The organism is Flagellimonas pelagia (assembly GCF_003584135.1).
Classification (GTDB): domain Bacteria; phylum Bacteroidota; class Bacteroidia; order Flavobacteriales; family Flavobacteriaceae; genus Flagellimonas; species Flagellimonas pelagia.
In genome coordinates this window covers 57,672-114,260 of the sequence record NZ_QXFI01000008.1, presented here as the reverse complement: position 1 = coordinate 114,260, position 56,589 = coordinate 57,672, and the positions used below count along the sequence as shown (strand labels likewise).

Sequence of the window (56,589 nt, the reverse complement as noted above, 5' to 3'; positions counted from 1 at the left end):
ATCCAGAGATTTCAACACTTCCTCGGCTTGTTGCTTCATCTTCAAGCTGTCCACTTTTATGTCCCCAGACTTAATATTGTACGAAACAGGGCCTCCCGCTGTAATATTGCCATCAAAGGATTTTGCGGCCTTATCCAGATCTGAAAATTGGTTGTTGAAGGTGAACATCAAAAAATAGATAAAGGCCAAACTCAACAAAAACCGGAACGGATTAGTGTACGAAACTCTTTTGCCGTTGATATAGTCCATGGTAATGCCCCCGGGACGCATTATCAGTGCCGACAAGGTCTTTAAAAGTTTGGAGTCATAGTTCATGACACTGGAAAGGAATTCATCCAGAAAATCCTTGAGGGTCAATTTTTTGGTGCTGTTGGCCTGTGAGCAGTTGGGACAGTATTTATCACTGATGTCCAACGGGTGGCCGCAGTTCAAACATGTAACGCCCCTAAATTGAAGTTGATAACGGCCTTTACTGACCAAGCCATCTTTTTTCCCCATAACCTTCCCAGGATTTGGGCCTAAATATAATCAATTGCTGATAGTTCTGGAATTCACGGAACCTATACCTATAATACTATCATACAGGTCGCCAAAATCCCGATAGTATACCAAGATCAGGTAATTGTTTTCGGTAAAGTGGAAATTCCCGCTCACAAAGTTGGGTTCTATGGCGCCATTGTCCCTTTCCACCACATATTTGTAGTTGTAGAATCCTTGTTTCATCAATAAGGTAACTTCGAACATTCCACTGTCAGGGTTAAAGGTCATCCTATTTTCATCCGTGAGGGCGTAGTTGTTGAACTTGCCGACCACATACACTTGATCCAGTCCAATGAGGTTGGAATAGGGCAGTTTAAAATGAACTTTGGAATATTCGGCCTCACGGGACACATCGTCCCCTTGGAGGGTACGCACCACAAAATCCCCATTGATGTCAGGGAAATACGTATAAGGCTTATCAAACCGATATTCACTGGGAAACAGATAATGGTTATAGACCTGTCCCATTTCAATCCGGGAAATGGCAAAAGTGGGTGAACGCAGGTCTTTGGTGTCAAAATTCAAAAACTCGTTGCCTCCAAAAAAACTGGTTTCCTTGTCATATTTGTATACCAGTTCGGTGCCAATGGTAAATTGTGGTTTGATGTTATACAATGCCGTGGGCCAAAAATAGTTTTGAAGAATGGCCACCTTTACTTCATTTTTTGGGTTCACCACAGGAAAACCGTTGGTGTTGATGGAAAATTGGACCACCTGCTTTTCGTTGAGGTAGTTAAAGTCACGGGAGCGCTTTACCACACCGCCCACGGTAACGGCATCACGGTACACCACAAACCTTCTGGAGAATTGAATCTCTCCGTAACTATTATAAATTTCCAGGACATAGTTGCCACTCACCTTGAGCCGAACATTATCGTTGGGGATCGTCAACCGATAGTTGGAATAGGGCTGTAGGGTGGTATAGCTATTCTCATAATCGATGATGCGCTGGTTGTCCGCCCCTGACAGGTACTGTGATTTCAATAATTGCGATGGGGTCCAGTCGTAATTGCAATGCACTATCTTATAATAATAGTCCTGTTCCTTGGCGGTAATATCATCAAACTCCAAGGTCATGCTTTCACCCAGGAGTACCACTGGAAATTGGTCTTCCGTTGGTCCCTTAAAAATGATGGTCTTGATATTTTCGGGAGGGTTCACCTCTTCCTGAACCTGAGCAAAGGTTTGGGTAGCCATTGCAAAGAGGAACAAATGTTTGATCAAATCACGCATTTATTGCATTTGTTTTGGGTAAAGGTAAACAAAAAGTGTGCCTTGTGAATTTAGCTCGATATAATCCCAATTTTATGGATAATAATTATGAAAAGAATCCTTTAAGTACTAAATTTGCCAGCGATTTTGATAACAAAAGGTCTACAACAATATGTCTAAAGACATCCGGATTAGAAAGGGGTTGAACATCAACCTCGTCGGGGCAGCAGAACAGACTACTTCCAAAGCCGTTACCAGTAACGTGTATGCCCTGAACCTAGATGATTTCCATGGAATCACCCCAAAAATGTTGATGAAACAAGGGGAAGAGGTAAAAGCGGGAGAACCCCTCTTTTACAACAAGAACAAAGAGCAAATGCACTTTGTGTCCCCTGTGAGCGGTGAGCTTGTGGAAATTGTAAGAGGGGCAAGGAGAAAAATTCTGAGCCTAAAGATCCTTGCCGATAAAACGCAGGATTACATGATCAATAAAGTGCCGGATCTGGACACAGCGGACGGTGCTGCCATAAAGAACTATCTTCTGCACAGCGGAGGGTGGCCTTTTATCAAACAGCGGCCTTATGATGTGATCGCCAATCCCGATGCCACACCGAAGGCCATTTTTATTTCGGCATATGCCACTGCGCCTTTGGCCGCGGATGTGGATTATGTGTTAAAAGGCAAGGAGCAGGAATTGCAGGCGGCCATTACTGCTTTGGGTAAAATGACTCCTGGTAAGATCCATGTTTCCATTGGAAGTTCAGGCCGATCTCCTTTCGCCGATTTGAAGGGAATTGAACTGCACAAGGTTTCAGGACCACACCCGGCAGGTTTGGTAGGAACACAGATCAATAAGATTGACCCCGTGAACAAGGGCGAAGTCGTTTGGACCATTTCTCCACAGGATATGGTCATTTTGGGCGAATTGTTGCTCACTGGCAAGTTCAATGCCGAAAGGACCATTGCTTTGGCAGGTTCCGTGATCAAAGCGCCGAAATATTATACCACCAAGATCGGTGCTGAAATATCTACCTTCTTGTACGCTAGTGGAGTAAGCGAGGACAGGTTCCGATTGATCAATGGCGACGTGCTTACAGGTTCCAAGACCAGTACCGAGGGCTATCTTGGTTTTTACAATAATACGGTTACGGCAATTCCAGAAGGGGACGATTATGAGTTTTTTGGATGGAACAAACCCGTTTTCAATAAAATTTCAACCACTAGGGCGTTGACCTTTTCTTGGCTTCAGCCCAATAAGAAGTATGATTTGGACACCAATACCAATGGTGAACACAGGGCTTTTGTGGTAACAGGTCAGTATGAAGAGGTATTCCCCATGGATATTTACCCGCTTCAATTGCTCAAGGCTTGTATGGTGAAAGATTTGGACGAGATGGAACAGTTGGGTCTCTATGAAGTGGCCCCTGAAGATTTCTCGTTGACGGAATTCATATGCATTTCAAAACAACCACACCAACAGATCATCAGGGATGGATTGGATCTGTTGCAAAAAGAACTTGGATAATATGGGCATGAAAGAAAAATTACATCAGTTAAAACAAAAGTATGAGGGCAAAAAAATGGCTCCCGCCTTTAATGCGCTCCATACCTTTCTTTATACGCCGAACGAAACTACACATTCAGGGGCACACGTTCGCGGTGCGGATGACCTGAAGCGAACGATGAACACTGTGATTCTGGCGTTGGTGCCGTGTTTGATCTTCGGTATGTTCAACGCTGGATATCAACAATATTCCGCCATCAACGGATTTCCTGAAAACTTTTCCCTTTTTGATGATTTCTTGACTTGGAGCAATTTCTTGGTGGGACTTACCACCATTTTGCCCTTGGTGATCGTATCCTACGGTATAGGTCTTGGTATCGAGTTCTTGTTTGCCGTGATCAAAGGTCACGAAGTGGAAGAAGGATATTTGGTTACCGGTATGTTGGTGCCATTGATCATTCCTGTGGACACACCACTTTGGATGTTGGCCATTGCCGTAGCATTCGGTGTAATCATTGGTAAGGAAGTGTTCGGGGGTACGGGGATGAATATCCTTAACCCTGCATTGACCATTCGTGCCTTTTTGTTCTTCGCCTATCCAACTTGGATGAGTGGTGACAAAGTTTGGGTACACGGAGCCAAAGCTGGACTGACCCAAGCGGGTTCTACCGATGCTATTTCCGGGGAAACCGTTTTAGGGGCCTTGGCACAAGGGAGTTCACATCTTTCCTTTTCTGTTTCGGATATGTTCTATGGATTTATTCCTGGATCGGTGGGTGAGACTTCAAAAATTTTGATTTTATTGGGAGCTTTGTTCTTGATCTTCTCCAAGATTGCCTCGTGGAGGATCATCGTGAGCGGGGTATTGGGTTCCTTGGCAATGGGATTGATTTTTAACGGCATTGTGGATGCAGGCTGGTTGCCCACCTATAGTAAATTCTACACGTTGATGAGCTTCCCTTACTGGCAACACTTGTTGGTAGGTGGATTGGCCTTCGGTATCGTCTTTATGGCTACAGACCCTGTTACGGGGTCACAGACCAATAGAGGGAAATGGATTTATGGATTCTTGATCGGTTTCATGTCGGTCATGATCCGTGTGTTCAACCCAGGGTATCCGGAAGGAGTGTTCTTGGCCATCTTGTTGATGAACGTGTTCGCACCCACCATCGACCATTATGTGGTTAGGGGCAACATCAAAAAGCGATTGAGACGATTGAAGACAGCGACCATCTATCCCCAAGCTTCGGATGAGGTGGATTCATTAAAAACGGAAACAGCATAAGCATTATGGCATTGAATACTGAAAAAAATAGCTACACAGTAATCTTCGCAGCCCTTATGGTGGTTGTGGTAGGTTCTTTGTTGGCATTTGTGGCATCGGGGCTTAAACCAAAAATCCATGAGAATGAACGCTTCGAAAAGCAGCAGAACATTCTCTATGCGATGGGAGTCAACGATAATGAAGGGGAAGGTGATGTGACTTTTGTTCCTACATCGTCTGTGGAAGCGGATTTCTCCAAATACATTGTAAAACAAATGGTTCTTGATGGTTCAACTGCCGTTGAGAAAGAGAACGCCTATTTGATCGATGTTTCCAAAGAAATTGCCAAAGCAAAGAATGGTGAAAAAGCCGAACTTCCCCTACTGATAGGTGAAAAGGACGGCAAGACATTCTACATCATTCCTTTGTACGGAAGAGGACTCTGGGATGCCATTTGGGGATACATTTCGTTGGATGACCACATGGTGGTTCAAGGAGTATACTTCGATCACAGGGGAGAAACACCAGGGCTAGGGGCCAACATCAAACAACGATTCTTCATGGATGATTTTACTGGAGAATCCATCATGTCTGGAAACAGTTTTGAAGGCATTACCGTAGCTAAAGGAAACGGAGACCCCTTGAACACCGATAAGGAGGACAACCAAGTGGATGCGCTTGCAGGAGCTACCATTACCGGTAACGGGGTGACTGCGATGATCAAGGATTGCATCAAACTGTACAAACCTTATTTACAAACCATAAGAACAAAATAATATGGCACTACTATCAAAAAAAGATTCAAAACTGGTGCTGGATCCCTTGGCGGACAACAACCCGATCACCATTCAGGTGTTGGGTATCTGTTCTGCCCTTGCGATTACCGCTGAGCTTAAGGCTGCCGTGGTAATGGCCCTTTCAGTATTGTTTGTACTAAGTATGGGTAACGTGGCGATTTCCTTGTTGAGGAACATCATCCCGTCCAAGATCAGGATCATTGTGCAATTGGTGGTCGTGGCCGCCCTGGTAATCATTGTGGATCAGGTGCTAAAGGCCTTTGCCTACGAGTTGAGCAAGACTTTATCAGTTTTTGTGGGATTGATTATCACCAACTGTATCATCATGGGACGTTTTGAGGCTTTTGCTTTAGGCAATGGTCCTAAGAAGGCCTTTTTGGATGGTATCGGTAATGCACTCGGATACGGTATTATTTTGGTAATCGTAGGATTCTTTAGGGAACTTTTGGGTTCTGGAACCTTGTTCGGATTTAAGGTTTTGGGTGATCCTGTTACCAAGACAGGCTTGTATTCCATTGGATATGAAAACAATGGATTTATGATCATACCACCAGCAGCATTGATCGTGTTGGGTATCATTATTTGGGTACAACGCTCCAAAAACAGGGCATTAATAGAAGAAGCTTAAGGATATGTTAGAGCATTTAGAACTTTTTTTCAAGTCGATTTTTATAGACAACATGGTGTTTGCCACCTTTTTGGGGATGTGTTCCTATTTGGCCGTATCCAAAAAAGTGTCTACCGCCGTGGGTCTTGGTGCAGCCGTAATCTTCGTATTGGCGGTTACTGTGCCTATGAACTGGTTATTGGACAAATATTTGTTGAAGGATGGGGCCTTGGCCTGGATGGGTCCGGAGTATGCTGACTATGACCTTAGCTTCCTATCGTTCATCCTGTTTATTGCTACCATTGCCACCATGGTACAATTGGTGGAAATTGTGGTGGAGAAATTCTCCCCATCACTATATAACTCTTTGGGTATCTTTTTGCCGTTGATTGCGGTAAACTGTGCCATTTTGGGTGGATCACTGTTCATGCAAACACGTGACATCCCTAATATTGGATTGGCCTTCAACTATGGAATTTCATCCGGCATTGGATGGTTCTTGGCGATTTTGGCCATTGCCGCCATTCGCGAGAAAATCAGATATTCTAATGTTCCCGCTCCCTTGCGTGGATTGGGCATTACCTTCATCATCACAGGATTGATGGGTATCGGTTTCCAAAGTTTTGGTGGAATGCTTACTGGTGACAATGAGCCGCCAGAAGAGGCCCAAACCACTACTGTGAAAGCTGAAAAAGAAAAAGAAAAAGAAATCAAGAAAGAGATTGAGGATAAGGAAAAAGCAGTCTCTTATAACGAAGCCATAAACAAATAAAGATGATAATAGCCGCAAGTACCGGAGGTACTATTCTGATTACCGTTGTAGCATTTCTTATTTTGTTGCTGTTGTTGGTGGCCGTTTTGTTGTTCACCAAAGAAAAGCTATCCCCATCTGGTCCGGTGACCATCACCATCAATGGTGAAAAGAAAGTAGAAGTGGCATCGGGAGGTTCCTTGTTGTCCACTTTGGGTAACCAAAAAATATTCTTGCCATCTGCTTGTGGTGGTGGTGGAACCTGTATCCAATGTGAGTGCCACGTGCTTTCAGGAGGTGGTGAGGCATTGCCGACAGAAACCCCACACTTTTCCAAAAAGGAATTGCAACACGGGGCACGTTTGGCCTGTCAGGTGAAAGTAAAACAGGATATGGAAATTACCATTCCTGAAGAAGTTTTCGGTATCAAAAAATGGAATGCCAAAGTGGTGCGTAACTATAACGTGGCCTCTTTCATCAAAGAATTTGTTGTGGAGATTCCGGAAGATATGAACTACAAGGCAGGTGGGTATATCCAGATTGAGATTCCACCTTGTGAGGTGAAATATTCCGATATCGATATTACCGCACACCCTGAAGAGCACGAAACTCCGGATAAGTTCCAAGCAGAATGGGACAAGTTTAATCTTTGGCCGTTGGTCATGAAAAACCCAGAAACTGTGGAGCGTGCCTATTCCATGGCCTCTTACCCAGCTGAAGGACGCGAGATCATGCTGAACGTTCGTATTGCCACGCCACCATGGGATCGTGCCAAAAATGGTTGGATGAATGTGAACCCAGGTATTGCCTCATCTTATATCTTTAGCTTGAAAGAGGGTGACCCTGTGGTGATTTCTGGTCCGTTTGGTGAATTCTTCATCAACGAGTCCGAGGCAGAAATGCTATATGTAGGTGGTGGAGCCGGTATGGCACCGATGCGTTCGCATTTGTACCACTTGTTCAAAACTTTGAAGACCAATCGTAAAGTGAGCTACTGGTATGGTGGACGTTCCAAAAGGGAGTTGTTCTATCTTGATCATTTTAAGCAATTGGAGAAGGAATTCCCTAACTTCAAGTTCTATTTGGCCCTTTCTGAACCACTTCCAGAAGATAACTGGAAAGTGAAAAAGGACATCAATGATGAATCAGGTGACGGTTTCGTTGGATTCATCCACAACTGTGTGATCGATAACTATTTGAGCCTTCACGATTCCCCGGAGGATATTGAATTGTACTTCTGCGGACCACCGTTGATGAACAAGGCCGTGGAAAAAATGGGTCAGGACTTCGGTATTCCAGATGAGAATATCAGGTTTGACGACTTTGGAGGATAGTTTTAAAGTTGATTCATCACCTCAAGTTGAAATCCTGAGAATATCGAAGGAACCATCGAGAGGTATTTATAAAACCAACCGGTGCCCAGGCATCGGTTTTTTTGTATCAAATGGGAAGACCGTTAACAGAACAGGAATTGCATAATTTGGCCATGAACATTGTGGGCCGTGAGCTCGAGGCCGATGGTTTTGAGTTTATGGCCATCAACAGCAAGCTGAAAAAGAATCCCCAATACGTTTGCTTGAAGGAGAAAGTGCTTCATTTCATTGTGGTGCGGAACATCGAGTTCCCCAACGATCCGAGGGATTATGATGAAGAGCTGATGCAAAAGGTGAAAGAGCATGCAGAAAAGTTTGAGGCCAGAACCTTTTTTGCAGGAGTTGGACTTTCCAATGCAGTCAATCGGGACTTGCCTGTCCATTTAGATGAAGAGTATATTGTGGAATACCAAGGTTTAATTGAGATTTAGATGTTGAAAAGAGCACTTTTATTCGTTGTTGGAATCATGCTTTTGGGTTGTGGACCCAAAACTTGGGTGAAGAACCAAAACTGGGGCAATGCCTTGGGTACTACCTATTCCATTATTTATTTGGCCGATGGGGAGTTGGATTATCAACAGGAAATCGATTCGGTTTTTCAGGTGTTGAACCAATCCATGTCCACTTATATTCCCACTTCGGATATCTCCAAGATCAACGAAGGCGATTCCACCATTGTGGTAGATGATATGTTCAAGGAAGTTTTTGACATCTCTACCCAAGTCCATGAGGCTTCTAACGGCTATTTTGACCCCACTGTGGGCGTTTTGGCCAATGCATGGGGATTTGGACCCGGCAAGCAGATAACACTCGACAGTCTTAAGGTAGATAGCCTTTTGGGTTATGTGGGATGGGAAAAGGTCAGAATCAATAAAGATCATACTATTACCAAGGCGCATCCGGCCATTCGGTTCGATTTTAATGCGGTGGCCAAGGGATATGCCATTGATCGACTTGGAGCCCTATTGGATGCCAAGGGCATCGACAATTATTTGGTGGAAGTGGGGGGAGAAGTATTGGCCAAGGGCACCAACTTGGTATCCGGTAAGGAGTGGACCGTGGGTATTGATGATCCCCAAGTGGAAACCGGTCGACAATTAAAGCGTATCGTAACGCTGAAGGATGAAGCTATGGCCTCATCGGGGAATTATAGAAAGTTTAGGGTAGATCCGGAAACAGGGGAAAAATATGTGCATACCATAGATCCCAAAACGGGGTATACCAAAAATTCAAATGTGCTGGCAAGCAGTGTGGTGGCGAAAACCTGCGCGGTGGCCGATGCTTTTGCCACTTCCTTTATGGCAATGGACCTTGAAAAATCCAAGGCAATTTTGAAAGACCATGATGAATTGGAGGCTTATATCATTTACTTGGACAAAGATGGGAAGACCCAGGAGTTCTTCACGCCAGGTTTTGAGGCTTTGGTAAAACAGTGATTATTTCCTGACCAATGGAATAATTTCACTCTTCGCCAATCGGTACCGTTCCACTTTTTCCTTTGGAAGGACAGTAGTGTAATCCACTTCTTCAACCGTGAAACCAATAGAACGTAGCTTGTCAAAATAATCCCTTCCATAAATACGGACATGATCGTACTGCCCAAAGATTTTTGCCCGTTCCTTTTTATCGGTGATAGAATCGTCCTCGAAGGTTTTTTCACGTTTGAGGTCTTGCGGAATCTGAAAGATGCCCCAGCCACCTGGTTTCATCACACGGTATAGTTCCTGCATGGCCTTGGTATCGTTGGGAATGTGTTCCAGGACATGGTTGCAAAGGATCACATCAAAAGAATTATCATCAAAGGGAAGGTTGCAGATATCTGCTTTCACATCAGCCAAGGGAGAGTTTAGATCCGTGGTGGTGTACTCCAAGTTTTTCAACTTTTTGAACCTTTTGTAAAATGCTTGTTCGGGTGCAAAATGGAGTAGTTTGTGGGGGGCAGCGAATAAGTCTGTTTCATTTTTGAGATAGAGCCAAAGCAAACGGTGGCGCTCTAAGGAAAGGGTAGAGGGTGAGAGCACATTTTCCCGTGGATTTTCATAACCGTACGGTAGAAAACTCCTAAAACTTTTACCATCAATGGGATCGGTGAAGTTTTTTCCCTTTAGGGAAAGGGCAATCAAAGGTCGTACCCAATAACTCAGTCTAATAAGTAGCGGTCTTGGGATGAGATTTAGGATGTATTTAAAAACTTTTGACACGAATTACACTAATTTACACGAATGGCTTAAAGTAAAACTCTCTTATAATTAAGTTGGTCCTCGCCAAAATTCACGATCAACCCCAACTTCATTTTGGACGCCGCCAGATAATTTAAGGTTTGCTTGATATGGCCACTGGATATTTTTTCGACTGCCTTTAATTCCAGAATGATTTTGTCATCCACTATAAAATCTGCATAGTATTGATGCTTCAGCGTGTTACCTTTATAATCAATATTGAATTTTACTTCTCTTTGAAATGGGACCCCATTGGACTTTAGTTCAATTTCAAGGGCATCGCCATAAACAGCTTCACTGAATCCTTTACCAAGTTCATTGTGGACATCCATGCATAAACCGATGACAAAGTAGGACTCATGTTTATAAATGATTTGGGACATTTATTTGAGTAATTGGTGAAATTCGTTTCAATATACAAATTGAAGAATTCTATAGCACCAATTTCTTTGCCCTAAACTCGTCTTCCTCGTCACTAGTGATTCCCAGGGCTTCATAAATGTACTGGAAGGTGGAAAGCAGTTCCGGTTTACCATCTACTAGGGCCACATCATGCTCAAAGTGTGCACTTGGTTGGCCATCTGCGGTCAAAATGGTCCAACCATCCTTTAATTGTTTGATGCGCTTGGTTCCCATATTGATCATGGGCTCTATGGCCACCACCATGCCATTTACAAATTTTTTGCCTCGACCGCGTTTGCCATAATTGGGCATTTGGGGATCTTCATGCAATTCCCTTCCCAATCCATGTCCTACCAGTTCACGTACCACTCCGTATCCATGGTCCTCACAGTATTTTTGGATGGCATAGCCTACATCGCCCACACGATTTCCTTCCTTAAATTCCCGTATGCCTATATAAAGGGATTCCTTAGTGACTTTTAGCAGCTTTTTGGTTTCCTCAGCTACTTCGCCCACTTGAAAGGTATAGGCATGATCTCCGTGGAAGCCATTTTTAACGGCGCCGCAGTCCACGGAAACAATATCACCTTCTTTTAGGGGCTCGTTATTGGGAATGCCATGTACCACTTGGGCGTTAGGGCTCCAGTTTAGGGTGTTCGGAAAGTCGTACATCCCCAAAAAACCGGGTATGGCGCCTTGCGAGCGGATAAATTCCTCCGCCATTTTATCCAATTTCAAGGGATTGGCCCCTGGTTTTATCTCTTTGGCCAACATGCCCAAGGTTCTGGATACCACTAGGGCACTTTCGCGCATCAATTCAATTTCCTCTGCTGTCTTTACTTGAATCATAGCCGCAAAGATAAATTGAATCTATGGATTATGAGGCATGTTTGCCTAAACCAAAGGTTTCTGGGTCATTAAGGCGGGTTGTGGAACTCCCATCATTTTTAGAATGGTAGGGGCAATATCTCCCAAAACGCCACTTTTCACTTCTTTGATGTCGTTGTCCACAATAATCAGTGGCACCGGATTCGTGGTATGGGCAGTGTTGGGACTTCCATCAGGGTTGATCATAGTGTCGCAGTTACCATGATCGGCAATCACGATGGTGGAATACCCATTCTCCAAACCGGCAGTGATAACCTCCTTGGCACATTGGTCCACCGTTTCACAGGCCTTGATAGCGGCTTCCATAACACCGGTATGACCTACCATATCAGGATTGGCGAAATTGAGACATACAAAATCGGTCTCTCCTTTTTTAAGTTCAGGGATGATGGCATCGCGTATATCGTATGCACTCATTTCCGGTTGTAGGTCATAAGTGGCCACCTTTGGTGAGGGACACAGGATGCGTTGTTCTCCTTCAAAAGGCTCTTCGCGACCTCCATTGAAGAAGAAGGTAACGTGTGGGTATTTTTCCGTTTCGGCAATCCGAATCTGTTTTTTTCCATTTTTGGCAAGGGTCTCGCCCAATGTATCCTTGATGTTGTCCTTGTCATAGATGACCTTGATGCCCTTGAAAGATTCATCATAATTGGTCATGGTAACATAGTACAGGTTCATTTTGTGCATGTTCTGCTCATGGAAATCCTGCTGGCTCAAGGCTTGGGTAAGTTCTCGGCCACGATCCGTCCTAAAATTGAAAAAGATGACCACGTCGCCTTCTTTGATCTGTGCCAAGGGCTCACCTGCAGCATCCGTCAGGACCAAAGGTTTTACGAACTCGTCGGTAACCCCATCGTCGTAACTTTTTTGCATGGCAGCGCCGATATCCTGTATTTTTTCACCTTCGGCATTTACCATCACATCGTAGGCAAGTTTTACACGTTCCCAACGTTTGTCACGATCCATGGCATAATACCTTCCAATGACCGTTGCCAATTTGGTATTCTTGTCCGAACAGAAGTTGGAAAGGTCCACCAAAAAGCCTTTGCCGCTTTTGGGATCCACATCACGACCATCGGTAAAGGCATGTACAAAAGATTTTTGTACTCCGGCCTCATCGGCGACCTTGATCAATGCTTTTAAATGATCTATGTGGCTATGGACGCCTCCATCACTCACCAATCCTAAAAAATGTACCGGTTTGTGGTTGGCCTTGGCATATTCGAGCGCGTCTTTAAGAACAGGCTCATTTTTAAGGGTGTCCTCTTTCACTGCCTTGTTGATCTTGGCGAGATCTTGATAAACGATCCTACCGGCTCCCAAGTTCATGTGTCCTACTTCACTGTTTCCCATCTGTCCTTCCGGCAGCCCCACGTTCATGCCATCCGTATGTAGGTCGGCATTGGCGTATTGGGTATAGAGCGAATCGATAAATGGGGTATTGGCCTGTGCAATGGCAGAAACCTTGGGATCTGGGGATTTTCCCCATCCGTCCAAAATCATTAGGATTACCTTCTTTTTCATGATATTAAATTCTACCCCAAAAATAAAATGATCTCGTGGGATCCCCTAGGATTTGTTTAGATTTCTTATTGCGATTTTGTTAATTATTTTATGTTAAACATGAGATATTGTTAAACTTTAGTTATATAACTGTTAATCATGTAACATCTGTCTTTTTGAGGAGTCTACTTTTATATCAAACATATTCATTAATCAAAATCAATTCATCATGAAAAAAACAATCTTGGCAGTAGCTACAGTATGTATGCTAGCGGTATCCGGCGTTTCCGCCAAAGAACTTCCTACCAGCACCAAACTGGACATGACCACGGTAACCGAAGACCTTAGTGCATTTTGCAAAGCAGTAATGCAGGGCGATGTGGAAACCGTAAAAAAATTGATTGAACTAGGGGAGGATGTCAACCAAAAGTCTTTGGGCAGGGCACCTATCCATTATGCGGCACGTTACAACCGCGCCGAAGTACTCAAAGTCCTCATCGAAAATGGGGCCGATCTTAAAAAACGATGCGACAAGGGGATGACCGCAATCAAATATGCGAAAATGTCCCATGCTGATGAGGCACTGGCCGTATTGGAAGAAGCTATGAAAAAATAAAGGGGTTTATTCATCCAGAAACAAAAGGCCCGCCTATTAGGCGGGCCTTTTTGTCTCATTTACGTATCTAGTGTTCTTGCAAAAGAGTGTTTCTCAAATTAGAATTCAAAACCGGTGAAAGCCCTGTATAACAATGCGTAAAATGCCATGAACAGCATAATTGCGCAAAAAATGGAGTACCCTTTTAAAAAAAGTACCACAAAGCTCGGTTTACAATCGTCGAATGCCTCAAAGTAGAGGTGCTTAAAGTGTAATAGTGTTCCCATAATGTTCTCTCTTTTTGGATAGCACAGATGGGATTAAGAAAAGGTAATGTAGACTTGGGATACGTTCAAAGGTAACGAAATTCAGCCAAAACCACTCTTTTCTCGATGAAAGTGTCGATTCTATCGACCTGAATATTTATGGATGGCCTCCTTGATTTTTTCTATCCGGTTTTCAGGGTCTGGGTGCGTGCTCTGGAACTCTGGCACTCGGTTGGGACCGGCCGCAGCTTTTAATATTTCCATCACCTTGATCATCTCATTGGGGTCATAGCCGGACTGGATCATGAAAAGCACTCCTAGTTCATCGCTTTCCAGTTCGTCCCCACGTCCATTCTTCAACAAAGTGTTCTGGCCAATGCCTGCCACTACATTCCCCATGTCGCCACCGACGGAGGCTCCCGTGGCCAACGTTTGCCAAAAGCTGCTTTCCGCAATACGTTCGGCGGAATGTCTGCCGATCACATGCCCTATTTCGTGCCCTAATACCCCTGCCAATTGCGGCTCGTTAAGTTGGGAGAACAAAGCGTAGGTGATGAAAACCTGTCCCCCGGGGAGAGCAAAGGCATTAATGGTCTGGTCGTCCGCCAACAAATGGAATTCATACTGGTATGGGGTCTCTCGAGCCACGCTATGTTGAACCAATCGGTTCCCCACGGCATCCACCAAGGCCTGCATGCGCTGGTCCGGATACAACCCTCCGTGTTGTTGTGCCATTTCGGGTGCACTTTGCAGTCCAATGGCAATCTCCTGTTCGGCGGTCATGTTAATGTTCTGTACCCTACCGGTATAGGGATTTTCTTCTTGGTTGCTGCATCGGCGGATAAAGGCAAAGGCCACAATGGCCAAACCGATCAGGATACGGATTCTCCAACTTCCTCTTCTCATGGTGTTAGTGTTCTAGCTAGTTGAAGATACAAAAAAGGGCTATAAAAGTTTCGGGTTTATATCCAAAATATTGTCCTCAACATAGGTTTTAATGAACCCAGTAGTAAAATATTCCGTACCCAAAAATTCTTCCTTTTCCAGAAGTCTCAAAACATTGAGCCTACGGTAGGCGGCCAACATGGGAATGGAAATAGGAGCATAGCTATAATGCCAAGGTTCGTATTTAAAGCCTCTTCGACGGGGATCGTTATTGTACACCAGATAGAACCCAAATTTTTCGGAATTTTCGTCCAGCCACAGTTTAAGGCCTTCATACGGTCCTCCAGCCTCAAATTTTTCGGCCACCAGTACATCTCCCGATGACTTGGGATACCCATCGATGATGTCGATGTCGGTTCCCCAATGGTGTCTGCTGGTTCCGGGAATGGTAGAGTACTCGATAATCTTGTCAATGGCGTCCAAAGGGGCCATGCCGTCATCCTCGGTGTATTGGATATACTTGCGCTCCCAAATGGCCTCTTGCCTATAAAAATCCCGGAAACTGGACACGATCTTGATGTCATACCCATCCGCATAGGCTGCCTTTTTCATCTCCAAAAAGGACTCATAAGCCTCTTTTCTCAAGTTGATGCCTTCGCCAAAAAGGTCCACATCGGCCTTGCCCATCAACTCATCCGTGGTGTAATCCGTGGTGAATGGCAACATTATAAAAGGAGGCAGGGCGCAGGCCATACCTGAAATGGAAGTTGTTTTGATGAATGTCCTTCTCTTCATGGATCGGGTTTTGGCTTCCAAGTTAAGAAGTATTTTTTAGTAAAACGGGTAGAAATTGATGGAGAACGTTTCCCGGTTTAGCGATCCAAGAAAAGAAACCCGGTGTATTGCAGTCCAAGATCTTCTAGGGTCACCACATAAAAATATACCCCTTCGGCAAGGCCTTGGTCTTGGCTCAAAATAAAGCTGCCCGTATTGGAAACACCTCCGAACTCGTTCGTATAATTGATTTTTTCGAACACTTTTTGCCCGTAGCGGTTATAGATGCTCAAATGGTTGTTGGGAGATTCCTCCAGACCATCAATAACCAGCACATCGTTGACCCCATCGCCATTGGGACTCAAAAAATAATTGCCCAAAGTGGGGTTTTCCACGGCAAAGGTATCCGTGGGCAGGGGAATGGTACCAAAGGTAATGGCCGCATACTCACTGGGAACAAAGGTATCGGAGGTTACAAATCCTTGGCTTATATCGCCACTTACGGCAGTATTCCCGATTACCACCCATTGGTTGGAGGCCTTGTGCCACCCTACCACAATAACGGACTCGAGAGTGGCATTGGGGATAAGGGCAAGACCACTTCCTACATTCCAACTTATGGTCACCTTGGCGGGTACATCACTTTGCACGATCCAAAACTCGCGATCGGAAACCGTGCCGATGTCCCTTACCTTTTGTTGCGTATTGAAACTTTGCAGTATGGAGGAAGGGGCGGAAGGGTCTTCATTAAAATAAGCGCATATGGCCAATGGGGTCGGTCCTTCGGAATCGAGTGTCAAAGGTCGCAGCAATGCCCGGTCGCCCACAGGGAACGAGAAAAAGTCGCGATCGTTTATGGCGGCAAAGCCCGTTACCTTGGAAACATCACTTTCCCCGGTAAAGAATCCCTGATCCATAAAATTAAGATAGACCATTTGGTCGTTCTGTGGACTAAGGAAATCCCCATCGATAAAATTTACATTGTTCTTTACGTTAAGGACGGTTTGCAAATGAACACGTTCCAGGATCATGATTTCTGTGTCCCAAAGGGTAGGTGGCACATTGCCCGATACCTCTATCACGGTATTGCCGTAGAAACCTACAAGGCCGTTGTTGTAGGCAAAGTCGGTATCACTGATCAAATTGGTGTGCAGCCCAAGGCCCATGTTGGTACCTGCGTGTATCCCTAGGTTGCCGGCATTGTATAGCCCTTGGGCCATGACCAAACTGGCAAACAATAGGAATGGTATGTGGAGGAGGGATTTCATTAGTTGATTTGTTGCCAATTTGATCCATCACTCTGAAGTTGGATGACTCCAGACGGAATAACACTAATGTTTCCTCCCGTATTATCAATGTATGTTGATATGGTAGGATTAAATACTGTAATATTCTTGATGATATAAACTCTCCCTTGGCAAGTATTGGCAGCTGGCAATGTTAAATTATGGTTTCCACCTAGAATAACTGTATAATTCGTAGCATCTAATACCAAATCCAATGCGGTTGTGGTAATCGGGGCTTCAAATGATCCCCCAATCGTCGCTGTCGAGGTGGTTGAGAGTGTTCCTGTGATGGTCGCGTTCCCTGATGCTAGCGTGCCGGTTGTCGCCACGTTCAGAGTTCCGAAGTCAGGGCTGATCTTGGTACCTTGGATGGCGGCGGCGGCATTGACGTCCGCGTCAACGATGGCACCATTTAAGATTTTAGCGGAGGTCACCGCGTCGTCGGCGAGGTCCAGTGGTGCGGCTGCAAGTCCGTCGCCATCGATGGCGGAAGTTGTCTGGACGGCAACTGGTCCCGTGTTCTGCCAGGAGGCGTTTCCTGCCCCGTCGGTTGTGAGTACCTGACCATTTGTCCCGTCTGTTGCGGTGATGGTGTTCGCGCCAATCGTCGCTGTCGAGGTGGTTGAGAGTGTTCCTGTGATGGTCGCGTTCCCTGATGCTAGCGTGCCGGTTGTCGCCACGTTCAGAGTTCCGAAGTCAGGGCTGATCTTGGTACCTTGGATGGCGGCGGCGGCATTGACGTCCGCGTCAATAATGGTTCCATTGATGATTCTTCCAGAGTTAATGGCATTATTGGCAATTTTAATAGTAGTGATGGCACCATCCGCTATATCAGCAGAGGCAATGGAAAGATCGGCTATTTTGGCAGAGGTGATGGCATCATCGGCCACATCTAACTGTACATCTTCAAACAAGGCATTGGTGGGAGTTCCCGTAATCAAAATGGTGCCATCGGTCGACGAAAGCGTTCCATCCCCTGCAAACTGGGTCACATCCACTTCCAATGAGCCATCACTTGCTTGTGTAAGTCCTGTGCCCGCAACATTGGCGTTGATCTTATCGGCATCTACACTATCATCAACCAGTTCCGTTGTTCCTACAGAATTATCGGCCATCTTAACTAGGGTCACCGCATCATCGGCCACGTCTAACTGTACATCCTCGAACAAAGCATTTGCAGGTGTTCCTGTAATCAAAATGGTACCATCGGTAGACGAAAGCGTTCCATCTCCTGCAAACTGTGTCACATCCACTTCCAATGAGCCATCCACTGCTTGTGTAAGTCCTATGCCCGCAACGTTGGCGTTGATCTTATCGGCATCTACACTGTCATCAACCAGTTCTGTCGTTCCTACAGAATTGTCGGCCATCTTAACAAGGGTCACCGCATCATTGGCTAACTCAAAACTCGTAATGCCATTTTCAGAGACGTCCAACGTATACGGATCACCTTCAATGCCATTTCCTTCAAGTTTTAAGGTGGTATCGAAAGGCCCTACGACCTCGTTGCCTATCACACTGTCCTTTTCTGTAATGGCCAAGGTTTTTTCATTGGAGAGCGTCCATGCGGTTCCATTATATCTAAAAATTTGACCGGCCTGGGTACCATTTTCAAATTTTCCCAACGATACGGATTCCGGTGCCAACAACCTTTTGGTCACGGATGCGGTCTGTATCTTGGAATCTCCATTGATGGTAGAGTTTACAATGTTGACCCCTGTGATCTGGTTGACCTCAAAATTGTAATTGGTGCTGCCATCGGGGTTCAAGGATTGCAGTATGGCAATGGTATTGTCGATCGCATTCGGGTTTACCTGGATCAAGGAATCGGCCCTGGTGCTTAGGGTGAAGGAATTATCGAGCGCCTCACAGATATTGATCCATTCCACACCGTTGTAGTAGTTGATGCATTCCTGGTCGGTGTTGTAGACCATGGCCCCGGGCAAGGGGCTTATGGTATTCATTTGGGTGGTGGTGACCCTGGTGATCACCAGTACGCGGTTATTGCTTTCCAGTTCCAAAACGGACGAAGGGTCCAAATTTTGCGGGTTGTCTCCAATCTTTACCTGTCCGCTCAGGGTGTTGATCATGAGTAGGGCAATGACCAAGGTTGCAATGTAAGTTCTCACAGTGTTTGTTATTTGAGGATTTCCAAATGGAAACAACAAATCTAAGGTTATGGTTCCATATTTATATGAATTTCCGTCAAAACACGAAATTCAGGGGTGAACGGGAAAAACCCTTTGGGTATATTTGTAGACACAGAATTAACAAAAGTTTAGAACCCCTTCACTTTTATATATGGGCACCAAGGGTTTTCTTTAACGTGTGCTAAACGCTTTCTTATGAAAAATATAGTTTTGATTTTGTTCTCGTTGTTGGTTTCGGGTTGGTCCTTGGCACAGGATAGCCGGCAACTGCTTAGGGGTAAGGTGTTGTACCGAAGCTCCAACGTGCCCAATGAGAACGTGATCAATTCCACCTCCGGGGAGGCCACCATAACCAATGATGATGGTGAATTTGCCATTGAGGTGAAGGCGGGCGACAAGATCGTGTTCACGGCGGTGAACTACCAATTGGAAGTAGTGACCATTACCCCAGAGATCCTACAGAACAACCGTTTGGTGGTAGAGGTGAACGAGAAGATAAGGGAACTGGACGAAGTAGTGGTGACCCCCGAGAACCAGGCCAAGTTCCTCGAAGTAAAGAACGAGGATTTCAAGGAATTCAACTACGAGATCGACCGGAACACCGAGGTAGTGAACGTGGCCGAATCCAGAACTGTGAGAGGTATGCAGGATGGACTCAATTTTGTGAACATTTTTAAGGCGCTCTTCAAATCCCGACAAGCGGAAGGGGGCGAAGAAAGGGAACCCCTTAAAGTCAGCGAAGTGCTACGCCATGTGTATGATGATGAGTTTTTTGTGACCGATCTTAAATTGCCGCAAGACAAGATAGATGCCTTTCTGTTGTATTGCGATGACAAGATACCTTCGCAGACCCTGCTCAAAAAGGAAAACGAATTTCAATTGATCGATTTTCTGGTGACCCAAAGCAAAGCGTATTTGGCAACCTTGGAGGAATGAGAAGTTTTTTAGCATGGCCAGCTTTCTTTTTGGTACTATATGCCAGTGCCCAGGATGGGGAAAGCAAAGTGCTTACCGGGAGGGTTACCAGTGACGATGAGGACGTTGTGGGCGTAGTGGTCCAGAACATCACCTCCGATGAGGCCGTAATCACCGATTTTGAAGGAAAGTTTGCCATCGATGTACAGGTGAACGACACTTTGGTGTTCTCTGCGGTCCAATTTGTAAAAAAAATGTTGCCGGTGACCGAGGTCCTCTACCATGCCAACTATATTGAAGTGCCCATGGTGGAGTTCGTGAACCAACTTAAGGAAGTGGTGGTAAGGCCCTACAACCTTTCCGGGGATCTGAACCAAGACCTTGGCAAGCTGAGCCTACAAAAAGATGTAAGTGCCGAGGCCTTGAATTTGCCCAATGCCCACCAAAGGATTCCTACCCAAAGTGAGCGCATGCTGGATCAGGCTACCATGGGGAAATTTAATATGGGCATGATCTTGAGCCCGCCGTTGGATCCCCTTATCAATGCCATCACCGGCCGGACCAAAATGTTGAAAAACCGGGTCAAGGTAGACAAGGCTTATGCCAGGACACAAAGGGTCCAGGATTTTTATGTGGATTCCCTTTTTGTGGCCACTTTAAAGATACCGATGGAAAAAATTGACGATTTCATGTACTTCTGCGAAGTGGACGAAGCCTTTCAGACTACGGTGGATACCCATGACAAGTTGAAGATTTGGGATTTTATGCTGGAGAAGAGCCGGGCATATCGAAAAAACAACCATTTGGATTGATGTTTTTGGCAAGCAAATTGCAGAAAAACAGGTAAAACTGTAACATTGTCCCTTCCAAAGGAGTCAAAAAGCAATATGATGAGAATGAAAAAAGCTAAACATATGCTGTTGCCGTTGGCAATGGTTCTTTTTCTGTCCTTCACCTCCGTTCACAAATTTTATGTCAGCGTTACCAATATGGTCTATTCTGAAGAAGATAAGGCCTTCCAGATCACGAGTAGGATCTTTATCGATGACCTGGACGATTTGATGGAGGAACGCTATGGTATCAAATCCCAGTTGGCAACCCCCGATGAGTCCAAACTGGCGGATGAATATCTGGAAAAATATTTCAGGGCCAAGTTTATGGTCGAAATCAACGGAAAGCCCGTAAAATATAACTTTTTGGGCAAGCGGTACGATACCGATGTGGCCATTTGTTACCTGGAAATCCCCAATATAAACCTGTCCGATGTAAAATCCGTTTCGGTGCAGAACGAGATCTTGACCGACCTGTTCGATGAACAACAGAACGTGGTGCACGTAAAATGGGCCGGACATAAGAAGAGTTTTGTGCTCATCAAAGGGAATAATAAAGGAATGTTAAACTTATGACACATTGTTAACAATTGGTTAAAATGCGTTATTTTTCACCGTTATAAAATCAAATAGAAAATGAACAAAGTCAAGTATTGCATTGCTTCTGTGTTGTTCCTGATAGGAGCAGTCGTAATGGCACAGGAAGAAGGCGACGTAAAAACCGAAAGGGAACCTGGACACTATAACCAAAGCAGGTTCAAACAATTGTACGAGGAGTTTGCAACTCCCAACACCTATCGCTCCGCTTCCGGGGCCCCGGGACCTGATTACTACCAACAACAGGCCGATTATGTGATCAATGTACAGTTGGATGACAAAAATGCCAAGATCAACGGTGAGGAAACCATCACCTATCACAATAATTCACCGGACGACCTAGAGTTTCTTTGGGTACAGTTGGATCAGAACGTCCGTGCCAAGGATTCCAAATCACCTTTGCGTGACGGAAATGGGGTGAACATCGCCTACACCGCAGGAACCTTTACTGAAACGTTCATTAGCGAGCCTTTTGATGGTGGTTTTAATATTGAATCGGTAAAGGATGCCAGTGGAAAGCCATTGTCCTACACGATCAACCAGACCATGATGCGAGTAAACATACCACAACCGCTGAAAAGTGGTGAGAAATTGTCTTTCTCCGTTAAATGGTGGTATAATATTCCCGACCATACCATCAACAGGGCAAGATCAGGATACGAATATTTTGAAAAAGATGGCAACCGTGCCTATGTGATTGCACAATTCTTCCCAAGAATGGCCGTTTACAGCGATGTGGAAGGATGGCAGAACCACCAATTCTGGGGAAGCGGCGAGTTTGCCCTTCCTTTCGGAAACTATGATGTGAGCATTACCGTTCCTGCCGACCATATTTTGGACGGTACAGGGGTATTGCAGAACAGGGAGGAAGTGTTCTCCAAAGAAATGATGAAGCGTTACAAGCAGGCCGTGAAATCTTACGACAAGCCCGTGATCATTGTGAACCAACAAGAAGCTGAAGCTGCCGAGAAAGGATTTGCCACGGATACCAAGACTTGGAAATTCAAGGCCACCAACGTAAGGGATTATGCTTTTGCCACTTCCCGTAAGTTTATCTGGGAAATGCAGGCGGTTAAGATCGGTAGCAAAGATGTTATGGCCGTATCGTTGTACCCCAAGGAAGGAAACCCACTTTGGGAAGAGTTGTCCACAAGGGCAGTGGTACAGACCTTGAAAACCTATTCGGAACATACTTTTGATTACCCATACCACAAGGCCATCTCGGTACATGCCAAGAACCAAGGTATGGAGTACCCTATGATCTGCTGGAACTACGGCCGTCCAAACGAAGATGGAACCTATTCCGACAGGACCAAATTTGGAATGATCAGTGTGATTATCCATGAGGTGGGACACAACTTCTTCCCGATGATCGTAAACTCGGATGAGCGTCAATGGGGATGGATGGATGAAGGTCTTGATACCTTTATGCAGTATTTAGCGGAGCAGGACTTTGGAAAAAACAACCCAAGTGTGATCGCACCAAACGAGAAATACCCATCACGTAGGGGTAACCCAGCGGACATTGTTCCTTACATGGGTGGGGATCAAAAATACATTTCTCCCATTATGTCCAACCCGGAAAACGTATACCAGTTGGGTCCAAATGCCTATGGTAAGCCAGCAACCGCCCTTAACATTTTAAGGGAAACCGTTATGGGCAAGGAACTTTTTGACCATGCATTTAAGACCTACGCCCAGCGTTGGATGTTCAAACACCCCACACCTGAGGATTTCTTCCGTACCATGGAAGATGCCTCTGCCGTGGATTTGGACTGGTTCTGGAGATCTTGGTTCTACACCACCGATTATGTGGATATAGGAGTGAAGGGTGTAAAAAAATACTACGTGTCCAGCAAGCCTACCAAGGAAATGGAAAAATATATGGCCGATAGGAACCTTACCGAGGCCGATCTTCCCCCATTGGTATATTTGGCCGAAGAGGACAGCGAGGATTTTATGCCCGAGTTGAAAGGAAAATCCCCAACGGAGACTTCCCAAAACCTTAAGGAGTTTATGATGGACAACATGACCGAGGCCGAAAGGTCTCAGGTGAAAGAGCCAAAATATTTCTATGAGATCACTTTTGACAAACCAGGAGGCATCCCCATGCCATTGATCGTAGAGTATACCTATGCCGATGGGACCAAGGAAAATGTGACCTATCCACCTGAGATTTGGAGAAAGAACGATGAAGAGGTGAAAAGGGTGATTTCCTCCCAAAAAGAATTGGTAGGGATTGTGGTAGATCCAAAATTGGAGACTGCTGATGTGGATACTACCAACAACTCTTGGCCTAAAAAAGAGGAAAAATCAGACTTTGATAAGTTCAAGGAGAACATCAAAGGAAAATAATCAAAAAAAGACTGTTAAAGAGCCTCGTGATTTCACGGGGCTTTTTTTATTTTGCTGATAAGTTCTGATTATATTTGTTGTATGCATTTTCTATTCATTAGCGGAGCGGAGATATTTTTCATCCTATTTATTGTGGTGATGGTGTTTGGGGCGGACAAGATACCTGGAATAGCCAAAGGCCTTGGCAAGGGTATGCGCCAGTTGAAGGACGCCACGGATGATATTAAGCGCGAGATCCAAAAAAGCGCGGATATCGACACGGACTTTACCAAAGAGATCCGCAAGGAACTCAATGAGGTAAAGAAAAATGTGGACGAGGTTACCGGCTCCATCAAAAGGGACATTAAGTAATACATGTGGGAGGATCTGCTCCAATGGGACAGGGATACATTTGTGTATCTCAACAGTTTGGGCATAGAACGGTATGATGGATTTTGGTCCATCGTGACCGATATTACCACTTGGATTCCCCTCTTTTTACTGTTTCTCTTCCTGCTGTTCCAAAAGTTTGACAGAAACGAAGCCCTCTATAAGTTTTTTACGATTATGGGATTGGTGATTTTTATTACTGCCATTACCCATTGGACCAAGATTTCCGTGGCACGCCTACGTCCCAACAACACGGAAGAAATCAATACGATCATCCGAATCTTAAAAAGCCCCACCGATTACAGTTTCTTTTCTGGCCATGCTTCCAGTTCGTTTTCCATAACCACCCTGGTGTTCCTATTTTTAAGGAAGCAGGTGAAATGGGCATTTCTGTTTTTTCTTTGGCCACTTTTGTTCTGCATGAGCCGCATTTACGTGGGGGTACATTTCCCCATCGATATTATAGTAGGGGCCATAGTCGGGATTTTATCCGGAATGTTATTCTACTGGTTGTATAACCGTTTTATAACACCCGGCTTAAGGTCAGCCCGTCCCTAATGGGCAAAAGAACGGTTTCGACCCTGGGGTCGTTTTTCAATTTTTCGTTGTAGGCGAGTAAAGCTTCGGTGGCCTTATCACCTTTTTGCAGCGGTTCCACCACTTTTCCGGACCATAGCACATTGTCGGACAAAATGATACTTCCGGGTTTCGTCTTGGTGATCACAGCTTCAAAATAGGCATCGTAGTTCACTTTCTGTGCATCGATAAAAACCAGGTCGAAAATCTTCTCCAAAGTGGGGATGATATACAACGCATCACCCATATGTTGGAAGATTTGGGAGCCAAAACCGCTCTTGTCAAAATAGGTGCGTTGCAATTGGTGCAGTTCCTCGTTCACTTCAATGGTGTGTAGTTCGCCATTTTTCTGAAGACCTTCCGCCAAACAAAGGGCGGAATAACCTGTGTACGTTCCTATTTCCAAAATGTATGCTGGGTTGATAATCTTGGAGAGCATGCTTAACACCCTTCCTTGAAAATGACCCGTGATCATACGGGGTTGTACCACCTTCAAATGGGTTTCCCGGGTCAGTTCCGTCAGCAACTGTGGTTCGGGTTCCGAGTGGTTGGCAATATAATTTTCCAATAGTGGTGATAGGAAATGCATGTACAAGTTTTCGCAAAAATATAGAAAAGAACTACATTGGAATATCAAATCAAGCAAGCTAAAGATGTCATCGACCGAAATATGCATACGCCGCGCCACCTTGGAAGACCTTCCCGTTCTATTAGACTTTGAGCAGGGCATCGTAAAGGCCGAACGACCCTTCGATGTGACCATTAGAGAGGGCAAAGTGAATTATTATGACCTAGAAAAAATGGTGCAGGACCCCAAATCCTGTGTGATTGTAGCGGTGGCGGATGGTAAGATCGTATCCTCTGGCTATGCCATTCCCAAACAGGCAAGGCATTACTTGGAACACGAGTTTTATGCCTATTTAGGGTTTATGTACACGGATGAAGATTATCGGGGACGTGGAATCAACGCACTGATTGTGGAAACCCTTAAAAAATGGTCACAAGAGCAAGGTTTCAAGGAAATACGGTTGACGGTATACAATGACAATGTGGGCGCCATCAAAGCGTATGAAAAAGTGGGTTTTAAAAAGCACATCATCGAAATGCGGTTGGAACAATAAATACCATCACAAATTGTATTTTTGGGGCAAACCTTAGCATATGACCTTTCAAAATACGCTTGAATTTGCACAACAACTGGATGCTGCCGATGCCCTTGCCCAATACCGGGATGAGTTTCATTATCCACAGATAAACGGAAAGGATGTTATCTATTTTACGGGTAATTCCCTCGGATTGCAGCCCAAGCGTACCCAACGGTTTGTGGATGAGGTGATGAAAGATTGGAGGGATTTGGCCGTAGAAGGTCATTTTTATGCCGATAAACCTTGGTGGGACTATCATGAGCGTTTGGCTGCCGGACTTGGCAAGGTGGTAGGCGCAAAGCCTAAGGAAATCTCTGTGATGAATACCTTGACGGTAAACCTTCATTTGTTGATGGTTTCCTTTTACCGGCCCACAGCAAAAAGATACAAGATTATTTGCGAGGAAAAGGCATTTCCCTCCGACCAGTATATGTTGCAGAGTCAGGTTCGGTTTCATGGTTTTGACCCGAAGGACGCCATTGTTGAAGTAAAAAAGAGGAACAGGGAACATGCTTGGCGCACAGAGGACATCATCCAAAAAATAAACGAGGTAGGTGATGAGCTCGCCTTGGTGTTGATGGGCGGTGTTAATTATTACAATGGACAGGTTTTGGATATGGAAACCATTACAAAAGCCGGCAAAGGGGTTGGAGCTTTTGTGGGATGGGATTTGGCCCATGCCGTGGGCAATGTGGAATTGTCCCTTCATGATTGGGACGTCGATTTTGCGGCTTGGTGCAGCTACAAATACATGAACAGCGGTCCAGGGAATGCATCCGGGATTTTTGTGCACGAAAAGCATTTGGGCAAGTCGGACATCCCTCGTTTTGAAGGTTGGTGGGGCACCAAAAAGGAGACCCGTTTTTTGATGAAACCTGAATTCGACCCCACGGAAACGGCAGATGCCTGGCAATTGAGCAATCCGCCCATACTTTCGTTGGCACCTTACTTGGCCTCGTTGGAACTGTTCGATGAGGTGGGAATGGATGCCCTGATCAAAAAACAGAAAACAATTGTGGCCTATCTGGAATTTATCCTTCATGATATCGATGCCCAAGTGGAGAGCACTTTTGAGATCATCACCCCAGGGGATAGGGGTTGCCAATTGTCTGTATTGTTACACGGCGAGGGGAGGTCATTGTTCGATTATTTGATGAAACAGGGAGTGATTACCGATTGGCGCGAACCCAATGTGATCCGTTTGGCCCCAGCACCTTTTTATTGTTCCTATGAGGATATGTACATGTTTGGCCAAATCTTGAGGGCAGGAATCCTTCAAAAATAACTGGTCAACAAAGTTGTGTTAATGCTCCTTTTTCACAGTCGCCTATGAGATCACTACGACTTATTCTTTCCAACCCACGTTATTTTGCCCCTGCATGGGTGTTCACCAGCTTGAATATTTGGTTTGGAACTTGGGCTATCTATATCCCTTCGGTAAAGGATAAATTGGATATCAACAAGGCAGATCTGGGAATTGCCCTGTTCTGTTTGTCATTAGGGGTGTTCACCATTTTTCCTATCGCGTCCAAGATTATTAATAAATTGGGGGTTGGAAAGGCCACTTGGACAGGGGTCTGCTGCAATTCGGTGGCGGCCCTGCTTCCTTTGATGGCTCCAAATTATTACACGTTGATGGCTAGCCTCTTTTTGATGGGAGCCTGCAATGGGCTTACCGACATCGCCATGAACACTCTCGTTACGGAGATTGAAAAGGAAGACAAACAGAATTTTATGTCGGCTGCCCACGGATTTTTCAGTCTGGGGGGTATTTTGGTCGGCTTTAGTAGTTTTTTGATTCCTATAATCGGCAACCCACCATTGCATATGGCCATTGTAGTAGTGTTGGTCTTGATCATCAATTTGATGTTAAGGAAGCATTATTATCACATTGTGGCTGCCCCAGTGGAAAAGGAACCTTTCAGTTTTAAACTGTTCAAGCCCTTGTTGTTATTGGGCATCATTGGATTTGTGTCTATGGGGAGCGAGGGTGCCATCATCGATTGGAGTGGATTGTATTTAAAGGAAGTTGCTTTGGCGCCCGAAGTACTTATCGGCTCTGGATTTTTGGCATTTTCGACCACCATGACCTTGGGTCGTTTTTTAGGTGACGGCATCAGTGCAAAGATTGGTTCCATTAAAATTGTTGCCCTCGGTGCCTTGATTGCTATTTTGGGATATGCCATGGTGCTCTCGCAACATACCGTCTTGGCCATTGCCGGTTTTGCTTTGTGTGGTCTGGGTTTTTCGGTCATGGTTCCCGAACTGTTCCGTATTGGTGGCAATGTGAAAGGCGTGGATTCTTCCCAAGGGGTTTCCTTTATTGCGGGAACGGGGTATTCTGGGTTTTTATTGGGCCCTGTGATCTTGGGATTTTTGGCTGAACGGGCCTCGTTGGTTTATAGTTTTGTTCTATTGATGAGCTGTGCCATCCTGGTTTTTGTGATTACCTTTTTCTTGGGGAGGAGGGGTAAATAATCAATCGTTCATTTAAATTTTGGCAACATTTTGATTTTGGACTGTTTTGATCATATACAATGTTTTCTGCCGACTATTTTATTGGTTAAGGCTTCGGTATGGATTCAATAATTAATTTTTACCCTTTTTTATCCAAATATGTAACAGTCATTTCCATCATGTGAGTAATCCATTTTTCAACGCCGGCATCCGCTGCTTGTTTACAAAATGTAGGATAATCCGTTTGGCCTTGTTGATGAATTGAAAGGGCGTGTTTGAGGCTATCCAATGAACTGATTTCATTTACTTTCATCTCAGGATATTTTGAATTTCCGTCAAGTGTAAAATCATCTGACCCATAATATTTTGTTCGTCCATCCGAAACAAAATTGTCATAGTGGGTTACTCCAATTTCTTTTAGGTCTTGTACGAACTGAGGAAAGTCAGCACCACTTTTAACTTTGGAAAATGCATTATGAATCTGATCTGTTGTAAACATGGATTTATTGCTATTTCAATCTTTAATGATTCTGTTTGTTCTGCTTGTGGGTGACCATTTTTGAAGGTAGTCTTACGGTTCTTTTAATTGCTCGATCAATTCCAATCTTTTTACAATAGAACCCTTTTCTAATATTGTTCCTGGGGATAAGACCCCATTGGCCCCAATTTTTGAACCGTCCCCTACCAAGGCCCCAAATTTTTCCGTTCCAGTGTCTATGACCTGATCTTTGAAAATTACCCGTATCTTTTTTTCAACACGTTCATTATAATGGTTGGCTGCGATGGAACCTCCTTCAAAATTCACATTTCTGCCAATCAGACTATTTCCAATATAGTTTAAGTGAGCTATGGCGGAACCCGAAAATATCATACTGCTCTTTATTTCCGAACTAGGGCCAATTTTTACCGAACTATCCAAAAAAACACCTTCCCTGAGATAGGCGTTTGTGCATATGTGGCATTTATCCATAATGATGGCAGGCCCTTTTATGGTTATTCCGTGTTCCAGAGTTGCCGACTTATGAATGGCTATTCCGTTTTCAATTTTGAAGTCCTCTCCAAGGTTTGGTATCATTTCTTCAATGATACTCTTGATGTTTGCCGTTATTTCCCATGGCAAACTAGAACCTTCCTTTTCAAGAAAAGAAGGGATGTTTGATATGAAATGTCCAATATTGATCACCGACCTTATGCTTTGGATGTTCTAAATGATTGCAAAATGTAAGCTACATCTTTATATCCCTAAAAAGGTATTTGATGATTACGCCTAAGTCTTACTCGGTCTTCACACTCAAACCCGTAAAGTAGAGATTGGTGCCACTATCCGGCCTGCTGCGCTGTTTGGCCAACTGTAGACCGCCCATGGTAGTATAGTCTTCCCATGTGGAGGACAGTGAAGGTTCAGGTTGGTTGGACTTTCTATAGGTCCATTCCCTGATGAGATGGTCATCCTTAAAATAAAAATCGTAGGCATCCCCTGGGGTATAGCCACCTTCATTTTTATACACAATGGTGAGCTTTTGCATCGTCTCGTTGCTTATCGGTGCCTTTGCTTCCGCAGTGTGCTCAAAGGTGTAGTTGTTGGCATCCCACATCAGGTTAAAGGGGGCCAATAGCCAATACCTATCATTGATGAACCCCGAATTGGTCTTATAGGCCACACTGTCCATGTCTGCCTTGTTGTAGGTCAATGTATCCGCTCCCGAACTAAAAGTAATCTCGTTCAATTTGGGTTTCCAGTCCCAATGCCTTTCAAAATGCATGGAATCCCGGTCCACGTTGAAAGTAAAGGTGATTTCCTCAACGTTTTTCCAATTTTGGTAACCATGGGCATCTGCAATCAGTTCGGGTACTGTTTTTTCAGGTTCGCGCTGTTCCTCCTCTGCTTTTTTGGGTTCCGTTTTGCAACTGGCCAAAATGAAAAGGGAGCATATTCCAACGAGGTAAAAGGTCTTCATATCTGGTTTTTAACCAAATATACCATGAAAATCTATGCGTTGGTATACCAGCTTTGGAAAATATTGTCTAAAAAAGAATAAGCTTTGTTCCTTGTTGGTCGACAGGAACTCAATAAATTGTTGTTCCCGATCAAAGAGGTATGGGGTGTGGCCAGAGGGACCATACTGCATACTAAGTAATGTATTGAAGGAATACCTAAACTTCCTTGGATTTTGATTATTTTTGATACTCACAACAAGTAAAAAATGAGTTCAAAAAAAGGAAAGGTTCAGGATTTGATCCAAGAAAAATTGCTCGAAGAGCGTAAAGTGTTTTTGTGGGGCATGGTAGATGACGATTCTGCCAAGCATGTCATAGACCGCTTGTTCTATCTGGATTCCCTGAACCATAAAGAGATTCAATTGATCATCAATAGTCCGGGAGGCTATGTTACCTCTGGCTTTGCGATTTACGATACCATTAAACAGATCAAGAGTCCGGTTTCCACGGTCTGTTCAGGTTTGGCAGCTTCCATGGGTTCCATCCTGTTGTCTGTAGGGGAGAAGGGGAGAAGGTTCATCCAACCCCACGCTAGGGTTATGATTCACCAGCCCAGTGGCGGTGCCAGGGGGCAGGCTTCCAATATTGAGATCCAAGCCAAGGAAATTATCAAGACCAAGGAACTAGGTGCCCAAATTTTGGCGGATAACTGTGGTCAATCCTTTGAAAAGGTTATGAAAGATTTTGATCGTGACTATTGGATGGGTGCTGAAGAATCTGTGGAGTACGGTATTGTAGACGGTATTATACAATAAATAGGATTATCCTAAAAAGGGAAAAAGTCCTTCGCAAGTTTTTGTGAAGGACTTTTTACATATATATGGACGCCGAAGCGGAATATTTATACTATATACGGCAAGATTCGGGCCCAAGGTTTACCATAGCCTGTTAAAAAATCTTAAAATCCCCGGTTTTTTTTAAAAACCATTGTAACATGAATATAATTTGGTCATACCAACGGTACTTCGACAAAAGTTAAATTTCCGTACTTTTGACGCTTAACTGGAATTGGTTGCAAAAGACATTTATGGCGCAGACTCCCAAAAATATAGCCATCATCGGTTCAGGATTGGTGGGCTCCCTATTGGCAATTTATCTTAGAAAATTAGGACATTCCGTTACGGTTTTTGACCGTCGACCGGATATCAGGACGATTAAATTTTCAGGCCGATCCATCAATTTGGCCATGAGCAACAGGGGATGGCGCTCCTTACAAAAAGTTGGATTGGAGGGTAAGATAAAGGAGATTGGCATTCCATTGGACAAACGGGCCATGCACGTGAACGACAAACCCGTCTATTTTCAAAAGTACGGTAAGGAAGGAGAAGCGATTTGGTCCATTTCCCGTGGGATCTTGAACAAACGGATGATCGATCTGGCAGAAGCAGAGGGCACCGAATTTCGATTCAATGAAAAGGTTTGGGATGTTGATCTTCCAGAAGCAAAGATTTATACTGGGGAAACAGAGAAAAGCGAGTGGAAGGAATACCAATACGATATCATTTTTGGTTGTGACGGGGCTTTTTCCAGGGTGAGGCACAAAATGCAACGTCGCAGTAGGTTCGATTACTCCCAAGATTTCATCGATGTGGGCTATAAGGAATTGACCATTCCTGCCAATGAGGACGGCACCCATAAATTGGACAAAAATTCCTTTCATATATGGCCTAGGGGGGCATTTATGCTCATCGCGATGCCCAATATTGATGGAAGTTTTACCTGTACCCTTTTCTTGCCTTTTGAAGGCAATGTATCGTTTGAGAGTATCAAGACCGAAGAAGATGCCCGAGCCTTTTTCAAGGAATACTTCCCCAATGTTCGCAAGGAGATTGAAAATTTGACCAAGGATTTTTTCCAGAACCCAACGAGTGCCATGGTGACCATGAAATGCTACCCATGGACATATTGGAACAAGGTGGCTTTGGTGGGCGATTCTGCCCATGCCATTGTCCCGTTTTATGGACAGGGAATGAATGCGGGTTTTGAGGATATTTATGTATTGCAGGAACTAATGGAGAAGTACGGTGATGATTGGGAGTCCATATTCTCGGAGTACCAAAAACAGCGTAAACCCAATGCGGATGCCATTGCGGAGTTGAGTTATCGAAACTTTGTGGAAATGAGCAGTAAAACGGCAGACCCCAAATTCTTACTGCAAAAGAAAATTGAAAAACATTTTGCTGCCAAACATCCCGAAAAATGGATTCCTGTATACAGCAGGGTCACGTTTTCGGATAGGCCTTATGCCGAAGCATTGGCCATTGGTGATCAACAGGAGAAGATCATGAAGGAAGTCATGAAACTTCCCAATATCGATGATAAATGGGATTCCAAAGAAGTGGAGGATAAGATTTTAAGATTGTTGAAGGATAGTAAGTAACTTGTCAATTCGAGTGATTTTTAGATTGTAATGATAAAAATTGTATCGAGAATTGGGCTAGTACCACTTTCTATTTAGTTCTCGATACTTTTCCGTTGGAAAAACTCGAACTGACATTCTGATTATAAATTTCTTCTGGTACATAAACATAAAAGCCACCTAAAGGGTGGCTTTTTTAATTTCATTTGGAGCAAATTAGATTTTGGAAAAAAGCTCTTGCATTTTGTCATTTTCTTCCTCGGCCAACAATGGGTCTACCAAAATACGGCCACTGTGCTCATCGGTAATGATTTTTTTGCGGGAAGCGATCTCTACCTGAACCTGTGGTGGAATGGTAAAGAATGAACCACCGGAAGCGCCACGCTCCACAGGAACAACGGCCAAACCGTTCTTCACATTGGTGCGGATCCTTTTGTAGGCTTGGATCAATCGATCTTCGATTTTTTCCTCAAATTCCTCGGATTTTTTCAAAAGGGCTTTTTCCTCTTTTTCAGTTTCCGCAAGAATAGCATCCAATTCCCCTTTTTTGTGCTTTAGGTGACCTTCGCGCTCGGTCAATTTTTCCTTTGTCTGGGTGATGACCTCTTTTTTCTGCTCGATTTGGGCCTTGAACTCTTTGATGTTCTTTTCGGCCAATTGAATTTCAAGCTCTTGGAACTCAACTTCCTTGGTCAAGGAGTTGAACTCACGGCTGTTCCTTACATTTTTTTGCTGCTCAGCATATTTTTTGATGAGTGCCTTGGACTCGTCGATAAGGTTTTTCTTGGCAGCGATTTCAAAATTGACGGTCTCAACGTCCGTTTTCAATTTGTCCAACCTGGTTTTTAGACCAAGTACCTCGTCTTCCAAGTCCTGTACCTCCAAAGGTAGCTCACCTCTAACGTTGCGGATTTCATCCACCCTGGAATCGATAAGCTGTAAATCGTACAAAGCTCTCAGTTTTTCTTCCACGGTGCTTTCTTTCTTGTTCGCCATATATGTTTATAAATACTTGATGGGATTCGTTATACTCTCCGATAAAGAGACTGCAAAATTAGGAATTTTTTTTGTAAGATGATCAACCAATAAATCTTTTGTAAACTGCTCAGTTTCAAAGTGCCCGATATCGGCGATTACCAATTCGTTTTCGGCTTCGTAAAACTGGTGGTATTTAATGTCCGATGTGATGAAAACATCCGCTTTTGCCCTTTTGGCCGCGGCAATGGCAAAAGCCCCGCTTCCACCTAAGACAGCTACTTTTTTCACCTTTTTTTCCAACAGTTGGGAATGCCGTACCACACAGGCGTTCATTTTGGACTTGACCTGTAAAAGAAAATCCTCTTCATCCATTTCGGTTTCCAAAGTGCCGATCATGCCCATTCCGATATCTTGATTGGTGTTTTCCAGGGTCACCACTTCATAGGCCACTTCTTCATAGGGATGGACCTTGAAAAGTGCTTCCAATACTTTTTTTTCCTTTTCAAACGAATAGATGACATTGATCTGAGTCTCCTTTTCAAAATGGATTTCCCCAATTTTTCCAACAGATGGATTGGCCAAGTCGCCCGCCATAAAACTTCCGACTCCATCCAGGCTATAGCTACAATTACTGTATTTGCCAATTTCCCCGGCACCTGCAGCAAAAAGGGCCGATTTTACTTTTTCTGTTTCTGCTACTGGGGCATAGGTGACCAACTTTTTAATAACTCCTTTTTTTGGGATAAGGATTTCGGGATTTTTTAGGCCCAAAACTTCACAGATCTTGGCATTGACTCCCATTTTGCTATTGTCCAAGGCCGTGTGCATGCTATAGATGGCAATGTTGTGGGCTATGGCTTTTAGGACAACACGTTCCACATAAGTGCTCCCAGTAATCCTTTTTAACCCTTTAAAAATGATGGGGTGAAAGCTGATGATCAGATTACACTTTTTTTCGATGGCCTCGTCCATCACGTTCTCCAAAGTATCCAGTGTGACCAGGGCACCTGTTACGGCCATATTTGGGTTGCCGACCAATAATCCTACGTTGTCAAATTCTTCGGCATGTGCCAAAGGGGCCAATTCTTCCAATATTTTTGTAATGTCCTTTACCGTCATTCTTAAATTGTTAAGTGGGCTAAAGATAAAATATTATATTTTCGTCCCATGTTGCAAATCCTTCGCAAAATAGCGTTTCCCTTTTCTTTGATCTATGGAATGGTTGTTTACCTGCGTAATTTGATGTACGACAAGGGTTTATTGACTTCTGTTTCATATGAAACTCCGACGATATGCGTGGGAAACCTTAGTGTTGGAGGAACAGGTAAGACCCCTATGACGGAATATTTGTTGCGTATGCTGGAGCATCATAGGGTAGCGGTTTTGAGTCGCGGTTATAAGAGAAAGTCGAAGGGGTTTGTTTTGGCCATGTCCCAAAGTAATGTCTTGGACCTAGGGGATGAACCGTACCAATTGCACCGTAAATTTCCAAGTGTTTCGGTTGCGGTAGATGCCGATAGACGGAATGGTATGGAGCAGTTGGAGCAATACGTGAAGCCTGAAGTAATTGTTCTGGACGATGCTTTTCAGCATAGACGGGTAAAACCAACATTTTCACTGTTACTGACAGCCTATGATCACTTATATGCGGGGGATTGGTATCTGCCCACTGGCAATCTGCGAGATGCCAAAAAGGAGGCCCATCGGGCTGATGTGATTATCGTGACCAAATGTCCGGTTGGACTGACACTATCAGATCGAAAAGCTGTGATGGCCAAGCTAAAACCAAAATCCCATCAAAAGGTATTGTTTGCCAGTTTAAGGTATGCCGATGAGGTCACAGACGGAAAAGGCAACCATATGCTGCTTCAAGCCTTGCAAGATAAAGATGTGGCATTGGTGACCGGAATTGCCTCGCCGGAACCTTTGTTGCGCCATTTGACCACCATGGGCATTAAAGTGCTACATTATGAATTTGGGGACCATCATGATTTTACCGAAAAAGATATCCAAAAATTCTCCGGACATGATTTGGTACTGACGACCGAAAAGGATTTTGTTCGTTTGGAAGGAAAAGTGCAACACCTGTTTTATTTGGAAGTATCCCATTATTTTACTCCTGAAGACCATACCGAATTGGAAAAATCAATCAAGGGACTACTGCACTAAACGGAGCCTTGTATTTTGCTCTTGAAAATATTTTCCCCTATTTTTTGGTAAAAGACCTCTGGTTTAAAAGGTTTGGTAACCACGTCATTACAACCAGCGGCATAGAAACTGTCCAAACTATCGTCCAATGAAATTGCGGTAAGTGCAATGATCGGGATGTCTTCATCGAACTTGCGAATTTGTCTGGTGGCCTCTTCACCACTGATTCCTGGCATGTGGATATCCATTAAAATGGCATCGTAGGTATTGGATTTGGCCAAATCGATGGCCTCATTGCCATTGTTGGCGATATCGCAGGTAATTTCTTTTTTGGTGAGCATTTTCTTGGTGATCACCTGATTGATTTTGTTATCTTCCACGACCAAAAGATGCAATCCCTTAAACTGGAACGTTTCGGGGTCCAATTGGCATGCTACTTCATCCAAAGCCTTGGTGTCGCATTTGAGGTCCATTTCAAAATAGAAGGAACTGCCATGACCAAGATCACTTTCCAATTGAATAGTGCTTCCAAACAGTCCCAAAAGGCTTTTCACAATGGTCAGACCAAGACCAGTACCGCCATATTCCCGATTGATTTGGATAGACCCTTGCTCGAAACTGTCAAAAATATGCTTTTGCTGGTCCTCGGAGATGCCGATACCGTTGTCCCTAACCTCAAAATACAGTTTTACCTCATCTTCCTCCTTTTTCAGCAATTTGGCGATGACCTCAACCTTTCCATTTTTGGTGAACTTCAGGGCATTGCCTACAAGGTTCATAAAAATTTGGGAAAGCTTTATAGGATCTCCAAGCAGCTGTTGCGGAATATTCGGGTCGTAATCGAGGATAAGTTTGGTCTTGTTTTCGTTGGCGTTCTGTTGTAGGGAATCCACAACATCGTTCAGAACCTTATGCAATTTGAACTCAATACTCAAGGGCTCCAGCTTCTCAGCATCGATTTTATTGATCTGTAATATGTCGTTGATAAAGTTCAGAAGATATTCCCCGGAAAATTTCAGCGATTTCAGATGTTCTTTTTGGTGTTCAGATGGATTTTCCTCCAAAAGCAAGTGGGTGAGCCCCGTTACGGCATACAGTGGCGTTCTAAGCTCATGGGTTACTGTGGACAAGAAGTTGGTCTTGGCTTCCATGGCCGATACTGCGGCATCCCTGGCCAACTCCAATTCCTTGTTCTTGGTATACAACAGGTCGTTGGTCTTGAGCTTGATCTGGTTGTTCCTGAAAAGTGAAACAGCCAGTAAGGAAATAATGGTCAAAAAAGCTGAAGTCAATATCGCTGTGATTTCCGAGCGGTTTTTCGATTCGCTCAATTCTTCAATTTTGGCCTGTTGTTTGTTCAATTCGTTGGACATGTGCTCAAAACGGGTGTCATCTGCAGTATTTGCTTCCAACTTAGCCTTTTCAATATTGAAAATGGAATCTTTGATTTTGGCAAGTCCTTTATTGAAAATTAGGGCTTCCTTGTAATCCCCGGTTTTTTCATAGATATCCGACAATTCTTCATTGGCATTTTTTACCTCTTTGGCAAAACCGTGTTTTTCAGAAAGTTCCAATGCTGCTTTGGAGTGGATAATGCCTTCTTCGTAATCGTTCAATTTTACGCTTATTTTAGCCAATTGCAGATTCGCCTTGGCGGCCAAATAGGCCCTTTCCTTGTCGTCTGAATTTACAATGAGTGCATGCAGGTTCTTTATGGCATCATCATACTTTTCTATATTGGTGAAAATGTATGCCTCCAGTAAGAGGATATTGTTGCTGAGATTCCTATTGTTGCTGAGCTTTCGGGATTCTTCCAATAGTTTCAGGGCTTGGAAATTGTTCCCCTCATCATACCTCAGGGCTGCTTCCAGATACAATTGAAAGGCCTGGCCATAGGAATAGGACATGTCCCTCAGATAAATACTCGCCCTGTCCCAATAACGAAGAGCAGTTTCATGATCTCCTTCTTCCAAAAAGATACGGGCATATTGGTGATAGGTGTCCAACAACAACTTGGTGTCCTCGTTGCTCTCCGCAATATTAGCGGCCTCATCGAGTGTTTCCATGGCCTTGTCCACCTTGTTCTCATGCCGGTACTTCATAAATTGGTCGAAAATGGCCTGTACCTTGGCGGTCGAGCTTGCATCGTTTTGGGCAAAAGAAAGCTGGGTGCATAGAAAAATGCACAGTAGAAGCAGCGTTTTTACGCCTATCCTTTTGTGTATCAAGTGCAAGATCAAACGTAATTTTTCTTTATAAGCAAAGCTATTAAATCAATAATTCTGGAGCAATAGCCAGTTTCATTGTCGTACCATCCAATAATTTTCACCATTTTTCCAATTACGGAGGTCATCAAAGAATCAAACGTACAAGAATAACAACTATTGTTTATGTCGATGGAAACAATTGGATCTTCTGTGTACTGAAGTATGCCTTTTAGTTCATTTTCAGCATAGTACTTAAAGGTAGCATTTATTTCTTCAATGGAAGTTTCCCGTTCTACATTGAAGGTAATATCCGTCAGGGACCCATTGGGAACCGGTACGCGGATGCCACATCCACCGATTACTTCTGATAACTCAGGAAAGATCCGTGTTAATGCCTTGGCCGCCCCGGTAGTGGTCGGGATGATGGATTGTGTGGCCGCCCTGGACCTACGGAGGTCCCTATGAGGGGCATCATGCAGGTTTTGGTCCGATGTAAAAGAGTGTATCGTGGTAATATAGGCCTGTTCTATGCCGCAAAGTTCATTGATGACCTTGATCATAGGCGCGGCATTGTTGGTGGTACATGAAGCATTGGAAATAATGTCGTCCTTGCCATTAATAAGGTCTTGGTTCACCCCAAGTACCACCATTTTAATGGAGTCATCCTCTGGCGGCACCGAAAGGATGACTTTTTTTGCACCATTTTGCAGATGGTACCGGAGTTGTTCCTCTTTTTTAAATTTTCCCGTGGCCTCTACCACTACATCTACCTTATGGGATGCCCAGTCAATATCTTTGGGATGATTGTGGTTGAGTATTTCAATGGCTTTACCATTTACTACAATCTTGTTTCCACCTGATTGGATATCGGCATCCAAAGTACCATGAATGCTGTCATATTTTAACAGGTGGGCCAAAGTTGTGGCATCCGCCAAATCATTTATGGCCACCACTTGGATGCTCGGGTATTTTTGAAGCAACCTAAAAAGAGTCCTTCCTATACGTCCAAAGCCGTTTATACCTATTCTGATGTCTTTCATTACGGGTTGGTGAGAAACTATTGGATGTGTTTGTGGGCTTTGTAAGAGGAACGCACCAAAGCGCCACTTTCAACATGCCTAAAGCCCATTTCAAGACCAATTTCCTCATATTTTTTGAATTGTTCGGGCAGAATGAACTGCTTTACAGGAAGGTGTTTTTTGGAAGGTTGCAGGTATTGACCGATGGTGACCACATCAACATCTGCATTTCTCAAATCTTCCATCGTGGCGATGACCTCGTGTTCTTCTTCTCCCAAACCGAGCATAATACCCGATTTGGTCCGGTTGGCACCATTTTTCTTCAGATAGTCCAAAACTTCGAGGCTACGCTCATACTTGGCTTGGATACGAACTTCTCTTGTCAACCTTTTAACGGTTTCCATATTATGGGAAATGACTTCTGGGGCCACGGCCAAAATCCTGTCCAAGTGGGTTGAAATCCCTTGAAAATCGGGAATAAGGGTTTCCATGGTGGTTTCCGGGTTCATTCTTCGGACAGCTTTTACGGTTTCTGCCCAAATGATGGACCCCATGTCCTTTAGATCATCCCGATCCACCGAAGTGAGCACGGCATGTTTGATGTTCATGATCTTGATGGAACGAGCCACTTTTTCAGGCTCGGCCCAATCCACACTTTCTGGTCTTCCGGTCTTCACACCACAGAACCCGCAAGAACGGGTACAGATGTTGCCCAGGATCATGAAAGTGGCGGTACCTTCGCCCCAGCATTCACCCATGTTCGGGCAGCTTCCAGAAGTACAAATGGTGTGCAGGTCATATTTGTCCACAAGCCCCCGTAACTGGGTATATTTCTTGCCGGTGGGGAGTTTTACCCGTAACCATTTTGGCTTTCCTTTGGGTGGTATAACGCTTTCTGCCACGTTTGTGCTCATACAACGGAATTTGATTTACAAAGATACGAAACTGGTAAGGAAAGTTTACCCAAGGAAATGGGTCACTTTTTTTTGATGATTTCTGCCAACAATTTTTTGGCCCGGAGCAATTTTACCTTGATGTTGTTCACAGGCTCATTGAGCTCTTTCGCTATATCTGCGTAGCTCATTTCATTGAAATAACGTAGGTTGATGACTTTTTGGTAATGGGGCTTCAACTTTTTGATATCCTGCAACAGGTTGGCCAAATTTTGCTCAATGATCAGTCGATCTTCTACCGAAGGGGATTCATCAAGTACTTTTTTGACTTCGTCGCCACGGGGGTCTACATCATCCAGAAAGCTTCTTTTCCGCTTTCGGATCAGGTCTACGTGTAGATTTTTGGAAATGGTGATGAGCCATGTCTTGAACTCATAGGCTTCATCATAGGTATCTATTCTATCAAAGGCGCGGGAAAATGTTCTGATGGTGATATCCTCGGCGTCATTTTCATTTTTGGTGCGCAGCAACTGAAAGCCGTAAACATCGTTCCAAAAAGTGTCCAAGAGCGTACTGAAGGCAATTTGGTTTCCTTCCTTTGCCCTGCGTATGGTCTCTTTTATGGAATTATCGGTTTTCTCCAAAAATAGGGGTGTCCTTGATGTGCTATACGGGTTAATTCAACTCGGGAACCGAGTCTTTTTTACATTCCTGTTCGTGGGGCAACTTGCCACAGAACCCACAGGCTTCGCCATTCTTGTTCAAATAAGGACTTTGGCTTGCACAGGTTCCGGCAAACTTTCCGTCTTTTTTGCCCCATATCTTTATGGCGATACCAGCGAATGCAAGTGCTAATAGACCAATGGTCAATAGTGCTAACTTCATAATCCAACTTTTGCACAAAGGTACAAAATACCCTCTTAAAGCAAGAGGGTGTTTAAGGATACTTTAGGTTTGTGGCTAATAAGAAATGTTCGCCACGATGTTGTCCACGGATGGAGCGGCATTGCCACCTTCTGGTTCAATGGTGATGTAGCCCACGGCATTGTCCGCATAGGGTAGGGCCAAAAGTTTGCCCTTGTCATCAAATTGCTTTATCACGCCCAAGTTGACCAACTCTCCGTTCACTTCTGCCCACATTTGGAAACACTTGTTCTCTGGTAATTGTGGAACATTGCTAACGTTTATATAGGAAAGCTTTTTAACTGGGTTGATATAGGCAATGGCCTTAAGTTCTTTTCCTTCACGTTTGCCCTTGACCTCATATTTTTTGGTGGCAGGGTTGTTCAGTACGATGAACTGGTTCCTCATATCTTCCAATTGGTCCTTCATGTTGTCCTCCAAATACTTGATCTTGTTGGATACCATGGTATTTTCCTCTTGAAGGTTTTTGTTTTGGTTCCAAAAGAAAACTGACGAACCGGCAAAGACCAAGATGGCAACACTGGCCGCAATGGCGTATCGGTAAAATCTTTTGTGTACCATTCGCTCCTTTTTGGCACTGGCCATAATAATTTCCTTAAGGCCTTCAGGGGTGTTTTTGGCGTACATTTTGGCAAAGGTCTCCAAGTTTTTTTGGAGCTCATCATATGTTTCCCTTACTTCGGGATACAAGGCAATGTACCTTTCGGCTTGTTGGGATTCTTCTTTTGAAGCATCTCCAATAAGATATTTTTCCAATATGTCGGATTCCAGAAATATTTTTACTTTTTCCTTCATGACAGTAAGTTTAAGATTAAGAGCAAGGACATTGTTGTACCATAAATTTTACCAAGTTCCCGTAGTCCAATTTTAAGTCTCGATTTGATGGTTCCGAGAGGAATATCCAATTCTTCACTTGCCTCCTGCTGCGTCATTCCCTCAAAAAACAAGGCCTCTAAGACTATTCTGTACTTTGGGTCTATTTTATCCAAATTATCTTGGATATCCATATGGTCGGGCACAATCCCCTTTACTCCAACTTTATATACGTTGGAAGCGTCGATTTGGACTTCCTTGTCCGCTTTATTATTTAAACTTCTTAATTTATCGATGGCGGTGTTCCTGGTAATACGGAACAACCATGTAAAAAGTTTGGCTTTGGATGCATCGTATGAATCTGCTTTTTTCCAGATTTTGATAAAACTTTCCTGTAGCACATCTTGGGCAAGGTCTTCATCCTTTACCACCTTATAGGCCACCCCAAAAAGCGTGTCCCCATAGTTTTCATACAGCAAAGAAATGGCCTTATCGTCCTTTTCTGCAAGGAGTGAAACAATATGTCTCTCAATCAATGTGCTCATGTATGATGCTTTTGGTAAAATTTTTTGTGGGACAAAAATCTAAAATAGGGTTTATATCGTATATAGAACAAAGCTAAGGCAGAAAAAGCATTATCTGCCGAGGCGATTGAAAAGAATTTAGAGGGTTTTAATGGCCCTAAAGACATACATAATTTTGGTTAGTTTGGTTTGGTATAACCCCCGTTACTGTTCAAAGTGCGGGGGTTATTTTATGATGTTCACCTCAGGTTGGATTTTAATACGGAACCTCTTGTGCACTTCTTCTTGTATTTGCTCTGATAGGGCAAGGATTTCCTGTCCGGTAGCATTGCCATAATTGACCAATACCAAGGCCTGTTTATCGTGCACGCCAGCATCTCCGAACCTTTTTCCCTTAAAACCACATTGCTCTATGAGCCAACCAGCAGGGATTTTGAACTGATCGTCATTCGTTTCGTAATGGGGGGCTTTTGGATTTTTTTTGATGAACTTGTCAAAAGCTTTTTTTGAAATGACGGGGTTTTTAAAAAAACTGCCACTATTGCCCAGTTCTTTGGGGTCGGGCAGTTTGCTCCTGCGGATGGCGATTACGGCATCCGAGATATCCCGGATGGTAGGATAGACAATCCCCATGTTTTTGAGTTCCCCTTCAATGGCGCCATAACCTGTGTGAAGCTCGTGGTCTCGCTTGGTAAGCCTTAGATTCACCGAAGTAATGATGTATTTTCCTTTGGCCTCGTTCTTAAAAATGGATTCCCGATAACCGAAGTGGCACTCATCTTTATCAAAAGCCACCAGCTCTCCGGTTGCCATTTCCATGGCAGTACAACTTACAAAAACATCCTTCAGTTCCACGCCATACGCTCCAATGTTCTGAATGGGTGCCGTGCCCACATTTCCAGGGATAAGTGACAGATTTTCAATCCCACCATACCCTCTATCAAGGCACCAAAGTACCAATTTGTGCCAATTTTCCCCAGCCATAGCCTTGATTTCTACTGTGTCCTCGTTTTCATCCACAATGCTGATACCCTCCAGTTTGATATGCATCACTAGGGCATCGATATCTTTGGTGAGCAACATGTTGCTTCCACCACTGATAATGAATTTTTTGGGATACGCCTTTAGTTCCAATACTTTTTGAAGCTGTACCAATCCTGTGATATCAACAAAAAAGCGTGCCTTGGCATCTATACCGAAGGTATTGTACGGTTTTAAGGATATGTTTTCCAGGATGTTCACCGGTCGTTGTACTTGGTTAGGGCCTTGCCCAAAATTTGGACGGCCTTTACAAGTTGCTCTTTTTCGAGCACATAGGCAATTCTTATCTGATTTTTTCCAAGTCCTGGAGTGGCATAAAAACCGGCAGCTGGTGCCACCATCACGGTATTGCCGTCCATTTCAAAACTTTCGAGCAACCATTGGGCAAAATCATCGGCATCTTCTACAGGAAGTTCCACCACACAGTAAAAGGCACCTTGTGGAACCGCTACCTTTACACCTTCCAACTTCTGGAGTTCGGAAATCAGGATGTTTCTTCGAGATACGTATTCCTCGATCACGGCATCAAAATATTCCTGGGGCGTTTCCAATGCGGCTTCGCTGGCAATTTGTGCAAAGGTGGGAGGAGACAATCGGGCCTGTGCAAATTTCAAGGCGGTTTGAATCACTTCCTTGTTCTTGGAAACCAAACACCCTATTCGGGCACCGCACATACTATATCGTTTGGAAACAGAATCTATCACAATAGCATATTCTTCCAGGCCTTCCACTTGTAAAATGGAATAATGGGTTTTTCCTTCATAAGTGAATTCGCGGTAGACTTCATCGGCGATCAGGAACAAATTATGTTTTTTCACCATTTCGGCCAATTGCAAAATTTCCTCTTTGCTATAGAGGTATCCGGTAGGGTTACCAGGATTACAAATAAGGATGGCCTTGGTTTTTGGGGTGATGAGTTTTTCAAACTCTTTTATCGGTGGCAGGGCGAAATTGGTATCGATACTGGAAGCAATGGGGACCACGTTTACGCCTGCGGCAGTAGCAAATCCATTGTAATTGGCATAAAAGGGCTCTGGGATGATGATTTCATCCTCGGCATCCATAATGGTGCCCATGGCAAAACTCAATGCTTCGGAACCACCTGTGGTCACAATGATGTCCTTGGCGCTGACATGAATATCCTTTTTGGCATAATAGGCCGCAATTTTTTCCCGATAGATTTCGGAACCTTCGGTCATACTATAGGCCAAAACCTCGATATTATGGTTGCGAACAGCATCCAGTGCCACTTTTGGGGTCTTGATGTCTGGCTGGCCAATGTTGAGGTGAATCACATGGGTCCCAAGTTTTTTTGCCGCCTCGGCGTAGGGGACCAATTTTCGTATGGGTGAAGCGGGCATTTGCTTCCCTTTGTTAGAGATACTAGGCATTTCCGAAATTTTACGCAAAAATGGGAAAACCAAGACTTGAAAACAACATATTATGGAAGATTTGTTCGCTTATCAAAATGTTAAATTAAAGGGGACATTTCTTTTGATTTTGTATATTTAATAAGCATAACCTTTTAAAAGTAAGTATGTTGAAGAAAATATTTCTTTTTTTTGCACTTCTTTTAATAGTGCCCGCTACAAGTTTGGCACAAGGGTATGGTTTGCCCAATGGGCAAAAGTTTGAAAAAATCAGGTTTGAACTCATCAACAACCTGATTATTGTTCCTATTGAAATTAATGGAGCCGAACTGACTTTCATCTTGGATTCAGGCGTAAGTAAACCCATTCTTTTTAATCTATCCGAATCGGATTCCGTTCCCATCAACAATGTTTCCGAGGTAACCATCCGGGGATTGGGTGATGGAGAACCTATGAAGGCCTTAAGTTCCAAAGGAAATATCTTCAGATTGGGCAATGCCAAAAACTTTTCCCAAGATCTTTATGTGGTATTGGATAGGGACATCAATCTATCCACCTCTTTAGGAATCCCAGTGCATGGCATCATGGGATACGATTTGTTCCGAGACTTTGTCGTCGAAGTCAACTATGGTTCCAAGAATATAAAATTGCATAATCCTGAGCTATATCGTTACAAAGAGAAAAAGAACGATCAGACCATTCCCCTTATAGTGGATAGAAGAAAGGCCTACGTAGAGGGTACGGTTTTGATGAGGGATACTGCAAACATAAAGGTGAAATTGTTGGTGGATACTGGAAGTAGCGATGCCCTTTGGCTTTTCCGTGAACCCGAGCGAGGATTGGAAGTGCCCGAGAAAAATTATGAAGATCATTTAGGAAGAGGATTGAGTGGCGATATTTTTGGAAAGCGCTCCAAGATAAAAGGAGTCCGTATCGGGGATTTTGAACTCAAGGATGCCAAAGTGGCCTTTCCGTACAGGGAGTTTTTCGGAGGATTGGAAAACTTGGGCGATCGTAACGGAAGTGTGGGAGGCGAGGTCCTCAAACGATTCAATATGGTGTTCGATTACTCCCGTGGTCAAGTAACCCTAAAAAAGAATAGCAATTTTAAGGAACCGTTTCAATATAACTTGGCCGGAATCGAATTGCAGCACAACGGTCTTCGGTACATTGCCGAAAGTATTGCCGACAGCAACGGTATTGTGAAGGATGATGACTCATCTTTCGGAAACGTCAAGATTTTGGTGGAAAATCGCACAAAGCTAAGCTTGGTGCCAGAAATTGTGGTCTCCAGTATCCGGGCAGGAAGTCCGGCGGCAGAGGCAGGTCTTCGTGAGGGGGATGTGATATTGGCCATAAACGGAAAAGGAGTGCACCGTTACAAGATTCAGGAAATTCTCAAAATGTTGAACGAGAAAGAGGGCAAGCGTATTCGGGTCCTGATCGAACGGTACAACAAAGACTTATTGTTTTCCTTTGTGTTGAAAAAAGTCTTTGACGACGATTAAAAATAAAAAACCCTGAAAACCATTGTCTTCAGGGCTCTTCTAAAGTTAATTTTCTTTTTACTTACTGGTACCAGGTCCTTTGACTTCTCCTTTAATCTTCAAAACCTTTGTAGGGGTATCGGCATTGGAGGTCACGGTAATGGCCTTTCTGATGGGGCCAACCCTGTTGGTGTCATATTTCACTTCGATCTTACCGGTTTTTCCAGGCATGATCGGTTCTTCCGGTTTTTTGGGGATGGTACATCCGCAGCTTGATCTAACATTGCTGATTACCAAAGGTGCAGTTCCGGTATTGGTAAATTCAAACACACGGACACCGTCACTTCCCTTGTCAATTTCACCGTAGTCGATGGTCTCACTCTTAAATTCAATTTTAGCCGTAGCTTCTTGCGCATAGATCCCTAGGGAAATAAGCCCTAAAAACAGCACGAGTACAGTTTTTTTCATCATTTTTGGTTTTTGGGTGAATTTCAAAAGTAGATGTTTTCACACCTGCATCCAAAATTCTTTTGTTATGTAATAACGTTACTTATTTTTGTTTCGTATTTCTGGATTGGAATCCATCCGAAGAATAGCATAAAATTAACATTGCGCTTTCCCTTCAAAAAAACCAATCCAAATCCTTGATTTAACAAAAACTGTACCGAAAAATGGAAATTCCATCAAAATATGAGCCCAAAAGGGTTGAAGAGCATTGGTATACCTACTGGACAAAGCATGATTATTTTAGCTCCACCCCAGATGAAAGGGAACCTTACACCATAGTGATCCCACCGCCAAACGTTACGGGAGTACTTCATATGGGGCATATGCTCAACAATACCATTCAGGATGTTCTCATTCGTCGCGCAAGACTGTTGGGGAAAAATGCCTGTTGGGTGCCCGGTACGGACCATGCCTCCATTGCTACAGAGGCCAAAGTTGTGGCAAAGTTGAAGGAAGAAGGTATTGATAAAGCAACTCTGTCCCGCGAGGATTTTTTAAAGCATGCTTGGGATTGGACCCATGAGTATGGAGGTGTCATCCTTCAACAATTAAAAAAATTGGGCTGTTCCTGTGATTGGAACCGTACCAAGTTTACCATGGATGACGATATGTCCGCATCCGTAATCAAGGTTTTTGTGGATTTGTACAATAAAGGATTGATTTACAGGGGTTACCGAATGGTGAATTGGGACCCGGAGGCGAAAACAACCCTATCCGATGAAGAGGTAATTTATGAGGAAAGACAAGGTAATCTATACTATTTGGCCTACGCCATTGAAGGTTCCGATGAAAAAGTGACGATTGCCACAACCCGTCCAGAGACCATTTTGGGAGATACCGCTATCTGTATCAACCCTAATGATGAAAGATACCATCACCTTCGTGGCAAAAAGGCCATTGTGCCCATTTGTGGCAGGGTTATCCCGATTATTGAAGATGAATATGTGGACGTGGAGTTCGGTACCGGGTGCCTAAAGGTGACGCCGGCACATGATGAGAACGATAAGAATCTGGGTGAAAAGCACGATTTGGAGGTCATCGACATCTTCAACGAGGATGCTACCTTAAACTCCTTTGGGTTGCATTACCAAGGAAAGGATCGTTTTGTGGTCCGCAAGGAAATTGCCAAGGAGTTGGAAGAAAAAGGATTTTTGGTGAAAACGGAACAGCACATCAACAAGGTGGGTACTTCCGAAAGGACCAAGGCCGTCATAGAGCCCAGGCTGTCCGATCAATGGTTCTTGAAGATGGAAACTTTGGCCAAGCCTGCTTTGGATGCTGTTTTAAACACCGAAGATATCAAGTTTTACCCCAAAAAATTCGAAAACATCTATCGTCATTGGATGGAGGGTATCCGTGATTGGAACATATCCCGTCAATTGTGGTGGGGACAGCAGATTCCGGCTTACTACTACGGGGATGGGAAGGAAGATTTTGTGGTTGCGGAAACCCCAGAGCAAGCTTTGGAATTGGCTAAATCCAAAAATCCAGCAATCCAACAATCCGATTTACGGCAAGATTCCGATGTTTTGGATACTTGGTTTTCTTCGTGGTTGTGGCCCATGAGTGTTTTTGGGGGGATCTTGGATCCTGATAATGATGAAGTCAACTATTATTATCCGACCAGTGATTTGGTCACCGCACCCGATATCATCTTTTTTTGGGTGGCCCGGATGATCATGTCCGGATATGAATATAGAGGTAAACGACCTTTTGAAAATGTGTACTTTACCGGATTGGTACGTGATAAGCAACGCCGAAAGATGTCCAAACAATTGGGCAATTCTCCGGATGCATTGAAATTGATAGAGGATTTTGGTGCGGATGGTGTAAGAGTGGGGCTTTTGTTGAGTTCTTCAGCGGGGAATGATATCATGTTCGATGAAGCCCTTTGTCAACAAGGATCCAACTTTGCCAATAAGATTTGGAACGCCTTCCGATTGGTAAAAGGATGGGAAGTTGCGGATATTCCCCAACCCGAGGCATCAAAAATTGGGATAGAATGGTACACGGCCAAGTTGAACCAAACCCTGGTGGAAATCGAGGATCATTTTTCAAAATATCGTATTTCCGATGCTTTGATGGCCATTTATAAATTGGTTTGGGATGATTTCTGCTCTTGGTTATTGGAAATCGTGAAGCCAGCGTATCAACAACCCATTGACCAAGTCACATTCAATGCAGTGATTGAGTTGTTCGAGGAAAATCTGAAACTGTTGCACCCCTTCATGCCTTTCTTGACCGAGGAAGTTTGGCAGCATATTGCCGAACGCACCCCGGAAGAGGCCTTGATCGTGGCACAATGGCCAAAAGGAGCAAAAGTGGACTCCAAACTGATAGCCGATTTTGATTTTGCCGCTGAGGTTATTTCTGGAATCCGAACCATTAGAAAGGAAAAGAACATTCCCCAAAAGGATGCCCTGGAACTATTTATGCTCAATACGGAAGGTATTGGGGATAACATGGACGCCATTATCATGAAGGTGGCCAATGTTTCCAAACTGGAAACGATTGATGCCGGAATGGATGGTGCTTTAAGCTTTAGGGTAAAAAGCAATGAATATTTTATTCCGATTACTGGAGCCATCGACGTGGAGGAGGAAATCAAAAAAATCAAGGAAGAACTTCGGTATACCAAAGGCTTTTTGAAATCGGTGCAGGGCAAATTGGGCAACGAACGTTTCGTGAACAATGCCCCGGAGCAGGTGGTGGCCATCGAACGTAAAAAAGCCGCCGATGCCGAGGCCAAAATCGAAACTTTGGAAAAAAGTTTGGCCAGTTTGCAATAACCTTTGGTTGTAAATAGTAATGATTTTGAAAAGGGAAGGGGGACTTCCCTTTTTCTTTTTCATAAGGTGTCAGGAAAATTTATGAGGTGGAAATTATTTTTTGAAGCACAGGGATAAGAGCAAGGTGGGGATTTCTTCCTGTATAAAAAGAAGTTCGCGGTCCATTTCGAATCTTACTTACGCAAACGATATAGCTTTATTTAAAAATTTAGAGTAAATTCATGACGCATACCCCGTACTTGCATTGGATTAACTTTAAATTTTACAAATGGAATCGTACGCAACGGCATTGTTATATGCTACACCTTTTTTTCTAGGGTTGGTATTGGTAGAAGTGCTTTATGGACGTTTTGCAAAAAAGCAGATGCATAACGTTATGGATACCGTGAGCAGTTTAAGTTCTGGCCTTACCAATGTGGTCAAGGACTCACTGGGTCTGGGGATCATCCTGGTCAGTTATCCTTTTTTGTTGGAACATTTAGCGCTCATCGAGATCAAATCCACATGGCTGGTTTGGGTAGTTGCCTTTATTGCTTTGGATTTTGCTGGATATTGGAACCATCGGTTGAGCCATCATATCAATTTTTTCTGGAACCAACATGTGATCCATCATAGCAGCGAAGAGTTTAATTTGGCCTGCGCCCTTCGCCAGCCCATTTCCAATCTTTTGGGGTATTATGCGCTATTGTTGATTCCGGCAGCACTTTTGGGCGTTCCCAATACGGTTATCGCCGTTTTGGCACCCATTCATCTGTTTGCCCAGTTTTGGTACCATACCCGGCATATTGGCAAAATGGGCTGGTTGGAATATGTAATCGTAACCCCTTCGCAGCACAGGGTGCACCATGCCATCAATGCAGAATATATTGATAAGAATCTAGGACAGATTTTCTGTATTTGGGACCGCATGTTCGGAACCTTCCAAGAGGAGCTGGATGAAGTCCCGCCACAATACGGAGTATTGAAACCTGCCCATACCTGGAATCCCATCATCATCAATTTTCAACATTTATGGCGATTGATCAAAGATGCCTGGAGGACCGAAAACTATTGGGACAAACTGCGGATTTGGTTTATGCCGACGGGTTGGCGTCCCAAGGATGTAAAGGACAAATATCCCGTAGAAATCATAGAGGATGTGTATCATTTTAAAAAATATCAACCTGAAGCATCCACGGCCTTGAAGGCGTACTCACTGTTCCAATTGACGGTGACCACCATATTGATGCTCTTTATGTTCTACAATTACTCCGAAATCGGTTTTGATGGTCTCTTGTTGTTCGGTGCCTTTGTTTTTCTGGGGGTATATGGCTACACCACTTTAATGGACCGGGCGGGGTATGCCATTTGGATAGAAGTTTTTAGGGGTGTTGCCGGTTTGGCCTTGATTTATTGGACCAGTGACTGGTTTGGAATCGATGGTTTTTGGGCCATGGGAAGTTATCTGGTGGCACTCTATTTTGTGGTCACCATTTTTGGGGCCATTTATTTCACCTATTTTGAAAAGTCGTTGGCAACACCCAATTTGGTTTCCTAGCGGGATTTCAATTCTTTTTCGACAAGCTCAATGTATTTTTTCATGGCTTGTTTTGGACCAATATTCTTGGCTTGGAACAAGGCATTGGCCTTAAATGCGTTGATTAAAGGGGTCCTGCTTCCGGGATTGTCAAAATTCCTGTTGGCTATTTTAAAATAGGCATACAGTCTCAGTAAGAAATCAGCGGGGAGGGGTTCTGTGTAGCTATTGACATACTCAACTGCCTCATTGAACTTTTTATGTAGCTCTTCATCAATCATTATCATCATCATCGGATCTGTAGGAAGCTATACATGTTTTGGCACCGACCACTTTTTGGTTCAGCTTAACGGTGATATTGCAGTTCAAGGGCAATAAAAGATCTACACGGGAGCCAAACTTAATGAACCCTGCATCTTGTCCCTGCGTAACCTGTTCTCCCTCTTCGGCATAGTTTACGATGCGGCGTGCCATGGCCCCGGCAATTTGCCTATATCCTATTTCTCCGAACTTGGGTGTATGGAGTATTACGGTTGTCCGTTCGTTCTCTGTGCTCGATTTTGGATGCCATGCCACTAAATATTTTCCTGGATGGTATTTGGAATAGGTTACCGTACCGCTGGCAGGATATCGGGTCACATGTACATTAACGGGCGACATGAAGATAGAAACCTGTTTTCTTCGTTCCTTAAAATATTCGGGCTCGTCCACTTCCTCTATTACAACAACCTTACCATCAACAGGGGCCAAGATTTCATCAAAATTGGGTGTAACGGGTCTTTTTGGATTCCTAAAGAATTGGAGAATGGCAATCAATAGGATTAGGGCAGCTATCTGTACCGCATATCGGACCCATTCCAATTCAATATAAAATTGTGAGGCCAGAATGGCAGCGACCACGATAAAAAATGTGGTAATGATTATTTTTTGACCCTCTTTATGAAACATAGGAGAATAAATTAAGTATCAAATAGGCAAAGGGCGCGGCAAACACCAAGCTATCCAATCGGTCCCAAATCCCACCGTGACCGGGCAAAATGGCACCACTATCCTTTACCCCGGCCATACGTTTGAACTTGGATTCCAATAGATCACCCAGACTACCGGCAACCACGATCAAGGCAGCCATTGCCATCCATTGTGCCACGGTAAGTTTTGTTTCGTACCATGACAAAATATATGCGGCTACCAGTGCAAAAATAAGACCTCCGATAGAACCTTCAATGGTTTTTTTTGGAGAAACCGAAGGGAAAAGTTTTGTACGCCCGAATGCCCTTCCTACAAGATAGGCAAAAGTGTCATTGACCCAAATCAATATAAAAATGCCCATGATGAGAAATTGGGCAAAATCTTCCTGTTTATAAGGGATCATGGTCAAAAAAATGCACCCGCCACCGATATAGAACACAGCGATCACAAATTTTTGAAAATCGGTAAATTTTCTAGGCCGGTTAGAAAAAAGGAACATCAAGAGGGCCAAGTCGACTGTGATGGTCAAGAGCATGAGCACTGTAACGAGGTCGCCGTCCTGTACCAAATAGATATACGTCCACCATAAAGCCAAATAGGCCAAAAAAATGTAGTACTCCTTAATCCGTACTATTTTTTTGAACTCGTACAAGCAGGCCAGTCCAAAAACCATAAAAAGGAAGTCGAAGGCATCCGAACTCAAAAAAACAGTCCCCAAGAGAAGCACCACGTAGATGACCCCAGTGATGGAGCGTCGTAAAATTTCTCTCATGAAATCAGTAGTCTTCTAGGAGTAAAAGATAGACATTTTTTGAGGCACTCCCATAAGAAAGGAAATCATCCTTGTTTTCCTGGGTAAGTTGAAAGTGTTTAAGGGTGGTAATGTTATTGGGAATATTCTTTTGATATCGCTCCTTGATGATTTTGAGTCCTTCGCTGATAGAGTCCACCAACTGGCTTGTGGTCGCGAACACGATCAGGTTGGAGGGAAGTTCATCCAATTTTTTCTCCTTGATCTGGTTGGAACATACCAGTATGGAACCGTTATGGGCCACCAAATGCTCACAAGTGGTAAAAAAGATGTCGCTTTCCTGTCTGCTATCGGTAAATTTCAGGTTTTCCAGGGAAAATTTGGCTTCCAACCTAGGGTCTAAAGAATAGAGTAGATGATTTTGCCAATCGTTCTCCGAAATGATATTTTTCAATGCTTCGGACACCTCTGAAAAATCCTCACAGTAAATAAATTTGCCTCCGTTTTTCTTGAAATAGATGGTGAATTTCTCATCTACGGGAATTTTTAGATCGGGCATATGTTCTCCACGGGTTTCCGCAGTTTCCTTGGAAACCTTTTTTCCTCCTCCAAAAAGTTTTTTAAAAACTCCCATCTATAGTATCCGGTGCATTTTCAATTTAAATTCTGTCGAATAGTTTATATATTATTTGGCAGGTTCAAGTTCCTCCTGTTTTTCGAAGGGTCTTCTACCGAAGATTTTTTCAAGATCATCCTTAAAGATAACCTCTTTCTCCAAGAGCCTTTCTGCAAGTTCGGTGAGCTTGTCCTTATTGTCGGCCAACAATTTTATGGCCCTTTGGTACTGCTCTTCGATCATCTTGGAAATTTCCTGATCTATTTTTTGCGCCGTTTCCTCACTGTAGGGTTTGGTAAATCCATATTCACTTTGCCCGGATGAATCGTAATAGGTGATGTTGCCCAATTCATCGTTAAGACCGTAAATGGTTACCATAGCCCTTGCCTGTTTGGTCACTTTTTCCAAATCGCTCAATGCACCTGTCGAGATTTTGTCGAATATTACTTTTTCTGCGGCCCTACCACCCATGGTAGCACACATTTCATCCAACATTTGCTCTGGACGAACGATCAAGCGCTCTTCAGGAAGGTACCATGCTGCTCCAAGGGACTGGCCTCTGGGAACAATAGTGACCTTTACCAATGGGGCGGCGTGCTCCAACATCCAGCTTACCGTGGCATGACCTGCCTCGTGGAAGGCAATGGTCTTTTTCTCTTCTGGAGTAATGATCTTGTTCTTTTTCTCGAGCCCCCCCACAATTCTATCCACGGCATCAAGGAAATCCTGCTTGGTCACTGCCTTTTTCTCTTTTCGGGCAGCAATCAAGGCAGCTTCGTTACAAACATTGGCAATATCAGCTCCGGAGAATCCTGGTGTTTGCTTGGCCAAAAAGTCCAAATCGAGGGTTTCTGCCGTTTTGATTGGGCGCAAGTGCACTTCAAAAATTTCTTTTCTTTCGTTCAAATCCGGAAGGTCCACATAGATTTGACGGTCAAAACGACCGGCACGCATTAAGGCTTTGTCCAGAACATCGGCACGGTTGGTAGCGGCCAATACGATTACGTTGGTATTGGTCCCGAAGCCGTCCATTTCGGTCAACAATTGGTTCAGAGTATTTTCCCTTTCATCGTTGGAACCGGTAAAGTTGTTTTTACCCCTGGCACGTCCAATGGCATCAATCTCATCAATGAAAATAATGGCAGGGGACTTGTCCTTGGCCTGTTTGAAAAGGTCACGAACCCTAGAGGCACCCACACCTACAAACATTTCAACAAAGTCTGAACCTGAAAGGGAGAAGAAAGGCACTTTGGCCTCTCCGGCCACTGCTTTGGCCAAAAGGGTTTTACCTGTTCCAGGAGGTCCTACCAAAAGGGCTCCCTTCGGAATTTTACCTCCAAGGGAAGTATATTTATCAGGGTTTTTCAGGAATTCCACAATTTCTTGCACCTCTTCCTTGGCACCTTCCAATCCGGCAACATCTTTAAAGGATGTGCGGGTATCCGTTTTTTCATCGAACAATTTGGCCTTTGACTTTCCAATGTTGAATATCTGGCCTCCGGCTCCTCCACCGGCGCCACCTGACATTCTTCGCATCAAATAGATCCAAATACCTATGATCAGCGCAAATGGCAGCAACGATAATAGAAGTTCGCCCAATACATTGGATTCCGTATCGAACTCAACAATGGTATCTAGGTTGTTTTCTTTTTTGATTTCGGTGATCTCATTCTGGAAAATCTGTAAATCCCCATAATCCAACACATATTGGGGGACCAAACCGCTGGATGGGAACAGGGGCTTCTTGGCCACGCCTTTATGCACATCCTTTTTAAGGGCCTCCTCTGTAAGGTAGACCTTTGCCTGTCTTGTATTAGTGATGATCACGATCTTGGCAATATCGCCATTGCGCAAGAATTCCTGTAATTCGGAAGTGGTGGTTTTTTCGGTACTTGAAAAACTGCTTCCACCAAAAAATTGGAAACCGATGATCAAAGCGATAACCACACCATATATCCACCACGAACTAAAACGCGGCCTCTTAGGGGGTGTATTTGAATTGTTGTCTTTTGCCATTTTGTTTTAAGAATTGTAGCTGCTCTCCACCATGGTTACTTTGGCGTCACCCCAAAGTCCCTCAATGTCGTAGAATTCCCTAATGTGTTTTTGAAATACATGCACCACAACATTTACATAGTCCATCAATACCCATTCAGCGTTTTCTGAGCCTTCAATATGCCAAGGTTTGTCGTGCAAAGCCTTGCTAACTGTTTTTTGTATAGAGGATACAATTGCGTTTACATGCGTGTTGGAAGTACCATTGCAGATGATAAAATAGTCGCAAACGGTATTTTCGATTTCCCTCAGGTCCAGTAGATTAATGTCAACTCCTTTAACGTCTTCTATCCCTTCTAAGATCAAGGCAATCAGTTCATCTGCGCTAGCTTTCGTTTTCTGCATTCAAAAATTTTAGTTTCTACAAAGTTATGTTTTTTTTGTTTTCTTAGCCTTAGTTTTTAACAAATCGATAAGGCGCACCACTTTGGGAGAACAAACTCGAATAATCAAACTTGATGCCACGGATTCCACAAATCTGTATTTGAAAGAACTTCTGCAATCCGTGAAGTTGGACGATTACACCGTAGTCGTAGCAAAGAAACAGCTCAAAGGTAGGGGACAAATGGGAACTGTTTGGCAATCTGAAGAAGGTAAAAACCTAACATTCAGTGTTTTGAAAAGTTTTGATGCATTGCATGTGAATCATCAATTTTTGTTGAACATTGGGGTTTCCATGGCCGTGTTCGATGTGCTTCATGGACTTTCCATGCCCAATGTCAGTGTAAAATGGCCCAACGACATTATGTCAGGTTCACAAAAGATTTGTGGCATTTTGATTGAAAATGTACTAAAAGGGCCATTGGTCGGCTATGCCATCATCGGTATCGGGTTGAATGTAAACCAGACCAATTTCGAAAATTTGGGGAAGGCCTCTTCCCTGAAATTGTTGACAGGGAAAACCTTTGACCTGGACGAACTGCTGCACAACATATTGATTCGACTGCAACATCATTTGAACGGCTTGGAAGCAAAAACCGTTTCCCAATTGTTGCCTTCCTATGAAAAGTTGTTGTTCCGAAAGGACAAACCATCTACATTTACAAATGCCCAAGGTGAAATGTTCATGGGATTTATAAGAAGCGTATCTCCTGCAGGAAAACTTGTCCTGGAGTTGGAAGACCAGATTTTTAAGGAATATGATCTAAAGGAGGTGACCCTGCTTTATTGACCGATTTTGTCCATGTTGGTGGACAAGGTCTCCATAAAATTGGTGATAGGGGATTTGATCATCATGGCCATCATGGCGTTGAACTGCCCTTCAAAGCTCAAACCTACCTCACTTTCATTGTCGCCCAAGGCAATAATGTCCGCGGTCAAGGTAAAAGGTAATTTATCGCTGGCAGCACCCAAGACCACTTTATC

At 43.9% G+C, this 56,589-nt stretch carries 59 protein-coding genes (2 of these 59 running past the window's edge); 25 read left to right on the top strand and 34 right to left on the bottom strand.

Features of this window, described 5'->3' with window-relative positions:
• Window positions 1-498: the 5' portion of a DUF3667 domain-containing protein gene (locus D2V05_RS01500; protein ID WP_119645834.1), read on the bottom strand. The gene continues 753 nt to the left of window position 1, outside the view; only the first 498 of its 1,251 coding nucleotides appear in the window; the start codon lies at window positions 496-498; its stop codon lies beyond the left edge, outside the window.
• Between the two features lie 30 nt (window positions 499-528).
• Entirely contained in the window at window positions 529-1,773 is a 1,245-nt protein-coding gene (locus tag D2V05_RS01495; RefSeq protein WP_119645833.1) for a type IX secretion system plug protein, read from the bottom strand.
• A gap of 151 nt (window positions 1,774-1,924) precedes the next feature.
• Between D2V05_RS01495 and D2V05_RS01490 the strand changes: the two genes are divergently transcribed.
• From D2V05_RS01490 to D2V05_RS01455, 8 genes are all read left to right on the top strand, one after another.
• On the top strand, window positions 1,925-3,277 hold the full coding sequence (locus tag D2V05_RS01490; protein ID WP_119645832.1) for a Na(+)-translocating NADH-quinone reductase subunit A: 1,353 nt from the start codon (window positions 1,925-1,927) through the stop codon (window positions 3,275-3,277).
• A gap of 1 nt (window position 3,278) precedes the next feature.
• On the top strand, window positions 3,279-4,541 hold the full coding sequence (locus D2V05_RS01485) for an NADH:ubiquinone reductase (Na(+)-transporting) subunit B (protein WP_119645884.1): 1,263 nt from the start codon (window positions 3,279-3,281) through the stop codon (window positions 4,539-4,541).
• Window positions 4,542-4,546: 5 nt separating this feature from the next.
• The gene (locus tag D2V05_RS01480) at window positions 4,547-5,296 is read left to right on the top strand and encodes a Na(+)-translocating NADH-quinone reductase subunit C (RefSeq protein ID WP_119645831.1); all 750 of its coding nucleotides are present in this window, start codon (window positions 4,547-4,549) and stop codon (window positions 5,294-5,296) included.
• 1 nt (window position 5,297) lies between these two features.
• Entirely contained in the window at window positions 5,298-5,945 is a 648-nt protein-coding gene (locus D2V05_RS01475) for an NADH:ubiquinone reductase (Na(+)-transporting) subunit D (protein ID WP_119641954.1), read from the top strand.
• 4 nt (window positions 5,946-5,949) lie between these two features.
• Entirely contained in the window at window positions 5,950-6,696 is a 747-nt protein-coding gene (gene nqrE / locus D2V05_RS01470; RefSeq protein ID WP_119645830.1) for an NADH:ubiquinone reductase (Na(+)-transporting) subunit E, read from the top strand.
• Between the two features lie 2 nt (window positions 6,697-6,698).
• Complete coding sequence (gene nqrF, locus D2V05_RS01465; RefSeq protein WP_119645829.1) at window positions 6,699-8,009, top strand: NADH:ubiquinone reductase (Na(+)-transporting) subunit F; 1,311 nt, start codon at window positions 6,699-6,701, stop codon at window positions 8,007-8,009.
• Window positions 8,010-8,119: 110 nt separating this feature from the next.
• A complete protein-coding gene (locus D2V05_RS01460) occupies window positions 8,120-8,479 on the top strand; it encodes a Na(+)-translocating NADH-quinone reductase subunit F (RefSeq protein WP_119645828.1) in 360 nt (119 codons plus the stop codon).
• The gene (locus D2V05_RS01455) at window positions 8,480-9,484 is read left to right on the top strand and encodes an FAD:protein FMN transferase (RefSeq protein ID WP_119645827.1); all 1,005 of its coding nucleotides are present in this window, start codon (window positions 8,480-8,482) and stop codon (window positions 9,482-9,484) included.
• Here the strand turns inward: D2V05_RS01455 and D2V05_RS01450 are convergent, their stop codons facing one another.
• From D2V05_RS01450 to gpmI, 4 genes are read right to left on the bottom strand one after another with little or no spacing between them, the layout of a single operon-like run.
• A complete protein-coding gene (locus D2V05_RS01450; protein WP_119645826.1) occupies window positions 9,485-10,249 on the bottom strand; it encodes a class I SAM-dependent methyltransferase in 765 nt (254 codons plus the stop codon).
• A 26-nt stretch (window positions 10,250-10,275) separates the two neighbouring features.
• On the bottom strand, window positions 10,276-10,650 hold the full coding sequence (locus D2V05_RS01445; protein WP_119645825.1) for a GxxExxY protein: 375 nt from the start codon (window positions 10,648-10,650) through the stop codon (window positions 10,276-10,278).
• Window positions 10,651-10,699: 49 nt separating this feature from the next.
• The gene (map, locus tag D2V05_RS01440) at window positions 10,700-11,518 is read right to left on the bottom strand and encodes a type I methionyl aminopeptidase (protein ID WP_119641961.1); all 819 of its coding nucleotides are present in this window, start codon (window positions 11,516-11,518) and stop codon (window positions 10,700-10,702) included.
• A gap of 45 nt (window positions 11,519-11,563) precedes the next feature.
• Complete coding sequence (gene gpmI, locus D2V05_RS01435) at window positions 11,564-13,081, bottom strand: 2,3-bisphosphoglycerate-independent phosphoglycerate mutase (protein ID WP_119645824.1); 1,518 nt, start codon at window positions 13,079-13,081, stop codon at window positions 11,564-11,566.
• A gap of 208 nt (window positions 13,082-13,289) precedes the next feature.
• Between gpmI and D2V05_RS01430 the strand changes: the two genes are divergently transcribed.
• Window positions 13,290-13,676 (top strand): ankyrin repeat domain-containing protein, encoded by a 387-nt coding sequence (locus D2V05_RS01430; RefSeq protein ID WP_119645823.1) that lies wholly within the window; start codon window positions 13,290-13,292, stop codon window positions 13,674-13,676.
• Between the two features lie 98 nt (window positions 13,677-13,774).
• On the opposite strand, the gene D2V05_RS19940 is transcribed toward D2V05_RS01430, so the two are convergent.
• From D2V05_RS19940 to D2V05_RS01410, 5 genes are all read right to left on the bottom strand, one after another.
• Window positions 13,775-13,942: a DUF6747 family protein gene (locus D2V05_RS19940; protein WP_313786742.1), complete on the bottom strand. Its 168-nt coding sequence runs from the start codon at window positions 13,940-13,942 to the stop codon at window positions 13,775-13,777.
• Between the two features lie 120 nt (window positions 13,943-14,062).
• A complete protein-coding gene (locus D2V05_RS01425; RefSeq protein ID WP_119645822.1) occupies window positions 14,063-14,827 on the bottom strand; it encodes a M48 family metalloprotease in 765 nt (254 codons plus the stop codon).
• A 39-nt stretch (window positions 14,828-14,866) separates the two neighbouring features.
• Window positions 14,867-15,601: a M15 family metallopeptidase gene (locus D2V05_RS01420; protein WP_119645883.1), complete on the bottom strand. Its 735-nt coding sequence runs from the start codon at window positions 15,599-15,601 to the stop codon at window positions 14,867-14,869.
• 77 nt (window positions 15,602-15,678) lie between these two features.
• On the bottom strand, window positions 15,679-16,848 hold the full coding sequence (locus tag D2V05_RS01415; RefSeq protein WP_119645821.1) for a gliding motility-associated C-terminal domain-containing protein: 1,170 nt from the start codon (window positions 16,846-16,848) through the stop codon (window positions 15,679-15,681).
• Window positions 16,848-18,995 (bottom strand): beta strand repeat-containing protein, encoded by a 2,148-nt coding sequence (locus D2V05_RS01410; RefSeq protein WP_119645820.1) that lies wholly within the window; start codon window positions 18,993-18,995, stop codon window positions 16,848-16,850. The genes D2V05_RS01415 and D2V05_RS01410 overlap by 1 nt, the downstream gene beginning before the upstream one ends.
• Window positions 18,996-19,211: 216 nt before the next feature.
• On the opposite strand from D2V05_RS01410, the gene D2V05_RS01405 reads away from it, so the two are divergent.
• The 6 genes from D2V05_RS01405 to D2V05_RS01380 all read left to right on the top strand — a co-directional run bounded on the left by D2V05_RS01405 (window position 19,212) and on the right by D2V05_RS01380 (window position 24,640).
• Window positions 19,212-19,952 carry a carboxypeptidase-like regulatory domain-containing protein gene (locus tag D2V05_RS01405; protein ID WP_119645819.1) on the top strand — a complete coding sequence of 247 codons (741 nt, stop codon included), beginning with the start codon at window positions 19,212-19,214 and terminating at the stop codon, window positions 19,950-19,952.
• Complete coding sequence (locus D2V05_RS01400; protein WP_119645818.1) at window positions 19,949-20,743, top strand: hypothetical protein; 795 nt, start codon at window positions 19,949-19,951, stop codon at window positions 20,741-20,743. The genes D2V05_RS01405 and D2V05_RS01400 overlap by 4 nt, the downstream gene beginning before the upstream one ends.
• A gap of 84 nt (window positions 20,744-20,827) precedes the next feature.
• Window positions 20,828-21,337 carry a DUF6702 family protein gene (locus D2V05_RS01395; RefSeq protein WP_313786741.1) on the top strand — a complete coding sequence of 170 codons (510 nt, stop codon included), beginning with the start codon at window positions 20,828-20,830 and terminating at the stop codon, window positions 21,335-21,337.
• A 60-nt stretch (window positions 21,338-21,397) separates the two neighbouring features.
• Window positions 21,398-23,713, top strand: a complete 2,316-nt coding sequence (locus tag D2V05_RS01390; RefSeq protein WP_119645816.1) for a M1 family metallopeptidase — start codon at window positions 21,398-21,400, stop codon at window positions 23,711-23,713.
• A gap of 81 nt (window positions 23,714-23,794) precedes the next feature.
• On the top strand, window positions 23,795-24,064 hold the full coding sequence (locus D2V05_RS01385; RefSeq protein WP_119641969.1) for a Sec-independent protein translocase subunit TatA/TatB: 270 nt from the start codon (window positions 23,795-23,797) through the stop codon (window positions 24,062-24,064).
• Window positions 24,065-24,067: 3 nt separating this feature from the next.
• Window positions 24,068-24,640, top strand: coding sequence for a phosphatase PAP2 family protein (locus D2V05_RS01380; protein ID WP_119645815.1), 573 nt, complete (start codon window positions 24,068-24,070; stop codon window positions 24,638-24,640).
• On the opposite strand, the gene D2V05_RS01375 is transcribed toward D2V05_RS01380, so the two are convergent.
• Window positions 24,606-25,247 carry an O-methyltransferase gene (locus D2V05_RS01375; protein ID WP_119645814.1) on the bottom strand — a complete coding sequence of 214 codons (642 nt, stop codon included), beginning with the start codon at window positions 25,245-25,247 and terminating at the stop codon, window positions 24,606-24,608. The two genes, D2V05_RS01380 and D2V05_RS01375, sit on opposite strands and share 35 nt — an antisense overlap.
• Before the next feature lie 64 nt (window positions 25,248-25,311).
• On the opposite strand from D2V05_RS01375, the gene D2V05_RS01370 reads away from it, so the two are divergent.
• Genes D2V05_RS01370 through D2V05_RS01360 form a run of 3 tightly spaced genes read left to right on the top strand, consistent with a single transcriptional unit; the run spans window position 25,312 to window position 28,281 of the window.
• A complete protein-coding gene (locus tag D2V05_RS01370; protein ID WP_119645882.1) occupies window positions 25,312-25,779 on the top strand; it encodes a GNAT family N-acetyltransferase in 468 nt (155 codons plus the stop codon).
• A 40-nt stretch (window positions 25,780-25,819) separates the two neighbouring features.
• Window positions 25,820-27,088 (top strand): kynureninase, encoded by a 1,269-nt coding sequence (kynU, locus tag D2V05_RS01365; protein ID WP_119645813.1) that lies wholly within the window; start codon window positions 25,820-25,822, stop codon window positions 27,086-27,088.
• Window positions 27,089-27,132: 44 nt separating this feature from the next.
• Window positions 27,133-28,281, top strand: a complete 1,149-nt coding sequence (locus D2V05_RS01360; RefSeq protein ID WP_119645812.1) for an MFS transporter — start codon at window positions 27,133-27,135, stop codon at window positions 28,279-28,281.
• Between the two features lie 118 nt (window positions 28,282-28,399).
• Here D2V05_RS01360 and D2V05_RS01355 read toward each other — a convergent pair whose 3' ends face one another.
• The 3 genes from D2V05_RS01355 to D2V05_RS01345 all read right to left on the bottom strand — a co-directional run bounded on the left by D2V05_RS01355 (window position 28,400) and on the right by D2V05_RS01345 (window position 30,218).
• On the bottom strand, window positions 28,400-28,759 hold the full coding sequence (locus D2V05_RS01355; protein WP_119645811.1) for a DUF1398 domain-containing protein: 360 nt from the start codon (window positions 28,757-28,759) through the stop codon (window positions 28,400-28,402).
• Window positions 28,760-28,831: 72 nt separating this feature from the next.
• Window positions 28,832-29,443 (bottom strand): LbetaH domain-containing protein, encoded by a 612-nt coding sequence (locus D2V05_RS01350; RefSeq protein WP_119645810.1) that lies wholly within the window; start codon window positions 29,441-29,443, stop codon window positions 28,832-28,834.
• 91 nt (window positions 29,444-29,534) lie between these two features.
• Window positions 29,535-30,218, bottom strand: coding sequence for a hypothetical protein (locus D2V05_RS01345; RefSeq protein ID WP_119645809.1), 684 nt, complete (start codon window positions 30,216-30,218; stop codon window positions 29,535-29,537).
• Between the two features lie 246 nt (window positions 30,219-30,464).
• On the opposite strand from D2V05_RS01345, the gene D2V05_RS01340 reads away from it, so the two are divergent.
• Together D2V05_RS01340 and D2V05_RS01335 are read left to right on the top strand one after the other, a co-directional pair.
• On the top strand, window positions 30,465-31,013 hold the full coding sequence (locus D2V05_RS01340; protein WP_119645808.1) for a ClpP family protease: 549 nt from the start codon (window positions 30,465-30,467) through the stop codon (window positions 31,011-31,013).
• 272 nt (window positions 31,014-31,285) lie between these two features.
• Window positions 31,286-32,638: an FAD-dependent oxidoreductase gene (locus D2V05_RS01335; RefSeq protein ID WP_119645807.1), complete on the top strand. Its 1,353-nt coding sequence runs from the start codon at window positions 31,286-31,288 to the stop codon at window positions 32,636-32,638.
• A 195-nt stretch (window positions 32,639-32,833) separates the two neighbouring features.
• On the opposite strand, the gene D2V05_RS01330 is transcribed toward D2V05_RS01335, so the two are convergent.
• Both D2V05_RS01330 and D2V05_RS01325 read right to left on the bottom strand, forming a co-directional pair.
• On the bottom strand, window positions 32,834-33,613 hold the full coding sequence (locus D2V05_RS01330) for a zinc ribbon domain-containing protein (protein ID WP_119641984.1): 780 nt from the start codon (window positions 33,611-33,613) through the stop codon (window positions 32,834-32,836).
• Window positions 33,614-33,619: 6 nt separating this feature from the next.
• Complete coding sequence (locus tag D2V05_RS01325; RefSeq protein WP_119645806.1) at window positions 33,620-34,714, bottom strand: Nif3-like dinuclear metal center hexameric protein; 1,095 nt, start codon at window positions 34,712-34,714, stop codon at window positions 33,620-33,622.
• Window positions 34,715-34,762: 48 nt separating this feature from the next.
• Between D2V05_RS01325 and lpxK the strand changes: the two genes are divergently transcribed.
• Complete coding sequence (gene lpxK / locus D2V05_RS01320) at window positions 34,763-35,764, top strand: tetraacyldisaccharide 4'-kinase (protein WP_119645805.1); 1,002 nt, start codon at window positions 34,763-34,765, stop codon at window positions 35,762-35,764.
• Here the strand turns inward: lpxK and D2V05_RS01315 are convergent.
• From D2V05_RS01315 to D2V05_RS01275, 9 genes are all read right to left on the bottom strand, one after another.
• Window positions 35,761-37,977, bottom strand: coding sequence for a tetratricopeptide repeat-containing hybrid sensor histidine kinase/response regulator (locus D2V05_RS01315; protein ID WP_313786740.1), 2,217 nt, complete (start codon window positions 37,975-37,977; stop codon window positions 35,761-35,763). The two genes, lpxK and D2V05_RS01315, sit on opposite strands and share 4 nt — an antisense overlap.
• A 2-nt stretch (window positions 37,978-37,979) precedes the next feature.
• Entirely contained in the window at window positions 37,980-38,990 is a 1,011-nt protein-coding gene (gap, locus tag D2V05_RS01310; RefSeq protein ID WP_119645803.1) for a type I glyceraldehyde-3-phosphate dehydrogenase, read from the bottom strand.
• 17 nt (window positions 38,991-39,007) lie between these two features.
• A complete protein-coding gene (gene lipA / locus D2V05_RS01305; protein WP_119645802.1) occupies window positions 39,008-39,883 on the bottom strand; it encodes a lipoyl synthase in 876 nt (291 codons plus the stop codon).
• Between the two features lie 62 nt (window positions 39,884-39,945).
• The gene (locus D2V05_RS01300) at window positions 39,946-40,506 is read right to left on the bottom strand and encodes an RNA polymerase sigma factor (RefSeq protein WP_119645801.1); all 561 of its coding nucleotides are present in this window, start codon (window positions 40,504-40,506) and stop codon (window positions 39,946-39,948) included.
• 31 nt (window positions 40,507-40,537) lie between these two features.
• Window positions 40,538-40,747: a membrane or secreted protein gene (locus D2V05_RS01295; protein ID WP_119645800.1), complete on the bottom strand. Its 210-nt coding sequence runs from the start codon at window positions 40,745-40,747 to the stop codon at window positions 40,538-40,540.
• 75 nt (window positions 40,748-40,822) lie between these two features.
• Window positions 40,823-41,581: an anti-sigma factor gene (locus D2V05_RS01290; protein ID WP_119645799.1), complete on the bottom strand. Its 759-nt coding sequence runs from the start codon at window positions 41,579-41,581 to the stop codon at window positions 40,823-40,825.
• Complete coding sequence (locus D2V05_RS01285) at window positions 41,578-42,144, bottom strand: RNA polymerase sigma factor (RefSeq protein WP_119641993.1); 567 nt, start codon at window positions 42,142-42,144, stop codon at window positions 41,578-41,580. The genes D2V05_RS01290 and D2V05_RS01285 overlap by 4 nt, the downstream gene beginning before the upstream one ends.
• Before the next feature lie 204 nt (window positions 42,145-42,348).
• Window positions 42,349-43,365 carry a UDP-N-acetylmuramate dehydrogenase gene (gene murB, locus D2V05_RS01280; RefSeq protein ID WP_119645798.1) on the bottom strand — a complete coding sequence of 339 codons (1,017 nt, stop codon included), beginning with the start codon at window positions 43,363-43,365 and terminating at the stop codon, window positions 42,349-42,351.
• Complete coding sequence (locus tag D2V05_RS01275; RefSeq protein WP_119645797.1) at window positions 43,362-44,555, bottom strand: pyridoxal phosphate-dependent aminotransferase; 1,194 nt, start codon at window positions 44,553-44,555, stop codon at window positions 43,362-43,364. The genes murB and D2V05_RS01275 overlap by 4 nt, the downstream gene beginning before the upstream one ends.
• Before the next feature lie 146 nt (window positions 44,556-44,701).
• Between D2V05_RS01275 and D2V05_RS01270 the strand changes: the two genes are divergently transcribed.
• Entirely contained in the window at window positions 44,702-46,042 is a 1,341-nt protein-coding gene (locus D2V05_RS01270; protein WP_119645796.1) for a PDZ domain-containing protein, read from the top strand.
• A gap of 57 nt (window positions 46,043-46,099) precedes the next feature.
• Here D2V05_RS01270 and D2V05_RS01265 read toward each other — a convergent pair whose 3' ends face one another.
• Entirely contained in the window at window positions 46,100-46,492 is a 393-nt protein-coding gene (locus D2V05_RS01265) for a DUF1573 domain-containing protein (RefSeq protein ID WP_119645881.1), read from the bottom strand.
• Between the two features lie 200 nt (window positions 46,493-46,692).
• On the opposite strand from D2V05_RS01265, the gene D2V05_RS01260 reads away from it, so the two are divergent.
• Window positions 46,693-49,317: a valine--tRNA ligase gene (locus D2V05_RS01260; protein ID WP_119645795.1), complete on the top strand. Its 2,625-nt coding sequence runs from the start codon at window positions 46,693-46,695 to the stop codon at window positions 49,315-49,317.
• Between the two features lie 268 nt (window positions 49,318-49,585).
• Window positions 49,586-50,854 (top strand): sterol desaturase family protein, encoded by a 1,269-nt coding sequence (locus tag D2V05_RS01255; protein ID WP_119645794.1) that lies wholly within the window; start codon window positions 49,586-49,588, stop codon window positions 50,852-50,854.
• Here D2V05_RS01255 and D2V05_RS01250 read toward each other — a convergent pair.
• Genes D2V05_RS01250 through rsfS form a run of 6 tightly spaced genes read right to left on the bottom strand, consistent with a single transcriptional unit; the run spans window position 50,851 to window position 55,569 of the window.
• The gene (locus D2V05_RS01250; protein ID WP_119641999.1) at window positions 50,851-51,114 is read right to left on the bottom strand and encodes an acyl-CoA-binding protein; all 264 of its coding nucleotides are present in this window, start codon (window positions 51,112-51,114) and stop codon (window positions 50,851-50,853) included. The two genes, D2V05_RS01255 and D2V05_RS01250, sit on opposite strands and share 4 nt — an antisense overlap.
• A complete protein-coding gene (locus D2V05_RS01245; RefSeq protein WP_119645793.1) occupies window positions 51,107-51,781 on the bottom strand; it encodes a phosphatidylserine decarboxylase family protein in 675 nt (224 codons plus the stop codon). Before D2V05_RS01245 ends, D2V05_RS01250 begins: the two co-directional genes overlap by 8 nt.
• On the bottom strand, window positions 51,771-52,574 hold the full coding sequence (locus D2V05_RS01240) for a phosphatidate cytidylyltransferase (RefSeq protein ID WP_119645792.1): 804 nt from the start codon (window positions 52,572-52,574) through the stop codon (window positions 51,771-51,773). The genes D2V05_RS01245 and D2V05_RS01240 overlap by 11 nt, the downstream gene beginning before the upstream one ends.
• Before the next feature lie 4 nt (window positions 52,575-52,578).
• Complete coding sequence (locus D2V05_RS01235) at window positions 52,579-53,187, bottom strand: LUD domain-containing protein (RefSeq protein ID WP_119645791.1); 609 nt, start codon at window positions 53,185-53,187, stop codon at window positions 52,579-52,581.
• A 51-nt stretch (window positions 53,188-53,238) separates the two neighbouring features.
• The gene (gene ftsH, locus D2V05_RS01230) at window positions 53,239-55,185 is read right to left on the bottom strand and encodes an ATP-dependent zinc metalloprotease FtsH (RefSeq protein WP_119645790.1); all 1,947 of its coding nucleotides are present in this window, start codon (window positions 55,183-55,185) and stop codon (window positions 53,239-53,241) included.
• A 6-nt stretch (window positions 55,186-55,191) separates the two neighbouring features.
• On the bottom strand, window positions 55,192-55,569 hold the full coding sequence (rsfS, locus tag D2V05_RS01225; protein ID WP_119642004.1) for a ribosome silencing factor: 378 nt from the start codon (window positions 55,567-55,569) through the stop codon (window positions 55,192-55,194).
• 139 nt (window positions 55,570-55,708) lie between these two features.
• Here rsfS and D2V05_RS01220 point away from each other — a divergent pair, with 139 nt between their 5' ends.
• On the top strand, window positions 55,709-56,395 hold the full coding sequence (locus tag D2V05_RS01220; protein ID WP_235855356.1) for a biotin--[acetyl-CoA-carboxylase] ligase: 687 nt from the start codon (window positions 55,709-55,711) through the stop codon (window positions 56,393-56,395).
• Here D2V05_RS01220 and D2V05_RS01215 read toward each other — a convergent pair.
• Window positions 56,389-56,589: the 3' portion of an SRPBCC family protein gene (locus D2V05_RS01215; protein ID WP_119645788.1), read on the bottom strand. Its footprint extends 198 nt past the window's final position; only the last 201 of its 399 coding nucleotides appear in the window; its start codon lies off the right edge, out of view; it ends in the stop codon at window positions 56,389-56,391. The two genes, D2V05_RS01220 and D2V05_RS01215, sit on opposite strands and share 7 nt — an antisense overlap.

What these genes read in the sequence shown, in the direction of transcription:
- lpxK (WP_119645805.1), top strand. Translation starts at nt 34,763, where the DNA reads ATGTTGCAAATCCTTCGCAAAATAGCGTTTCCCTTTTCTTTGATCTAT.
- D2V05_RS01330 (WP_119641984.1), bottom strand. Translation starts at nt 33,613, where the DNA reads ATGGCGAACAAGAAAGAAAGCACCGTGGAAGAAAAACTGAGAGCTTTG.
- D2V05_RS01485 (WP_119645884.1), top strand. Translation starts at nt 3,279, where the DNA reads ATGGGCATGAAAGAAAAATTACATCAGTTAAAACAAAAGTATGAGGGC.
- D2V05_RS01380 (WP_119645815.1), top strand. Translation starts at nt 24,068, where the DNA reads ATGTGGGAGGATCTGCTCCAATGGGACAGGGATACATTTGTGTATCTC.
- D2V05_RS19940 (WP_313786742.1), bottom strand. Translation starts at nt 13,942, where the DNA reads ATGGGAACACTATTACACTTTAAGCACCTCTACTTTGAGGCATTCGAC.
- D2V05_RS01335 (WP_119645807.1), top strand. Translation starts at nt 31,286, where the DNA reads ATGGCGCAGACTCCCAAAAATATAGCCATCATCGGTTCAGGATTGGTG.
- D2V05_RS01240 (WP_119645792.1), bottom strand. Translation starts at nt 52,574, where the DNA reads ATGAGAGAAATTTTACGACGCTCCATCACTGGGGTCATCTACGTGGTG.
- gpmI (WP_119645824.1), bottom strand. Translation starts at nt 13,081, where the DNA reads ATGAAAAAGAAGGTAATCCTAATGATTTTGGACGGATGGGGAAAATCC.
- D2V05_RS01405 (WP_119645819.1), top strand. Translation starts at nt 19,212, where the DNA reads ATGAAAAATATAGTTTTGATTTTGTTCTCGTTGTTGGTTTCGGGTTGG.
- D2V05_RS01385 (WP_119641969.1), top strand. Translation starts at nt 23,795, where the DNA reads ATGCATTTTCTATTCATTAGCGGAGCGGAGATATTTTTCATCCTATTT.
- D2V05_RS01395 (WP_313786741.1), top strand. Translation starts at nt 20,828, where the DNA reads ATGAAAAAAGCTAAACATATGCTGTTGCCGTTGGCAATGGTTCTTTTT.
- D2V05_RS01265 (WP_119645881.1), bottom strand. Translation starts at nt 46,492, where the DNA reads ATGATGAAAAAAACTGTACTCGTGCTGTTTTTAGGGCTTATTTCCCTA.
- rsfS (WP_119642004.1), bottom strand. Translation starts at nt 55,569, where the DNA reads ATGCAGAAAACGAAAGCTAGCGCAGATGAACTGATTGCCTTGATCTTA.
- D2V05_RS01415 (WP_119645821.1), bottom strand. Translation starts at nt 16,848, where the DNA reads ATGAAATCCCTCCTCCACATACCATTCCTATTGTTTGCCAGTTTGGTC.
- D2V05_RS01275 (WP_119645797.1), bottom strand. Translation starts at nt 44,555, where the DNA reads ATGCCTAGTATCTCTAACAAAGGGAAGCAAATGCCCGCTTCACCCATA.
- D2V05_RS01285 (WP_119641993.1), bottom strand. Translation starts at nt 42,144, where the DNA reads ATGAGCACATTGATTGAGAGACATATTGTTTCACTCCTTGCAGAAAAG.
- D2V05_RS01400 (WP_119645818.1), top strand. Translation starts at nt 19,949, where the DNA reads ATGAGAAGTTTTTTAGCATGGCCAGCTTTCTTTTTGGTACTATATGCC.
- D2V05_RS01345 (WP_119645809.1), bottom strand. Translation starts at nt 30,218, where the DNA reads ATGAAGACCTTTTACCTCGTTGGAATATGCTCCCTTTTCATTTTGGCC.
- D2V05_RS01250 (WP_119641999.1), bottom strand. Translation starts at nt 51,114, where the DNA reads ATGATTGATGAAGAGCTACATAAAAAGTTCAATGAGGCAGTTGAGTAT.
- D2V05_RS01495 (WP_119645833.1), bottom strand. Translation starts at nt 1,773, where the DNA reads ATGCGTGATTTGATCAAACATTTGTTCCTCTTTGCAATGGCTACCCAA.
- D2V05_RS01370 (WP_119645882.1), top strand. Translation starts at nt 25,312, where the DNA reads ATGTCATCGACCGAAATATGCATACGCCGCGCCACCTTGGAAGACCTT.
- D2V05_RS01290 (WP_119645799.1), bottom strand. Translation starts at nt 41,581, where the DNA reads ATGAAGGAAAAAGTAAAAATATTTCTGGAATCCGACATATTGGAAAAA.
- D2V05_RS01270 (WP_119645796.1), top strand. Translation starts at nt 44,702, where the DNA reads ATGTTGAAGAAAATATTTCTTTTTTTTGCACTTCTTTTAATAGTGCCC.
- ftsH (WP_119645790.1), bottom strand. Translation starts at nt 55,185, where the DNA reads ATGGCAAAAGACAACAATTCAAATACACCCCCTAAGAGGCCGCGTTTT.
- D2V05_RS01260 (WP_119645795.1), top strand. Translation starts at nt 46,693, where the DNA reads ATGGAAATTCCATCAAAATATGAGCCCAAAAGGGTTGAAGAGCATTGG.
- map (WP_119641961.1), bottom strand. Translation starts at nt 11,518, where the DNA reads ATGATTCAAGTAAAGACAGCAGAGGAAATTGAATTGATGCGCGAAAGT.
- D2V05_RS01475 (WP_119641954.1), top strand. Translation starts at nt 5,298, where the DNA reads ATGGCACTACTATCAAAAAAAGATTCAAAACTGGTGCTGGATCCCTTG.
- lipA (WP_119645802.1), bottom strand. Translation starts at nt 39,883, where the DNA reads ATGAGCACAAACGTGGCAGAAAGCGTTATACCACCCAAAGGAAAGCCA.
- gap (WP_119645803.1), bottom strand. Translation starts at nt 38,990, where the DNA reads ATGAAAGACATCAGAATAGGTATAAACGGCTTTGGACGTATAGGAAGG.
- D2V05_RS01490 (WP_119645832.1), top strand. Translation starts at nt 1,925, where the DNA reads ATGTCTAAAGACATCCGGATTAGAAAGGGGTTGAACATCAACCTCGTC.
- D2V05_RS01460 (WP_119645828.1), top strand. Translation starts at nt 8,120, where the DNA reads ATGGGAAGACCGTTAACAGAACAGGAATTGCATAATTTGGCCATGAAC.
- D2V05_RS01430 (WP_119645823.1), top strand. Translation starts at nt 13,290, where the DNA reads ATGAAAAAAACAATCTTGGCAGTAGCTACAGTATGTATGCTAGCGGTA.
- D2V05_RS01375 (WP_119645814.1), bottom strand. Translation starts at nt 25,247, where the DNA reads ATGCATTTCCTATCACCACTATTGGAAAATTATATTGCCAACCACTCG.
- D2V05_RS01480 (WP_119645831.1), top strand. Translation starts at nt 4,547, where the DNA reads ATGGCATTGAATACTGAAAAAAATAGCTACACAGTAATCTTCGCAGCC.
- D2V05_RS01445 (WP_119645825.1), bottom strand. Translation starts at nt 10,650, where the DNA reads ATGTCCCAAATCATTTATAAACATGAGTCCTACTTTGTCATCGGTTTA.
- nqrF (WP_119645829.1), top strand. Translation starts at nt 6,699, where the DNA reads ATGATAATAGCCGCAAGTACCGGAGGTACTATTCTGATTACCGTTGTA.
- D2V05_RS01295 (WP_119645800.1), bottom strand. Translation starts at nt 40,747, where the DNA reads ATGAAGTTAGCACTATTGACCATTGGTCTATTAGCACTTGCATTCGCT.
- D2V05_RS01390 (WP_119645816.1), top strand. Translation starts at nt 21,398, where the DNA reads ATGAACAAAGTCAAGTATTGCATTGCTTCTGTGTTGTTCCTGATAGGA.
- D2V05_RS01425 (WP_119645822.1), bottom strand. Translation starts at nt 14,827, where the DNA reads ATGAGAAGAGGAAGTTGGAGAATCCGTATCCTGATCGGTTTGGCCATT.
- D2V05_RS01255 (WP_119645794.1), top strand. Translation starts at nt 49,586, where the DNA reads ATGGAATCGTACGCAACGGCATTGTTATATGCTACACCTTTTTTTCTA.
- D2V05_RS01455 (WP_119645827.1), top strand. Translation starts at nt 8,480, where the DNA reads ATGTTGAAAAGAGCACTTTTATTCGTTGTTGGAATCATGCTTTTGGGT.
- kynU (WP_119645813.1), top strand. Translation starts at nt 25,820, where the DNA reads ATGACCTTTCAAAATACGCTTGAATTTGCACAACAACTGGATGCTGCC.
- D2V05_RS01355 (WP_119645811.1), bottom strand. Translation starts at nt 28,759, where the DNA reads ATGTTTACAACAGATCAGATTCATAATGCATTTTCCAAAGTTAAAAGT.
- D2V05_RS01420 (WP_119645883.1), bottom strand. Translation starts at nt 15,601, where the DNA reads ATGAAGAGAAGGACATTCATCAAAACAACTTCCATTTCAGGTATGGCC.
- D2V05_RS01340 (WP_119645808.1), top strand. Translation starts at nt 30,465, where the DNA reads ATGAGTTCAAAAAAAGGAAAGGTTCAGGATTTGATCCAAGAAAAATTG.
- nqrE (WP_119645830.1), top strand. Translation starts at nt 5,950, where the DNA reads ATGTTAGAGCATTTAGAACTTTTTTTCAAGTCGATTTTTATAGACAAC.
- D2V05_RS01360 (WP_119645812.1), top strand. Translation starts at nt 27,133, where the DNA reads ATGAGATCACTACGACTTATTCTTTCCAACCCACGTTATTTTGCCCCT.
- D2V05_RS01325 (WP_119645806.1), bottom strand. Translation starts at nt 34,714, where the DNA reads ATGACGGTAAAGGACATTACAAAAATATTGGAAGAATTGGCCCCTTTG.
- D2V05_RS01235 (WP_119645791.1), bottom strand. Translation starts at nt 53,187, where the DNA reads ATGGGAGTTTTTAAAAAACTTTTTGGAGGAGGAAAAAAGGTTTCCAAG.
- D2V05_RS01245 (WP_119645793.1), bottom strand. Translation starts at nt 51,781, where the DNA reads ATGTTTCATAAAGAGGGTCAAAAAATAATCATTACCACATTTTTTATC.